We start from the raw sequence: 57,671 nt of genomic DNA, 5'->3' as shown, positions 1-57,671 counted from the left end.
TTTATCAATAGTTTTTCAAAATCAAGGACAAAAACAGAGATTTTGGATGCTAACGATTTATATTACAGAATGGATTGGACCTGTGTTGATGCGAGGTTAAACGGACACGAATTAAACGGGCTGAATCCCGGTGTGGTGTACGAAAGACATTATGCCTTGAACTGGTTGGTCAACTATATGGACCAAGAATGGGACGACATTTCTTGCGACACCTAAAAACTACTGGGCAAGGAAGACCTCCATTTTTACGGACCAAGACCTTGTTGTTCAAGGCCACAACATATCTATCGCAAGTATACCATTTCTTTGGGGCACACATCCGCGTAAGCGACTACTATCCCCTATAAGCCCCTCCCCCTCTTGATAGCCGTGAGTTTTTGTAATCTTAGTTGTTATAAGTTGGGTAGCCTTAATGATGATATCCCTATATCGTATCTAGCTCAACCACAAAATCACTCTTCCTTTTAAACCAATAGATTATTCTAAATACTTTATCTTCAAACTTAGAACCAAACATACCAGCTCAAGCATTACACAAGGCTTTAATTACGTATGACAGCTATCAATATAAGCCTCTTTTAAGTTTTGTTAGGTCCGACCGCAAAAGAAAAGCTAATCCCCAAAGCCTTGTACAGGGCTAGAACAAATACCGGAAGCCACTTTTAGCCTATCCGGCCAAAGCAAGTTCCCCCTGCCCCGATTTGTCAATCGGGATATCAACTACCTCCTCCCCATTATTGTCCCGTTGGCAAAAAGCCCTCCATTCAACATAGATTTTTATTTAGGTGACGTGTTTACTTTTTGAAAATGTCGGCACAAACGGTCCTATAATTTTAAAAAACGAAAAAGGACCTACAAGGAAGTAATGATTCTTTTGGGGCAGGTGCATAAATTAGTTGGGGTTGGTTCTATGAAAGGCCCGGCAACATTGCTGTTGTCGTTTTTTTGTTTTCGATGTTTACCTTTTTAAGGGGGCGGGTACTAATATCCGTAAAATCGATTCAAAAGCAACAGGTCATGAAAGCAAGAACATATGTAATCGCAATAGCCTTCCTACTTATAGGTGCCTCGGTCAACGCCCAATTTTGGAAAAAGAGCCCTTGAACCTTAACATCTCAGCATATGATATGAGGTAAGCGGCACGATAACGGTAAAATTGCCCTCTTAGCACATCATCGCCCTCTAGAAACAAAAAATTAGAATCGTATCGCGTACAAATGGAAATCAATAATCCTTTATCACTAAAACAATCGAAAAAATGAAAAGAATAGAATTACTCAGTATTATCGCATGTTCGGCCCTGCTATTTTCTTTGGGGTGTAGTAAAGATGATGATTCCCCAGACCCACAATCGGGGTGCTTGAACAAATCTTGGGGCGAACAGACCCAGGCCGAGGTCGAGGCGGTCACCGCGGCGGCCGCCACATTTTCGAACGAACCCAGCAAAGCTAGCTGCGAGAATTTCAGAACGGCCTATATCGACTATATCGAAGCCCTCCAAAAGTTGGAGTCCTGTGTACCGATCCCAAATCAGGCGGCATTTGCCAAGGCCCTTGAGGATGGAAAGATTGAACTCGCCAAATTAGACTGTAACCAAGATTTTTAATCATGAGAACACTTTTAGCCGAAACAACAAACAGTTGCGCTATTTGGCAGACGTGTATTATGTGGCAGACCTATAAACAAATAGATAGTAATCCATGATAAAATAAAAACAATAGAGGTTATGGCTTCATTTAAGACAACACCAATCGATAATTACCGTAGGGCCAACCAAGCAATCTAAAACGCAAGGCATCCCATAGGGCGCCACCCGATAGACAAACACGGCTTTATCGAAAGCACGTACAAAAAGAGGATGAAAAGTACAATTATCTTTCTACTCGTTATTTTTTTTCTTGGCCAAGAAGGTATAAAGGGCCAGGAAGCGACGAGCTATAGAAGAAACTATATCTCCTTCGATATTTTGCCCTTTTACGGGGCGGGCCTGGCCTATGAACGGCTTCTAAATACGGGGCGTTTTGTTCGCGGTTCGGTCAGGGGCAGGTTGATCAGTTCCTTGTCCCCCTCGATAGGTGGGAGCATACTATTGGGCAAAACACATAACTTGGAGCTAGGTGCCGACTATTTGATAAGTTATAAGGCAGATGGACTTTCAAACCCCGATAACAAAATGCGGTTTAGCCGCTTGGAACCGTTTTTCGGATATAGGTTCCAGCACAAAAAAGGGTTTACGGCGCGCGTTTTTTGTCCGTTTCGGTATGAAGATTTTTTCGGGATTCCCAACATAGGCCTTTCCATCGGCTATAGCTGGTAACCGTATAATCGAACCCTTTTTGAAAGTCCAACTAATCAGATCCAACGCAAACAATAAAAGGAATAATAGTTAGTCGCAAAAACATTAGACTGTTGATGGACACAACTGCAGTACAAACGAAAAAAATATACCGCAACAAAGAACTGAGAAAAAAACAACATTTCCCTTTATTGATTGTATGACAAAATTATTCATTGCCAAAACCTAAAAACTAGATTTCGCTTTAGGAACCCCTGGTTTTTCTCCCTGCCTCCATTCACCCCTATACAAAAAAAATCAGCGACTTATAAGGGCTTCCACTACAATAAACGCCGAGGAAACGAGTTAATGAATTAGAAAAAAGACCATAGCTAAAATCTTAAGGATTCTTGCCTTCCCTCCTATTTCAATTTACCATCCTATTACATGTGGGGCCCTAAGCATGCCTCCGAACAAATAACAAGGAAGGGACGGCAATACTCCCCTAACCCTTACATGAATTGAAATGGGGACATTAAACTTTTTACGCCTGCGATAGTCAAAGTACCCAAACCCCGAAATTGCAATGCAAACCCATAAGGTCTTAATATTTGTCTTATCCGTGTTTTTCTTCGCCTGTAATACGGCCGATGACACTCTGAAAACCACTTCCGATAAAGGCGAAGAAACAACGAAAGAACCGACCGATAGTGCCACAAAAGACAGTCCCAATATCCTCTTGATCATTGCCGATGACATGGGTTTGGACGCGACTCCAAATTTTGAGATCGGCGATATAAAGCCGGTGATGCCCACGCTTGACAAACTCATGAATGAAGGCCTTACCTTTAACAACCTTTGGTCGAATCCGACATGTACGCCAACTAGGGCCGCCATGATTACGGGCAAATTTGGCTTTAGAACGCATATGACCCAAGTGGGCGATGAATTGTCGACGGCCGAAACTTCACTGCAGACATACATCGATCAAAATTCAGGCAAAAACTATACGAATGCCGTCATCGGAAAATGGCATTTGGCGAATGATATGAACCACCCCGTCGAAATGGGCGTCGACTACTTTGCAGGATTCCTCGGCGGAAGTGCACGATCTTACTCTGAATGGGAGTTCGTAGAAAATGGAGCACAGACTTCCTCAACGGATTACACCACTACAAAATTTACCGACCTTGCCATGGATTGGATCGCCGACCAAAGCCAACCTTGGTTTTTATGGCTTTCGTACAATGCACCCCATACACCTTTTCATTTGCCGCCCGATAATTTACACCATCAAGGCGCCCTAGCTGCGGACGAAGCCAGTATCGCCGCCAATCCTATACCGTACTACATGGCCTCTCTTGAAGCTATGGATACCGAAATGGGAAGGCTTTTAGATGCTATGACGATCGAGGAAAGGGAAAATACCATTATCATCTTTATCGGTGACAACGGCACACCAAACCAGGTCGCCCAAGCTTATGGAAACAGAAGAAATAAAGATACGGTCTACCAAGGTGGCGTAAATGTGCCCATGGTCGTCTGTGGAAAGGATGTCGCCCGTAGCGGGCAAACCGAAGACGCCCTCATTAATATTACCGATATATTCGCCACTGTCGCCGATATTGCGGGTTCGGGCATACAAGAAATCAACGATAGCAAGAGTTTTAAAGCCTTGCTGGACGCTTCCAACGATGCGACAAGGGAATTTGCCTTTACTGAAATTGGCAGGGACGGCAATACCGCCGATGTAGCGATACGCAATAAAAGCCATAAGTATCTGCTTTTTGCCGATGGTACCGAAGCCCTCTACGACCTGCTTTCCGACCCCCTCGAAAGTCAAAACCTCTTAGATACCGATCCACTAAACGATACGGATGCCGCCGAACGCGATAAACTTACGGCGGAGTTGGCACGGATACGACAATAATTTAAAAAACGATAAAATTGAAACGATGAAACATACCCTAAATTTATATCTACTGGCTTTCCTTATTTGGTCATTTACTACCTCATGCTCCGATTCAAACCCTTCGGACGAAGAGCTGGTGGAAGAGACGGACGATGTAAACCATGAAAATGATATCTCGGGGGTCTTGGAGCTGTTTGAGGGCACGGGACTCTCCTACGAGCTCACGGACGATTCCGTGATTTTTACAACGGCCGACCTGCCAGACCATGAGAGTCCGTATTGGGATCCATCCCATGAGTTATATGCCCCATATGATGGTAGCAATCCCGACTTCAATCAGAACCCAAATAAAATCGAAGAAAAGAATATCGTTATTACGGTGCCCCTTCACCCAACTGCTGCCTCCATTAACGAAGCTACGCGCCTAGGGCCTATTGGCATTTCCAGAAACGGAGTGGTTTTCTTTAATCAATATGCGGGGCCGAACAACCAGCCTTTAACCTTTGAAGTAAATTCATTTGACCAAGGTGCAGGCCACCCCACAGGCACGAATATGTACCACTACCATATCGAACCCCTTTCATTGACCGAAGCGTTCGGTACCGACGCCTTTCTAGGATTGCTGGCCGATGGTTTTCCGGTCTACGGCCCCATGGAAAACGGCAAGGTAATCACGAACGATGACCTCGATGAATTTCATGGCCATATCGGTTCCACGGCCCAATTTCCCGATGGGATCTACCATTACCATATTACCGATGCGGATCCTTATTTAAATGGTAACGGTTTCTATGGTAGCCCCGGTAATATAAGTCAATAGTCATATGCGAGTTCAAGCGATCCTATTTTGCCTATACTTTTGTCTCTTCTCCTGTAGTCGAGAGGATTTGGTGGTCGACAAAGCCAGTGCCGAACTTGAGTTGGTCAATGGGGTACTCTATTATCAGGGAAAGCCTTTTAACGGACTGCTTGTTTCAAAGTATGATGCCTCCACCTTCAAAATGAAATCGGAATATGTCGAGGGACGCAAACAGGGCTATGAAAAGCAATGGTACCCGAACGGACAGCTTTCACAAAGCCGTATGTATTCCGAAGGAATAAAAACGGGAAAACATTTGGCTTGGTGGGAAGACGGTACGCCAAAATTCATCTACCGGTTTAACGAGAAGGGCGAATATGACGGTAACCGAAAGGAATGGTACCGTAACGGAAATTTGATCCTCGATTTCAATTATTCCAATGGCAAGGAAGCCGGAAGCCAACGTATGTGGACGGACAACGGAAAAATCAGGGCCAATTACACCGTAAAGAACGGCGATCGTTTTGGGCTGATCGGACTTAAGAAATGTTACAACGTAAATGCCGATTTAAATGAATTACAGTAGAAATCTTTTATTTGCCCTAGTGGTATTGGGTTTTGTTTCTTGTGCCGATACGCATAAAAACAAAGCTAAAACTGCCCTTGTAGAAAACACCGAAGTAAGCCAGTTGCCCTATTTCAACTCGGCCCTTTTCACCCCGGAATGGAACAAAGGAACACATAAGATTCCCGATTTTTCCTTTACCAATCAAAACGGGGAAAACGTTACCAATGCAAGCCTTGAAGAAAAGATCTATGTAGCCGATTTCTTTTTTACGATCTGTCCGGGCATCTGTCCCAAGCTCACCAAAAATATGGGACTTTTACAAGAAGTGTACAAAGATGATCCTGACATAAGGTTCCTATCCCATTCCGTAATGCCCACGAATGACACTGTGGAAAAACTGGCCCAGTATGCCCGAGAGCACGACGTGCACCTACCGCAATGGCATTTGCTTACGGGAGACAAGGACGCCATATATGACATTGCCAGAAACGGTTACTTTGCCGATGACGATTTCACCAAAACCCAAGACATAGAGGGCTTTATCCATACCGAGAATTTTATCTTAGTAGATGGCAAAGGTTACATCAGAGGTGTTTACAATGGCACCCTGGCCCTTGAAATGAAGCGCTTGAAACGACACATTGAAATCTTGAAAAAAGAACCCTGATACGACAGACAAGGGTAAGGGTATCACAAGCCCGCCTAGCTATCCTAGTAGAACACGGACGGTTTCACTGGAGTCCCAAACCAAAGGCCGAACAGAACCTTCCCTCCTCCCTTCGACCAAAAACTTATCGCATTTTATCCGTAATTTGGAATCGCAAAAGCAAAATACAACGGAGTTTCCCTCTAACGGCTTTTCATAAATATAAGGGCCTGGCGGGGAAACAGCCTGCCAATTCGGGCGAAAGCCGATAAGTGGAAAGGAGAACCGAAAAGAAACAGGGTATTTCTTCTTTCATACGAGTCCCTATGGTAAAGTTCCTTACTTCCGTAAACTACTCAAATAAAATGATAGAACGACTAGAAAACAACAACATAGAAGTATCGCAAAAAATTCGTTCAGTTTTTCAAGCCTCATATAAAATAGAGGCTGAATTATTGAACGCCATTGATTTTCCTCCCCTAAAAAGACCCCTTGAAGATTATATAGACAGTGAAACCGAATTTTTCGGGTATAAAAAAGGAAAGGAACTGGCCGGAGTTGTAGAGATCAAAAGCAATGATGAATTTACGCATATTTGCAGCTTGGTCGTAGCTCCCGATTTTTTCAAACAAGGTATTGCCAGCGCATTGATCAAATTCGTTTTCAATACCTTCGATTCGCAACTCTTTGTTGTTGAAACCGGATTAGAGAATGGCCCCGCGACTGCCTTGTACAAGAAATTCAATTTTAAGGAAGTGAAACAATGGAATACCGACCACGGGGTTAGAAAAATAAAATTTGAGCGAAGAATAAAGTAACAGGCTCAAGCCACGACAGCTACTCCTTATTGTACCTTTGAAAAACCGGAATCCATATCCAAAATAAGAAAGGAAAGAAACCGGAACGGAACAATAGAGCACCTATAATTGGAGTTTATATTAAAGGAAAACGTCGCAAGCATAAACAATGGCCAGACCCGACCATATATAGTTGAAGGAGGCAAAAACAGATATTTAACTTTAACCGAAGAATATAAAATGGCAGAATTAGACGATAAAATTCACTCGCAAATCGAGGACCTATGCGCCAAGGGGGATCATTTGGCCGAAGAAGGCAATTTTGCCGCGGCCCTAGAGAATTATTGGAATGCCTTTGATTTGGTTCCCGAACCAAAAACCGATTGGGATAGCGCAACGTGGATCTTAACGGCCATCGGCGATGCCAATTTTCTCGGAAATGATTTTAAGGCAGGTGTAGACAATCTTACCTATGCCATGCATTGTCCTGGAGCGATCGGCAATGCATTTATTCATATGCGACTCGGTCAATGTCAATTTGAAACCGGAAACCTAGACCGTGCGGCCGACGAGTTGACCCGTGCCTATGCCCTTGAAGGAGAAGAAATTTTCTCTGAAGACGCCCCGAAATACCTAGAATTTCTAAAAACCCGTATTACCACTGAACCACCCCAAAAAAAACCTTGGTGGAAATGGTAAAAAAAGAAGGTTAATTTAATATATGAACAAACATTTTACCCTAGTTCTCTTAACGCTACTAATCGGCAATCAACTTATAGCACAAGACGCTACACAGCTCGATACCATCAGACAACTTAAAGAAGTAATTATAACTTACCAAGCCGACAAGTTGACGCCAATTACTTTTCAAAATATCCATTCAAAAGAAATAAAGTCAAAATCAGTGGGCCAAGAGCCTTCATTTTTACTATCTGAAACTCCTTCTATCACTAATTATTCCGATGCAGGAAATTCGCAAGGTTATTCCTATTTCCGACTTAGGGGTATTGACCAAACCAGAATAAATATGACACTTGATGGTGTACCTCTTAATGAACCCGAAGACCAAGGAGGGTATTTTTCAAATTTTCCCGATCTACTAAATTCAGTAAGCAAAATTCAAATCCAAAGGGGACTTGGATTGACAAAAAACGGTGTGGCCAGTTACGGAGGAAGCATTCAACTTTTTTCGCCAAACCTTAGGGATTCAACACGAACCACTTTTGGCCTGGGTTATGGTTCGTTTAATAGCTTCAGGGCGTTTGGAGAATACAACAGCGGAATTAAAAACAGAAAAGCAATATACCTTAGAGCGTCACAAGTTTATTCCGATGGTTACAAGTACCATTCAGCCAACAACTCCCAATCGGTTTTTGTAAGTAGCGGCTTGTTCTTTGATAAATCAACCTGGAAAATAAACTTACTCGCAGGGCAACAAAAGAATGAAATGGCTTGGCTTGGCGTATCAGATTCCTTGATACATATTGACAGAAGAACAAATGCCAATTCAAATCAAGAAAAAGATAGGTTCTTTCAAAGTCTTGCCCAAATTCAAAACTCTTGGCAGATCAGCCCGTCTTCTTTTCTACAATCAAGTATATACTATACTTTCCTAAAAGGAAACTACGATTTTGACCTGAATAATTTTTTAGGCTTTCCGCCTACCGAAGAATTGTACAATTACGCTTTTCAATCAAATCTTATCGGTCTTTTTAGCAATTACAGTTTATCAAAAAAGAATTTTAGTTGGACTACCGGCTTTCACGGAAACCTATACAATAGAAAACACACCGGCAGTGAGAAAGAATTAGGCCAACTCTATCAAAATAAAGGTTTTAAAAATGAAGTAAGTGCTTTTACAAAAGCAAATTACAGCTACAAATGGCTAACATTTTTTGCCGACATTCAATATCGCTATGTCAATTTTGATTACGAAGGCTCCGTTGCTTTCCAGAAGTTGAATTGGGATTTTATCAACCCAAAAGCAGGGTTCAGTACTTCGTTAAATCCACATTCAACCCTATATTACAGCATTGGAAAGACAGGAAGAGAGCCTACAAGAAACGATATGTTTGGTGGTAACGATGATCTGTTGGCCGATAATTTAGGTAATCCCATTTTATCCAACACTAAACCAGAATATGTGGTAAATCACGAATTGGGCTTTAGGTATCAAAAAAAGAGACTAAATCTAGACTTCAATTTTTACCACATGGATTTCCAAAATGAAATTGTCTTAGACGGCAAATTTGGACCTAACGGATTATCCTTGACCAGTAATGTTGAGCAAAGTGTACGAACAGGATTGGAACTGGCTCTTTTCTATAAAGTAAACCACTATTTTTCGTTAACAAATAATTCTTCCTTCAATTATAGTCAGATAAAAGAACAGTCGGAAAAATTCACCCCAATACTAACACCACCGCTGATCGTTAATCAAGAAGTCGTGTTTAATAAAAACAATCTTACCTTAGCCTTATCTGCAAAATATCAACATAGTTCATTTATTGATTTTGCCAATGAAGAAATGGTAAATGGCTACTTTCTTATGAATAGCAGGGCGAGCTATGATATCGATAAATTTCAATTCGCACTATTTTTAAACAACATTACCGATACAAAATATTTCAACCAAGGTTATGTTGATTTTGATGGAAGCAAAAAATATTTTGTGCAGGCCCCGATCAATTTTTATACTTCAATTCAATACAATTTCTAATGAATTTATTCGACATTGAAAACATTGCTTTTGAGGTATTGAACTACCCAATAAGCTATGTTGAGTTGATAGCCACGCTATTTGGTTTGATTTCCGTCTACTTGGCTACAAGAGCCAACATTCTTACTTGGAGCACTGGAATTGTAAACGAACTGTTTTTGTTCATTTTGTTCTTTCAAGTACAGCTCTATGCCGATATGTTTTTACAAGTGTATTTTTTCGCAGTCACCTTATATGGTTGGTACAATTGGAAAAATAAACCCGAAGAAAACGGCATTACCTCAATTGACTCAAAATCAAAACTGTGGTTATCTCTCATTATTGTTCTTTCAACTCTTATCGCAGGCTACTTATTTAGTAAAATTCATTTGTATTTACCGTTCTATTTCAAATTCGAAGCCTCTTATCCGTTTGCCGATTCCTTTGTAATGGTGTTAAGTATTATTGCTACCGTTTTGCTGGCCAAAAAGAAAATAGAAACTTGGTATTTATGGATTGTTGTCGATTTGGTTTGTGTATTCCTATTTTTCAAAAAAGGAATTGTCTTTTTAAGCTTGGAATACTTTGTTTTCTTGTGCCTAGCAACGTTTGGATTGTTTAATTGGAAAAGACAATTAAGTAATGGTTAAAGCATTTATTTTCGGGAAGTTTATGCCTTTTCACAAAGGACATGAAGCAATGATAAATTTTGCTTTGACGAAGTGCGACCATCTATCTGTTTTAGTTTGTTGCAGCGACAGGGAAAAAATCCCTTCCGAAACAAGAAAAAATTGGATTGAAGATACGTTTAAATCAACACAAAACATTGAAGTCAACACCTTCAGTTATAATGAAGCCGATTTACCAAATACATCAAAATCTTCCCGAGAAGTTTCAAGTTTATGGTCAGAAATATTCAAGGAATTATACCCTGACCATGATTTGGTAATTACATCGGAAGAATATGGCGACTATGTTGCTTCATTTATGAAAATCAAGCATATTCCTTTTGACATTCCCAAACAACGCTATCCCGTTTCCGCTACTGCTGTTCGGAATGATCTATTTTCAAACTGGAAATTTTTGCCCCCAAGTGTAAAACCTTACTTTGCCATTAAGGTGGTCATACTTGGAACTGAAAGTACCGGAAAAACCACACTCGCCGAAAAACTTGCGAAGCATTACAACTGCAGCCTGGTAAAAGAAGCCGGTAGAGACCTTATTCCTAATTCCAATTCATTTGAATTTGAAGACTTACATCTAGTGGCATCGGAACACGCAAAGCGAATCAACCAAAAAAAATGTGGTGAAAGTCCCTTGATTATAATTGACACCGATATCCACACAACCATGTCATACGCAAACTTCATTTTCAACAAAGACCTGAAAGTAGATGATCCAATTTATAACTCAAACAAAGCCGACCTATATCTCTACCTCAATAATGATGTGAAATTTCAGCAAGATGGAACACGTTTGAGCGAATTGAACAGGAATTTATTGGACTTGTCAAATAGAAAAATCCTAAAAGAAAAGCATATTGATTTTGTTGAAATAAAGGGTGGGTGGAAACAACGGTTTAAAAGCGCCTTAATGGAAATTGACCTGATTATAAAGAAAAACGAACAAAGGGCATAATACGGGATATGTAACCATAGCGGCCTACGGGGTGCTACAATACCATTCGCGTACCGTCGGCTACAATTGCACATGGTTCGATTTGGTGTAAACCTGAACCAAAACATTGAGTTATGGCAATAGTCGGAAGACAAGATATGAATGAAAACCTGTGACCAATAACAGTAACCCTGCCACCAACTATTGATATGTGGTTAAACGGATCCACATAAGCCTCATTAAAGTACTTTTAAGTTTTTAGGAGGCAATCAACAAAATAGCAACTACCCAATGGCCCGATTTCATAAGTGGAAAAGTCTACAAGGTTTTCCGCAACGAAATGGTATTCTTAACGTTATATGCAAACAGAGAAAATAAAATGGGAAAAATAAATATTTTAAAGTAAAATTGTAGACAAATACTTTCCGGCAAAAGAAGTTCCTATTTCCCTGAAAAAATACTTCTCGCCGGATTTTTAATTAAAAATAGTGAGTAAAAGGAGCTCCTATATTTCTGGCAATTACTCCTCACTTACATTTTTAACTTTAATAGATGAAAACATTAAAGCTATTCAATTCAGTTAAGCTTAAGGAAACTAATGAAAAACCATTTGTTTCAGAACAAGGATATATAATTGAATCAGGTGCTTTGTGGGCGAAAGAAGAAATTATTCGCTTTTATGAAAATGAAAAATTAGATGGTTTTGGATTAAACAAAACTTTCCATAAATCTTGGAACCAAATTTTTAAGAGCACTCGAACGGAATTGTTATTTGAGCAAATCAAACATTATATTTCTACTTATGGCAGTAACTTTCAAGATGAGATTTATATTCCAAACGAAGTTCTTGAATCCCCCGATTTAAAAGTAAAATTCAAAGTCATTAAAGGGTGTCCGCAAGAAGAGCTTATTGAAAAGTGTTTAAGCTTATTACAATCGGGCATTGCCCTAAAAGAAGAAACCATCAATGATATAATTTCCGTTTTAGTTGATGAACTTTCTTATCAATTTACAGGAAATGAAAATATTAAAAATAAAGAAGCAACTATCAAAATTGCTGATACATATAGTATAGTACCAACTGATATATTGGAATTCTTTCGGTACATTTTATACCGTACAACAGGTGAATCACTTCTTATTAAAAGTGACGAAGTTATCGAAGCAATTAAGAAATCCAACTACAATCCTGCCGTACAATTTGAACAATTCGGATTGGAAAGGCTAGCTGAAATATTCAATCGTTTCAAACCTTTATTTCTAGCATTCAAGACAAAATGCCCGAAAACAATTAACAAAATATCCAAACTTTCAAAAATTCATCACAAGCCTTTAGTTGGCAACCCTCTAAATAATGCTACAAGCATTATTCTATTGGATAAGGATAAACATTGGTTAGACAATGCCACACCATTTGCCTTATTTCGAGCATTGTCGGCTTGTCATACAAGATTACAAGGTCAATTTGCTTTTACCTATAGAATTCGAAATGGAAAATCTTTTGTCAAAACGAATAAAGTTTCACGAGTCGTTCGGTCAAACTATGATTTTTTGATGCAGTATTGCGAAAAGAGATTTGACCTCAACGGAAAAAAGTTTTTCCTCCCTCATAATGTTGAATTTTCATTACCTACTTCTGAAAAAATGTTCGTAGGGAACATTCCTACCGGCAGTAAAATCTTTGGTAAATCTTTGGCTGTTGGCATCTATTGGGAAAACGACTGGGGAGCACACGACTTAGATTTATCAGGGCTGAATATTGGTGGAAAAATTGGTTGGAATTCAGATTACAAACAAGGTGAGGGTAGTTTAATGTATTCCGGTGATATTACCAATGCCCCCAATGGCGCAGTTGAATATCTCTATGCCCAAAACGGACTAAGTGAACCTACCTTGGTTAAAAATAATGTCTATACCGGTGAAGAAAACTGTGAGTACAAAATAATTGTCGGCAAGGGAGATAAAATCGATTATAACTATATGATGGATCCCAACAACCTATTTCTTGAAACCAAATGTCAATCAGTTCAACGACAAACTATTCTTGGTATGCTTATACCTGAAAAGGAAAGACAATGCTTTGTAGTGCTTAATATTGGAGCAGGAGCAAGCAGGGTTTCGGGCAATTCAGAAATATCGCTATTGGCCACAAAAGCATTGTTTCAACAATGGAGTAATCCAATTTTATTTAGAGATCTAATCCTTGCGCTTGGTGCTGAAATTGTAGAAAAAATCGAAGACGCCGACTACAATTTTTCTTTGGACAATTTACAAAAGGATAGCTTTATTAAACTATTTCAACATTAGAAAGCCAAACATATACCAATCTATACAAAACCATAACGCCGTGTGGGGCGCTACACGCCATATACTTTACCGTTGTCTAACATTTAAAAATAAAAAATATGGGAATATTTGACTTTTTTAAGAAAAAACGAAATGGCAAAACAAATGTGCCCTCCATTGATGAAGCTCAATTAGACTTTATCGAAAAATCAACTCATAATGCCGAACGACTAATTGCGAGTTTCAATAAAAAGCTAGATGGCGGATTAGATTATAGCGAATCGAGTCTGACTTTATTAGACGAGGAAATTTTACCTATAATTACGAACCCCTAAAATGGAAATAAAAACTTTAGAAGGCGTAGATAAAAAAAGCATCTTACAAGCTTTTAACCATGCTTTTTCCGACTATTTCATTTCGTTTAAACTAACCGAAGAACAACTAAGCGCTAAAATGCTTGCGGATAAAATTGACCTTGACCTATCGGTCGGGGTCTTTGACAATGGAAAACTGATAGCCTTCATTTTACACGGATACGACAGCATTGACCACAAAAAAATAGTGTACAACGGAGGGACCGGGGTTATTCCGGAAAAAAGAGGGTCGGGACTAACAAAACAGATGTATCGATTCATTCTTCCCGTTCTCGTTGAAAAAGGAATAGACACTCTTCTACTTGAAGTGATTACCAAGAATATTCCGGCAATCGCCTCCTATAAAAAATCCGGATTTAAAATTAAAAGAGAACTATCTTGCTACAAGGGATACGTTGAAATTTCAAAAACGACCGAGCACATCGAAATCAAGCCATTACAGCACTATAACTGGCCGTTGATGGAATCCTTTTGGGAGGTTTCCCCTACTTGGCAAAACTCAAAGAACGTTCTCACTGCCCTAAAAGACACCAACATTTCTTTAGGTGCTTTTATAGAAAATCAGTTCGTCGGATATCTTATTTTCAACCCAGTTAGCCAACGGATACATCAAATTGCCGTCAACAAGGATCACAGAAAAAAGGGAATAGCTTCCGCCTTAATTTTAAGACTAAACGAAAAGTACGGAAATACACTCTCAGTAATCAATGTAGATAAAAAGTCAAAGGCCATAAACGCTTTTTTTAACCAAATCGGACTTGAAAACCATCTTGAACAAGTAGAAATGGAACTGGAATTGAACAAAAACCATAGCGATCAAGGGTAAGCACGGCACGAGCCCGGAAGTCCGCCAAGTCCTTACATATCCAACCATTCCTTAAAAGCGTTCGCCTTTCCGCTACTGATTACCTGGTCTCCGTCCGGGGCCGGTTCCAAGAGTAAATACAGGCGACCTTTAAAATAGGGCGTTACCTCCTTTACGGCCTGGATGTTTACCACCAATTGACGGTTGGCCCTAAAAAACATCTGGGGGTCCAATTGCGCTTCCAATTGGTCTAGGGTATAGTTGATCACAAAGCGGTTCCCCTTAAAATTGACCAACAGCACCACGCCTTCTTCCGCAATAAAATAAGCTACGTCGCTCGTGGAAATGCTCTTTATCACCTGCCCGGTTTTTACCATAAACCTGGTCTTGACTTCGCGATACCCCCGTTCCAACACGGAGTTTTCAATCAAATTCCGCAAGTTTTTCATCTCGGAGGAAAGCGCTTCCTTATGCAGGCTTTCATACTTTTCAATGGCTTTTTGAAGCTCCTCCTCCTTGATCGGCTTTAACAAATAATCGATACTGTTGACCTTAAAGGCCTCTATGGCATATTGGTTATAGGCCGTCGTAAATATAACAGGACAGTCGATTTTTACCTCCCGCCACATCTCAAAGCTCTGGCCATCGGAAAGATGGATGTCGCAAAAGATCAAGTTCGGCGCATCATGGGTATCAAACCATTCTATGCCTTCCTCGACCGACTCGATCCGGGTCAACACCTCATAATCGGGCCTGAGCTTTAGAACGAGTTCTTCGAGGGCATCTCCGGCCAAGGGCTCATCTTCAACTATTACTATTTTCATAATTCTCCACTTTTAACAACGGAAGCCTGGCTATAAATTCCTCCTCCGTCCTTACCCATTCCACTTCTTCTTGGGAAAGGAACCTGTAACGCGTTTTTAGGTTTTTCAAGCCTGTTTTTGTCGAAGTAGTCTTTTCAAGCCTCGGGCGAAGCCTGTTGCGTACCACCAACTTTCCTTCCTCGATATAAATTCTTACCTGTAACGGATTTTTAGATGTGGACCCGTTGTGCTTTATGGCATTTTCAATAAGTGTCTGCAAGGCCCCGGGAGGCAGAAAGTAGGATAAGCTATCCTCGGGTATGTCCAAGCTTATTTGCAGGGCCTTTCCAAAACGGGTTTCAAGTAGAAAAATATAGGCTTTGCTTACTTCCAGTTCCTTTTCCAGGGAAATCAAGGGTTCATCGCCATACGCGAGAAAAGAACGGTATAGGTCCGACAGCCTTTGGGTAAACTCGGTCGCCTTCCCTGGGTCTTTGTGGATCAACGACCTCAGAACGTTTAGACTGTTAAACAAAAAATGGGGCTGCACTTGGTTTTTGAGTCCCTCTAACTGGGCTTGATAATTTTCTTTCTGAAGCCTTGCCGAGCGCAGCATTTCGGCCTGCAATTGGTTTTTGTGCCGTTCGCGCTCTACAAAATAGTAGAAGAACAAAGAGATAAAGGTGCCCGATATAAATGCCGTTCTCACACGTACCGGCAAAAGCCCTTCCTCCCCAAAGATTAGGACCAAGGGAAGGTAATTGGTTACCATATAAATGAGCAAGGTGGAGGAAATTACGATCAACATTTCAATAAAAAGCTTCAAAAAACGGTTGATTTCCATGAAAAACCGATGCTTCATCCATACCGAGATCAAACTGTGGGTCCCGAACAAGGTGAGCAGAAAGACAAAGGCAAAGAAAAGTTCTTGCAACTCATATATAGAGAAAAAGAGCTTCACCTTTCCCACGTTCATATAGATTACCGTTTCAAAAACGACAAGCGTGGTGAGGGCCGCTATTCCGATTTTTTCAAGGACCATTGAAAAACGCGAACGCGACGATTCCCCTTGGGTTAGGCTATTATTTTCTTCTTTAAGTTTAATAAAAGATACCTTGTGTTTAAGATAAAAATATAAAATATTTCTGTTCTTTCCCGATTGCATACTTCTTTGGTTTCAATGCTTATACTACCGCCAATTTCCTAAAATTCGCTTACCTATCCTTCCGTTTCATTCCCTTCATATCCCGATTCATTTATCCCATATCCCGATTCATCGGAAACCACTTCTACAAGCCCTGCGATCACGGCATATTTGCTACTGAAAACGATAAAACACAACAACTTAAAATTTTGCCGTTATGAAACTTTTTCAGCTAATTTTCGCATTAATGGCCCTATTTGTAAGCCAATTTTTGTTGGCCCAAGGCCCGAACCTCAACGGAACGTTGTACGACCAAAACGAGGAACCCGTTTCCTTTGCGACGGTCGCCTTAATGAAACTGCCCGACTCGACCATGGTTACCGGAACAATGAGCGATATAGACGGACAGTTTAGTTTGAAGCCCAAGCTTACCGGAACGTATTACCTGCAGTTTAGCGCCATAGGATACACCCATACCCTCACCCCGGAATTTGAGGTTACCGGTCCCGGATTTAGTAAGGATTTTGGCAGCATCACCCTTAACGAAGAAACCACCATACTCGATGAAGTAGTCGTAAAAACCTGGAGGCCCCAGGTGCGTGCCGAAAACGGAAAAGTGGTAATGCGGGTCGCAGGAAGCTCCCTTGCGGCAGGAAACACCGCTTACCAGATGCTGACCAAGGCACCGGGCGTATCCGTCTCCCAAAATGGCGATTTTCAGATCAACGGTAAAGACGGGGTCGCCGTCATGATAGATGACCGCCTCACTTATTTTTCTTCCGAAGAACTTAAAACCCTACTTGAAAATATGCCTGCGGAAAATATCGAAAACATTGAGGTGATCACCAACCCCTCGGCCAAATACGATGCCGAAGGAAGTGCCGGTATACTCAACATCACCCTAAAAAAGAATACCCTTAGCGGTATAAACGGAAGTGTTTATACCGGAATAAAAATGGGCCGGCAAACCCTCTTCAACGGCGGTGCCAACCTAAATTATAAAAAGGGGAAATGGAACTCCTTTTTAAACATAGACGCCTCACAACGGGGCTTGGTAAGGGATGCCTTCTCTTACCGAACCTTTCCGGAGGTTAGCACCTATAGCTATTATAGTCAGGATGGGGTACAGACCAGCAAACGTTTTGTTCCATCGCTCAAGCTCGGAACCGACTATGACTTAAACGAAAAACACAGCTTGGGAATCATGGGGAATTTTACGTACCAAGACCGCAAGCAAGACTGGAACCTTAAAAGCCTTGGAATTATGAACAACGATACCTCTGTGGATATCGATGCCAAAAACCATATGGATGAAAGTTTTGGAAATGCACGGATCAACCTTCATTACACAGGAAAACTCGATACGCTGGGAACCCGCATATCGGCGGATGTCGATTACGTTAGGTTGCAAAAGGAAAGCGAATCTCAATTCAGGAATCAATATTTGTATTCAGAAGATGGTTCTGCCCCCTTCGAAACCCTATCCAACGAAAGCAACTCCGACTTCGATATCTATGCCGCAAGAATCGACTTCAGCCTACCCTTGTCCCCTACCTCAACGCTTGAAACAGGCGTAAAGGCCAGTAAGGTAATTTCAAACAGTGCGCTGCAGGCCTATTTGGGCATAGGGGAAGGCAGTACTTTAGATCCAGACGGAAGCAATGACTTCCGATATGAAGAAGAAATCTTTGCCGGATATGTAAACTATAGCAACCGCATTAACGATACCTGGAATATTCAAGGAGGATTGCGCATAGAAAAAACCAATGGCCAGGGGCAATCCTTTATCCTCGATCAAACGAATAATAACGATTACCTCAATCTGTTCCCCAATGTTTCCGTTGAACAGCAAGTAAACGATAATTACAAACTGAATTATTCCTTTAGCAGGCGAATTACCCGTCCTAATTACCAGTTAATGAATCCATTTCTGTTTTACCTAGACCCTAATACGTCTATCGTAGGTAACCCCGATTTACAGCCTCAAATATCCAACGTCATTAAATTAGGGCAGACCTTTTTTAGAAAGTACAATCTTATACTGAGTTATGATTACACGAAAAACTATATGGCCGAAGAACCATCTACCGATCCCATAACCGGTAAATCTACATACACCACGAGTAACCTGGATTATTACAAAAGTTACAATGCCACGGTAATTGCACCGATCCAATTGGCTTCCTTCTGGCAAACCAATAATCACCTGAGCCTAACCCACCAAAACTATAAAATGGAAATGGACAACGAAATAATCAATAACAACAACCTCCATTTTATGGCCCAAACCAACCACCAGGTCAACCTTCCAGCGGATTTTAAACTGGAGGTGAGTGCTACGGTCAACGGACCAACGATTAACGGAATTTATAATATCGACGGCCAATGGTGGGTAGATGCAGGCATTAAACGCTCTTTTATGGACAATAAACTGAACGTTTCCCTAAGGGCCACCGATATTTTTAAGAGTATGGACATGACAGTCGATGCCACTTACGGCGGAAACTACTTTAACCTCAAACAATATTTCTGGCAACAGGCCCTAAGCCTTAACCTGCGCTATAGCTTTGACAAGGGCAATAAAGCCGAACGGGAAGTTCGAAAAAACAGCTTGGAGGAAATAAACCGGGTGGGCGGCAACTAATTTTGCTCATTTTATAATTGCCAACACCGTTCGAGGCCTTTTCAAGTGTATGGAATAGGCCTGCTCAAGGCGCATCCCATCGATTGTGGTGATGCGCCTTCTTATGGTCAATACCCAAGGGGAAGGATAGAAAGACCCTATAAGCAAATTATATCCCCTTTATCGATCCTCGATAGGGTACCACGGGGAAATAAACCTCGTTTTTTTATAAAAGAATTCTCCCCAGAAACACGAACATTAATGATAATTTGATGAATTTTGCACCGTCCTAAAAAGGGATTTTCCTAGAAAGACCTACCGCCCATATGTTCAATTGCAAGGTTAAAAGGATAGCATCTATTTATATCGAGAAAAATGACCGAACTACTATTCCTAATTAAATTGGCCGTTGCCATTGTCTTTGTTATCGGCCTATCCCTTCTTGCGGAAAATGTGAGTCCGAAGGTCGCCGGAATTTTATCAGGATACCCCACCGGTTCCGCCATAACCTTATTCTTTTTCGGACTGGAAGTAAGTCCCGATTACGCCGCGAAAAGTGCCGTTTATAATATGATCGGACTTACCGCTGCCCTATCGTTTGTCTATATTTACTACATCGCATCAAAGTACTTTGTCAAGCTCAACATCCTCCTTTCCTCCTTATCGGCCATACTCGGTTATTTTATAATAGTTTGGCTATTGCACCTTATTGAAATCAATATATTTCTAGCGATATCCATACCTATTGCTTTTGCATTACTGTACATCTACCTGTTCAGGGAAATCAAGAACATTACCATTGAGACCAAGGCCAAACTCAATTTTAAGATTCTTTTTGTGAGGGCCTTTTTTGCCGCTTTGATCATTTTGCTGATCACCAGTGTTCCCAAATTTGTGGGCCCCAACTGGGCGGGGCTTTTCTCTGCCTTCCCCACGACCCTTTTCCCCTTAATGTTGATTATCCACTATACCTACTCCAAAGAACACGTACATACCGTAATTAAAAACGTTCCCATAGGGATGTTTTCTTTGATCATTTATTCATTAACGGTATCTATCGTCTACCCCTTGTTCGGGATATACCTAGGTACCCTTATTTCATTCGGGACCGCTACCCTCTACCTCTTGGTTTATTCAAAAACCAAAAGTCTAATCAACAATAGAAAACGAGTGGTCGAGTTAAAAAAAAGGACGCATTAAATCCATTAAAAATTGCCCAATAGTTTCATGGCTCTAGGAAACTGACCGAACTTGGGTGTCAGGGTTTTAGTATCTTAGGTGTCGTAAGCTAGGGTAGTATCGATGGCCATATTCCATTGTCGACCTTAATCTACTCAAAGTTGCGAATGCAAAAAGTCGGCGGTATCTTTCAATCCCCTCTTCCTAAGTATATCCAGGACTTCAAACTCATCTAAATCAGGATTTCGCCGATACAAAACCATCTCTTTAAATGCTTTTATCGCTTCTTCAGGATTTAAATCAATAATATCGGTCAAGAAGTCATCTGCGGTCTTAGCGGAAAGGCCGAAAGAAGACAAATACGCTTTCGGAAAATCCTTTATATTGTTGGTGACAATTACGTTTGCATTGGTCTTAATCGCCGCGGCAAGTACATGGCGATCATTTTTATCAGGTAATTCCAATCCAGAAATAAGTCCTGAATAATTAGAAACAAAAGCATCAGGAAATGCCTTGTTAGCCTTTGCCAATCGTTTAGAAATTTCTTCTTCCGAAACTCCTTTTCTTTTCATGACCTCGGCCCATTCATCAAAAATATGTTCGCTCCATTTAGGAGTATATAAATCGTAATGGGCAAACCAAAAAAGCAAATCCCTTATCTCGATCGGATAAATAACATTGGTATCCAATACGCAAATAAAACGAACACTATGTATCATACAACCCGATTTCTTCGTCAGATTGCATAATTTCAATAAGATGCTTCTTCTGGGCCTCCTTCATTTTTCCCTTGTACTCCATTACATCTTCAAACTTAACTCGACGATGCTTTCCTACTTTGGTAAAATCAATTTTCCCATCTTCTAAAAGCTTAACCAAATGAGGTCTGGAACAACCCAAAATTTCAGCTGCCTTTTGCGTTGTAACCTCTGTGGCAATTGGCACCAAAGAGAATGGCTCACCTTTACCCATGGCTTCTAATATCTCTCCTAAAAGTTTCAATGCGCTTAATGGAATTTTAATCCTTTCCCGAGTCTCATCTATCTCGATTTCAGGATTGTCAGACGTCAATCCCTTAATCACCGAAGAAAGAGCATCATACGATTGAATCGCAATCTTTTGCTCATCCTTTGAAGCCTTGTTAACCTTATTGTAAGTTTCCATTTGGTGTATAAGTTTTCTTCCTTTACAATATAAACGAAATAAACGAAACGAGCTTACATTTAAAATGTTAAAATTGATGGTAACAAAAGTAAATCTTGCACTAGCCCCGGGCTCACTTCGAAAAGCATCCGTATTCGCCGCTCCAAGAGCTTATTTCATAGGCATGGTAGGGACTGTAGAACCGTAGTTTTAAATGCCTGGCAAAAGGCCCTAGGGAATATGGAGGCCATTTTTTGATCCTTCTTACCAAGATTCCAAATACTTTTTTAGGTTCTAGGCTATGGCCATAGGTGGATATTATGGTTTTAGTATCTTAGATCTTGTAAGTGAGATAGCATCGATAACAATAGAATATTGTTGGCAACAAGCCCAAAAAAATGAACAAATTATTACAAAGCGACTTATCAGAATTCGAATCCCTTCTCGAAAAAGTAAAATCACAAGGCCTTGATTATATAAATACAATAGACGACAGGCCTACTTCTTCCCACCAAAAGATTCCTGAAACGCTCGGGCTAGACAAGCAAGGGCTTGGAGGGCGAAAAACCTTGCAATTATTCAACGAAAGGTTCGAACCCCTAATAGTGTCTTCTTCCGGACCAAGATTTTGGGGCTATGTCATTGGTGGCTCTACCCCTGCTTCCATTATGGGAGACTGGTTGGCAAGCATCTATGACCAAAATCCACAAGCCATAAAGGGAACTGGAGATATCTCCGCCAATATAGAATTGGAGACCATCCAATTGATTTTAGATCTTTTTGACCTGCCTAAATCCTATGTCGGGGGATTTGTCACCGGGGCCACGATGTCGAACTTCACTTGTTTAGCGGTCGCCAGGCAATGGATCGGAAAAACCGCGGGCAAGGATTTTGCAAAGGAAGGCATTACTGAAAAAATACCTGTCCTGACCGCCACGCCCCACTCTTCCGCCATTAAATCACTGGCCCTTTTAGGTATGGGCAGCAATAACATCGTTAAAATAAAAACCATAGAAGGCCATAAGGAGGCTATTTCAATCGACGATTTAGAAGCCCAAATCAAAAAATTAAACGGTCGCCCCTTTATCCTTATCTCAAGTGCAGGAACCGTAAATACAGTGGACTTTGACGATTTTAAGGCTATTAAGAAATTAAAGGAAACGTATAATTTTTGGTGGCACACCGATGCCGCCTTTGGAGGTTTCGCCGCTTGCTCCAATACCCATAAACACTTTCTCGAAGATTGGGATTATTCCGATAGCATAACCCTTGACTGTCATAAATGGCTAAACGTGCCCTATGAAAGTGCCGTTTTTCTGGTAAAGGAAGAACATCGCCTATTACAAACTGAATCTTTTCAAAATTCCAATGCCCCCTATCTCGGCGACCCATTGGAGAATTTCAATTACCTTAATTTTCTTCCCGAAAACTCAAGACGCCTTAAGGCCTTGCCGGCTTGGTTTTCCTTAAGGGCATATGGTAAGGAAGGCTACACCTCCATTGTAGAAAACAGTATTGGTCTGGCTCAATATTTTGGGAAGAAAATAGAGGAAAGCCATGATTTTAAATTATTGGCCCCAGTTCGATTGAACAATATTGTCTTTAATCTAAAGCGCAAACCCAACCAAAATGTATTGGATGCTTTTTTAAACCAATTAAACGGCTCCGGCAAAGTGTTTATGACCCCGACATTTTACCATGACGAAAAAGCGATCAGGGCATCGTTTGTGAATTGGAGGACGACCGAAAAGGACGTGGACTTGGTATGTGAAGAAATGCAGCGAATCATAAATGCAATTTAAACAAAACAAAAAACGAAATGGGCCTGCACTTAAGAACCGGAAGTTTTAGCTACGAAGTTGGAAGGAGTGATTTTCTAGCTTCATTTTTTGACACCATTGAGATTCGACTTACGAAAGGCCTATTTGGAAAAAAATATCCGACCGTACTGAATGAATTTTACAACGGAAACCTGAAATATGAAAATTTGGAAAGGGCTGAAAAAGAATTAATCGATATTCAAAAGCGGTTGAAAAAACATAAGCCGTCAAAAGTTGTTTGGGACAAATTTGACTTGAACAAAATGCCGCCTTGGGGAGGTAATATTAGTTCGCACATTACCGACTTGTCGAATTACTTTGTGACTTCGGACGGAAAAGATTTATTTAAGGTGATTTTTCAAGCAATAGAAACTGCTAAATCTGAAAAAAGTGGAATCACAATTGAATAACAAAGATCCGAGGCGAAAAACAAAACTACGCTTACTAATCCATGACCTTATTCTTCTAGGAAACTGACCGACCTTGACGTTAAGCTTTTAGTATCTTAGATCTTGTAAGTGGGATAGCATCAATAACTATATCCCATTGTTATAAAATATTTTGACCGACGAAATATGCCAAGCAACCATCGGCAAAACGATTATTCCTGCATCTAAAAAGGCGAATTATTTATTATGACGGAATTAAAAATGACTTGATTGAACTAATAGCTTAGTCTAAATAAAAACGGCCCCTATACAACCCAATGAAGGCATCAGGACAAAGCAGAAAGTTCAGTATCTATTTCCTATGGTGCCAAATTGAAAATTACCGGTTAACGAAATATTCAAATTTAGCTTTGGACAAAAAAAAACACATACTAAACTTTAGCCCCGTGTTTAGGCAAAAAGCCAACACTATTTTGTCGCAGTACCGTTAATCGTCCACGTATTGTAAGTTGCACAATCTCGATTCTACCTTCAAATTTGCTTTTGTTAATAATACAACCCTAGTCGCTAAGACTAGGTGAGCCGCCTTTACAGAACGTTTGCGGTTCCACGACAGGGAGTTAGAAGTCCCATTTCCGATGCCTTAGAAAACGAAAGGCCCAGCCCCTTTAAAACCTTCGCAACAACTTCCATTTTTCCCAAGTCTTTCCAGATTTCGCTCCTAGATTTGTCCCATAATTGATTAAAACCATATAAATATGTAGACAGGATCAATGTGATCACAGTATTGAACAGCTTAAAAAAATTACAATGAAAACGAAAAAATTAATTGAATTCCCCTCTATGAAAAACACAGTAAAATTACCCGTAATCGCAATGGCATCGTTTTTAACCCTTTTTTCCTCTTGTAGTGACGATGACGACAGTAACTCCAATGATATCTATTTAAGTGAGGATGAGATTCCCGAAGCCATCCAGAGCTACATCACCACACATTTTGGCGATAACTCCATATTTCAAGCGGAAAAGGAAACTGAAAACGACGTCGTAAGCTATGAAGTCAAATTAAGCGATAACACCAGTCTAGAGTTTAACAGCGATATGGATATTGTTGATATCGACGGCACATCAAAACTTCCCGATTCGGTACTACCGGAAGCTATACGCGACTATACCGCCACCCACTATCCCGATAATTATATTACGGATTGGGAATTGGAACTCAACCACCAACAAGTAGAATTGGACAACAATGTTGAACTGGAATTTGAAATGAACGGAGATTTTATCAGGATCGACAACGACTGATAATCGCTTTCCCCCAGCAGTAGGTACAACAAAAGAAACCTACCCATAATAAAAATAGCTAGGCCCTAACCTAGCTATTTTTTGTTTGCAAACATTTAGAAACCGGCTTCCTTGTCCCCACAAAGTATTTCCCACTACCATCATACCAAAACAAGACCGGCCGATATAGTTTATCCGGGTTTCTATTCGATTTTGATTCCTTACTTTAGTGGTTGCAACAGGCATCAAGCACGGTATAAGAACTATGATCAAGTCAGAACAAAAAATGTAAGCGAAGCTTCCGAAACCAAATACAGGCTCGTATTTGCAAATGCAAATACATTCCAAATGGATTGTCAGTATCTATCGAAATGCATTACATATTGAAAACAGCCCTTGTTTACAGCGATATGGATAAAAAACCGATAACAAATATTTCGCATTTAGCTTCGTGCACAGACGGAAGCCTTAGCAACACAGGAAAAAAGTATCGTAACAAAAACTAAGTTTGAGTTACGTATTGGATAAACCATAGCAACTAAAGCATGAAAAAAATAACGAAAAGAAAAGCCTTGATTTTAATATCAACTGGATTGTTTATAATTACAATTACGCCAATAGCATCCCGTCTCATGGAATTTCCTGATTTTGTAAAAGGTTCTCCAATTGGAATCGGAATTGGCTTATTACTTACGTCTTTGATTTTCGGAAATTTCAAAACGGAGAAGGAGTAGAAACGACTGAAATTATTGAAGTCGAAAAAAAATTGGGTATCTAAAATCATAATAGCCGCAAAATAACCGTTGTCAACCATAGACATAAAACACCGCTAAAAACCCGATTCTACCATTTGATAAACCCTATACCCAATGAGCTTTTTTAAAAAAATATTCAAAAAGAACAGCGAAACGCCGACAGGCGAAACAAAGCAGCCACCGAATGGAGCCTTGAAAGCCGAAGAAAGTACCTCAGCCGTTCCCGAGCCCATTATTGAAGCCTACAAAGACAAAGTCCCCCCATACTTAATCGACCTATGGAAATCGAACGGATTCGGAAAATATGACAACGGATTGATCCAATTGGTAAACCCAAAAGATTTTGAGCCTTCGCTATGGACATGGCTCGGGCAAGAAGTAGAAAACTACGTTCCCATTGCCATTAGTGCTTTCGGGGAGCTGTTCTATTATCGGAAACTAACGGAAACGGACGAAGATGTTTGTATGATAGATATTCAATACCGAAAAATAGAAACCATAGTATGGAGCCTTCAATCATTTTTTGAAGACTTCCTTACTAATGAGGAAGATCGCGAAGAATGGCTAAGGGAAACTTTATTCAAACAAGCGATTGCCGAACAAGGCCACTTGGCAAAAAACGAAGTATTCACCTTCACCCCTATTTTGGCCTTGGGCGGAGCAATGGAAACGAAATATTTGAAAAAAGGAAATGCCCAGGTCTATCAAGACATTGTTTTTCAAATGACCATGTAAAAGCCTTACAACGACTTTTATACCAAAGGTCGGCCATACGATTGAAACTATAATAAGTTAAGATATACAGAAACAAAACTCCGATATAACACAAAAGAGTGATAACAGTATTCGAACACGGAACCTCCTCGTTATACCAATAAACGTTTTACAACAACTATACGCAATACCGACCGGACCAAAACCGAAAAGTCGGAGCATCTAAGCCCCACTTTGACATTTTATTTGTATAATTTTGAAAGCACGAAACACAGCTTTGACTACCGTTCATGCCCGATTGAAAACTACCGCTTTTCAAGTCCGCACTGCGCATAGTTCAACCATTGTAAAACATTACAAAAAACCTATTCAATCGTGAAAGATGAAATACTAAAATACCTTTCAAAATATACTGAAATCACTAATGAATTAGAGCATGCAATTACAACAAGTACTTTTATTGAAAGTTTTGAAAAAGGAACAATATTACTTAAAGAGGGTGATATTTCAACTAAGTGTTATTTCGTCTTAAAAGGTTGTATACGAAGTTATATCATTGAAAATGGAGAAGAAAAAACGATTGATTTTTATACTGAGGAACAAGTAGTTACACCTTCTAACTATGGAAAATCCATACCATCAAATTACTATTTTGAATGTATGGAAAACACCATAGTTAACGTAGGAAATCCTAAATTGGAAAAAGAAACATTTCAGAAATATCCACAATTAGAATCCTTATCTCTAGTAATTGCTGAAGTTATAATGACTAAAAACCAAGAATCCTTTGCTAATTTTAAAACATCTAAGCCTGAGGAAAGATACTTAAATATGCTAAAAACAAGACCAGATTTAATTCAACGCGTTCCTCAACACCAAATTGCTAGTTATTTAGGTATTAAACCAGAATCATTAAGTAGGATCAGAAAGAGAATAATTAACAAAAAGTGATTTCTTAACTATAGTCAATGAAATGAAAATTGTATCCATCTACTTTTGCGGTACATGGAATACAAACAAATTTCAAGAATAGCAGGAGTTCTAATTTTTATTGGAATAATTACTGGTATTTTAAGTGTCGTTCCCTCTGTCGATAGTGAAAAATATCTTGAGATTGTTTACCCAAACAAATCTAAAATTTTAATTGGAGCTCTTTTTCAATTTCTTCTAATTCCCATTTATATTGGTTTCTCATTAATATTATATCCTATATTAAAACAGGGCAACAACATTCTTTCTATTGGATTTGTTGGATTTCGATTTATGGCTGGAGTATTTCAGTTAATAGGAATAATTCTATTACCGTCATTTATCATTTTGAGCGAAAAATACTCAACAGAAATAAATTTTGACATAAAATATTATGAAACCACTGGTCAAATACTGCAACTTTCTCGAGATTTAGTTAATCATTTAGGTGTAATCTTAGCTACAGGATTAGGAAACCTATTTCTATACAGGATATTCTACAAAGAAAAAAACATCCCCATTTGGTTGTCGGTATGGGGGGTAATAGGAAATATACTAATAATGGCCGCAAGCTTTTTAATTTTATTTCAACGAATTAAAGTTGTCTCAATAGAATACTTAATTCTAACAACACCTCTCTTAGTACAGGAAATAATTTTGGCCATTTGGTTGATAAAAAAAGGGTTGAAAAATCCAAAAACATCAAATAGCAATCAATTTAACCCCTTGTGAATGTTTATTATAAAAATTAATAGAAACCTACATTTTATGAAAAAATACTTTTTAATAACAACTATGCTATTTTCATTTCTCGCGGTCAATGGACAAAATCAAAAGGAAACAATTCCATATTCATTCGAAAGGAAAAATGAACTGAAAATCAATGTCTATTTCACCGCACTTGGACTATTAGAAAGTACTTATGAAAGAAATTTAAACAGAAAATCATCACTAGGGATAACTGGATTGTATGCTTTTAGCCAAAAATACGATGAGGATGTAAACTTTCAAATATCTCCCTTTTATAGAAGATATTTTGGCAAGAAATATGCTTCAGGCTTTTTTACTGAAGGTTTTGCTACCATAGGCTCTACTGATGGCAAGCAATTAACTGATATAAATGGAAATTTAACTCCAAATGAAGGTCCTGATGTTATTGACTTGTCACTTGGTTTAAGTATTGGATACAAATGGGTTACCAAAAGCGGAATTAGTATTGAAGCTTTATTTGGTATGGGAGGGAATTTATTTAATGCTGACAAAACCGACCATAATATAATCAATCGTCGAGCCATAAGCATAGGTTACCGATTTTAGCCTGAATAAAAAACGTTTTACAACTCCACCAACCCTTCCACAATCCATTAGGCCTCCACAAAATAGAGGTATACAAGCCCCATAAAGGGGCTTTTTTTTATAACTTGTGCAACAGGCACAAGGCCTAAAATTCATTGCTTTCGTTCCGATAGCCAACGGGGTTCGAACAAATTACCTAAGCCCAAGCTTTTAAACCATTCCTAAACCGAGCATTATGGCCAAAACCAGAAAATCACCTATTGACATGAATAGGGAAGAATTTCAAAAAGTCGGATACCAACTTATTGACGATATTTCAAATTTTATTCATTCCATAGACCAAAAACCGGTGACCCCCAATGAAAGTCCGAGTACACTGCAAGCTATATTGGGCCATTCATCATTGCCCGAAAATGGAAAACCGGCCAAGGAGCTAATTTCAAGAACGACCGATCTACTGTTCAACCATTCCTTACTCAACGGCCACCCCAAGTTCTTAGGTTATATTACTTCTTCAGCCGCTCCGATTGGTGCCTTGGCCGATTTATTGGCGGCTTCGGTCAACCCTAATGTGGGAGCCCATATCTTGAGTCCCATTGCCACCGAAATCGAAAAACAAACAGTAAAGTGGTTGTGCGAATTTATCGGTGTTTCATCAAACTACGGAGGCTTGTTGGTCAGTGGTGGCAATATGGCGAACTTTACGGCTTTCTTGGCGGCAAGAACGGCCAAATCCCCAAAGAACATTAAAGAAGACGGCATTCAAAACGCTACGAACCAATTGACCGTCTATTGCTCTAAAACCACACATACATGGATCGAAAAAGCGGTCATCTTATTTGGCTTGGGCACGAAATCCATACGTTGGATCGCTACCGACGCCTCCAATAAGATGGATACCCAACTGCTGGAAACAACTATCAAGGAAGACCTCAAAAACAACTACACCCCCTTAATGGTAGTGGGTACGGCGGGCGATGTCAGTACGGGAGTCGTTGACAACCTGAACGAACTATCCGCTATTTGCAAAAAATACGACCTGTGGTTCCATATTGATGGTGCCTATGGGGCACCTGCCGCCATAGTGCCCAAATACAAGCATCTGTTCGAAGGAATCAAGGAAGCCGACTCCATTGCCCTAGACCCTCACAAATGGCTGTACAGTCCCCTCGAAGCGGGATGCACCTTAGTCAAAAACCCGCAACACCTGATAGACACCTATAGTTCGCATCCCGAATATTACAATTTCAGCAACACTGATGGCGAAATGGCCCAAAACTTTTACGAATACGGACTCCAAAACTCCCGGGGTTTTAGGGCCCTAAAAGTGTGGCTAAGCTTACAACAAGTCGGCAGAAGTGGCTATGAGGCCCTCATCACCGAAGACATCGAACTCTCTAAAATGCTATTCGACCTCGCCCAGAAACATAACGAACTCGAGGCCGTCTCCCAGAATTTGAGCATTACCACCCTCAGATATGTCCCCATCGACCATGATACGGACAACGACTATCTGAATACCCTGAACGAAAGCATACTGAACGAATTACAAACGGGCGGTGAGGTCTTTTTATCGAATGCCATAGTCAAGGAGCAATATTGCTTGAGAGCTTGTATCGTGAATTTTAGAACCTCTGAAAAAGACATTGAAGAAATTATCGGCATCATTACAAGCGTGGGAACAAAGCTTCATAAAAAACTATCTGCCGTAACGAAAGACACCGAGACAGAATAAAAGGAGTACACCCCCAAGGGCGCCAAACACTAAAACCGGAAGTACGCTTTATCTTTCGGGAAGTCCCCTAAGGAATCGCCCGTTGGGCCATCTTCACTACCAGGGGCAATATATCCTCCTGTTTTTGGCCATACGCATTTCAAAAAGCACATGGCATAATCCCTTTACCGTACCAGAGACCGTGGCAAAAAATTATCCCGATTTTTCCATAGTCAAAGAATCAAGACTTTGTTTTTATTTCCAATGCTTAGCTTGCGGATCATTCATCCCATATCATCCCATATCATCCCATATCATCCCATATCATCCCTAAAATGAAAATAAAGAGCATACTACAAACGGTACTGATCATCTTGCTATTCGCGGGCTGTTCGAAAGATAAAGACAGTCCGACAGTACCTGAAATAGGAAACCAAACTCCCTTGCCCAAAGTTATCTCTGTTGTATACAGCCATGAGCGTTCCGGAACATACACCATGTCTTACGATAAAGAACAACAACTAACGGCCATCGATATCATATTATACCAAGACAATAATGACATCCATTGGACAGCAGCGGTGGAATACGATGCCAAAGGTTCGGTAACGCGGGTACTTTTAGAGAATGTAGATACCATGGATAATGCCTATACCTACGATACCGTCTTTGATTATGATGAAAATGGCGATATGGCAGATATCATTTTCACCATAGGCGGTGATGTTAAGCCAACGACTTTCCTCTATGACCCCGACAACCATATTTATAAACTTGATGGGGATTTAGGAAACTTTCCAATGAGTTGGGGGTTTGACCAAGACAAGCATCTAACGGAAATGGTTATCAGTGACAATTATTTTAAGTTGACCTCTTCAGGAAACGAAAAAGGCGTTTTCCATAATCTAGATTCACAACCGGCATTGACCATATGGTATGGATTGCTTTTCTATCTATCTCCCCATGAGCTTTATTTTTTCCACCAAAAAGACCTGGACCGTTTTGAGGCGGACACTTTCTATTACGATTATGGGGAGAAAGTACGTGATGGCGACGGAAACCTGATCGCTTTCAAAATGCTTCCTGACGACCCCTTGGGCGTGAGCATTAGCTATACCGTTAGTTACGAAAATTACTGATCAATCGCTTCGCCATAGACAACGAACGTAGAGAAAAAAATATCATCCAAATGAAGACAATACCCATCCGCAGCATTTTAAGGCCTTGTTTTGGTCTTTTTATAGGTATAGGCCTGCTACAATCTTGTAACAACGATGATGGCACCGTACAAAAGGCCCTTGGTGAAGAAACGGGCATAACCTTGGGGTATCCGGATTCCATAGTGCGGACGACCTTTAAAAATGGAGGTAATGTAGGGCCCAACGAAATTGACTGGAAAGGCGAAAAGGGCACACTTTCCATGTTCACGTCAAACGAAACCCTTACTGATAACCATATCAAATTCGAGGAAGAAAGCGGTATCATTTTTTGGAGTCGCCTTTTACCCTTGGGTACTTATGACCTGACCATCACGGCCAAAAACAATAAGGAATCCGTTAGCACCACAATACAGTTGGTCAATCGGTTTGACCAGGGATATTTTAACGGTGGATTTATCGCCGGAAACCCCGAAGAAATACCAAATTCACCCATTCCTTCAGAGTTCGGGATTATCCTCAATGAAGACCAGACCTTTGGCATGATAGATTTTGACGACCCCACATTTTCGGCATCGGGCACTTGGGAAAACCTGGAAGACGCGGCCATAGCCATAGAATACACCTCCAACGGTGAAACGACTTATATGAAGGGCCAGGTAGACGATCAGGAAGAAATAACGCTTATAGGAACCTATGGTGACGAAAAAGACGCTTCAGGGGAAATTCTAGATCCCAAAGGAAAGTTTTTATTTAAATGGGATTGAAAACCTAACCATCAACACTGCCTTCACAAATAAATACTATGAAAACATCATACTTCATTCCCATCGCAGCATTTCTATTCTTCGCTTGTTCGAAAAGCGATGATACGGTCGTATTACCCCCAGAACTTAAGGTATCGCCCATTCTCAATACGAGTTATTTTCAGAAAGGGGAAAGTCCCTTGCCCGAAGTACAATGGAACGGTAAACAAGGGGAATTCGGATTGGAAAACACCCTTCAAGGCCTTTCCCTCGATGTAGAAAGCGGACAATTATCGTGGGACCGCACATTGCCCGTAGGCGTACATATCATAACACTTTCCGCACAAAACAACGCCGGTAAGAATGTAGCCTCCCTAACCATCAACAATCAATTTAAAGGGACTTTTAAGGGGACCTATGCATCGAGTATAGCTTTTAGCGAGACGATATTCAAAATTATGGAAATGGTTTTTAAGGCGGACGGTACTTTTAGCGGCTATACACAAAACGAATTGGACAATGGCGATATACAGGATCCCAATTATTTTAATGGAACCTATGTTCTAATAGATGATACAATGGAGGGTAGCATTCAATATGAGAATAGTGAGGCGACCTACCCTTTTGAAGCCGATTTAAACACAGCGGGTAAACTCAAGGGCTACTACATCATAGTCGATTTTCTAGACAGTAAGACCACATTCGACCTCAATTTTAAAATTCAGCAATAGTTTTTGGGGGAACAAACGTATCCTTTCCGATTATATAGGGATACAAACCTCCTAATGGCCTCCAGAAAAGGAAACCCCAAATCAGTGTCGATTCTTTGAGACCTAAACTATCCGGACACTGAAGTCCCCTCCCCTTTCTACTTTTACCCAACCCTATGTACATGGTACGTTCGTCCCGTAATCTACGGAAATGGGCCGGCATGTTTGGGGTAAAAAATATCGCCTATGAAAAAGTATCTTTTTTTATCCGTCTTATCCCTCATTGGCCTCTTTGCGATTGGTTGCAATAACGATGACAATGATAGCCCAAAGCCTACACCCGAAAACCAAAAGCCCGGCACTTTTACGGTGCAAGTTTCCCAAATAACCAAAAATAGCGCCCTATTGAGCTGGAATGCCGCTGTAGATCCCGATGACGACCTAGTGAGCTATACCCTATTTCTAGAGGGCAATGAACTAAAGACGAAGCTGGAAACGACCGGTTTCCCCTTAGAAAGCCTTACCGCCCAAACCGATTATAAGGGCAAGGTAGTGGCTTCCGACGGCAACGGCAATACATCAGAGGCTACGTTTGTCTTTACAACGGAGGAAGAAGAAGAAGAAGAAATCAATACTGACGGAGTCTCCATCGCCTGGGAAAAATCATTTGGGGGTTCTAAAATTGACATGGCCAATTCCCTGCAACTAACGGTCGATGGCGGCTATATCATAGCGGGCACTTCCGAATCCGATGATGGTGACGTAGGGGGCAACAACGATGCGGAAAATTATTTGGGAGGGGATTTTTGGATCACTAAACTAAGTAACTCAGGGGATTTGCTATGGGAAACCAACCTAGGGGGATCAAGTGATGAGGCAGGAAACGATATACAGCAAACCGCAGATGGGGGATATATCGTCGTTGGAACGACCTACTCCAATGATCAAGACATTAGTGGAGACGCTTCTGCCGCCGATTTTTGGATCGTTAAACTGGATGGTTCCGGAAATTTGATTTGGGAAACGAATTACGGCGGAAGTTCCAATGAGGAAGCCACCTCTGTAGCCCAAACCTTGGATGGCGGATATATTGTCGCCGGTTTTTCAGCTTCCTCCGATGGCGATGTAGGCGGTAATAAGGGAGGATTGGACTATTGGATACTAAAGCTCGATAACGACGGACTATTGGTGTGGGAAAGCCCCCTTGGCGGAGCTGCCTTCGATATTGCAAAATCTGTTGAACAAACCAGCGATGAAGGCTATATTGTGGCAGGATATTCCGAATCCATCGATGGCGATGTAGGCGGTAATTATGGGGAGAAAGACTATTGGATCGTAAAGTTGGATGCCTTGGGCGATTTGCTTTGGGAAAAACATCTAGGAGGTTCACTTGAAGACTATGCTTATGACATTCACCAAACCACCGATCAGGGGTATATCGTAGCAGGATATTCCGAATCGTCGGATTTTGACGTAAGTGCCAATCACGGAAACAAGGATTACTGGATCGTAAAATTAGATACTTCAGGAGAAATAACTTGGGAAGTCAACCTTGGAAGTTCTTCGGTCGATACCGCCTATGCCATCGAGCAAACCTCTGACCAAGGATACATTATTGCCGGTAGCGCCGGAACAACCGACTTTGATGTGAGCGGTCCCACGAATGGAGGGTTTCTCGATTATTGGATCGTAAAGCTAAATTCGTCCGGTGAATTGACGTGGGAAACAAGTATTGGAAGTCCGGAAAACGATTACGCCAATGCCGTTCAACAAACTGACGATGGCTATATCGTAGCCGGTTATACACAAGGTATCGGAGGAGATGTCAGTGGTACAGGCAAAGGCCAATGGGACTATTGGGTGGTAAAATTGGAGTAAGCCTGTTTTTTAGCTTTCCTCCCCCCTCTATCACCGTGCGATTCCGGGGTCGAATACGAAAAATACTTTCCGAAAGCATACCAATTTCACCGAGTCAAAATGAGGTCTAGAAGGCACTATAGCTTTAATTATTATCCTTTATTCGGTCTTGCTCCTCTTCGGAAGGGTTTCTTTCTGCCTTTTCCTTATTAAAATTAGAACCAAAATTATAGGCCAATTGAAAATATACATTTTGACGGGACCAATCACTTATAATATCGGCATCAATGGTATCATAGTTAATACTACCTATAAATTTACGATTCAGAATCTCTTCAATACCTAAATTTATTTTTAACCTATCATCCATAAACTTTTTGCCGAGGGCAAAACTAAGTCCCGTTAGCCAATCGTGTTCTATTTGCCCTTGAAGTCCCCCAGTGGTATAGTATCCCGTCAATTCTGAATTGATATCCCAAGGCAGGCTATACTCCAAGTTGGTATACCACGTAAAACTCCACTTATCCAAATCGAGTTTTGGGGCCAAACTCTCCGACTCATATTTATTATAGTTTACGATAATTCCGGCATAACCGTCCAAGCCCTCAAGAAAGCCTACAGGGGCAAAACCCCTAAAGCTCCAATTCTCTCTTTTGGCAAGGTTGATTACCGACCTAGAGGTTTGGGCCGTGACATCGTTCTGCGATATTATTTCGAACAAGGCATCGTCTGTATTTTTATATCCTACGCTAAAAAACGGTTGATTGTCATAAGTCAAATTAAATTGGAAACTATTGGTGAATTCAGGTTTTAAATTCGGGTTCCCTTGCTCAAAGGTATAGGGGTCGTAATAATAGACGAATGCATTTAGGGAATTATAAGAAGGCCTTAAAATTCGATAGCTATACGACAGGTTAGCCCCCAGTTTGTCATTGATTTTTCTATCGATACTGGCACTAGGAAATAATTTCGAAATCCTTCTACTTCTCACCTCGTTTAGATTTGTAGATGTCCCCTTCGTATAACTGTTTTCCCACCGTAACCCGCCGGAAAACGACCAATTTTCCCATTTTTTCACCATTTTAGAGTATATGGCCAAGATATCTTCATCCACTAAAAAACCATTACTTTGGTCAGCATCCAAAATGAAATTACCATCAGTGTTCCGGAAAAAGGAACTTAAGTCACTATCAGTGGAAACCCTAGAATATTTAGTTCCGAACATCCAATTGGAACCTTCCCCCAAAGTACGTTTATAGTCTCCCTTATAGGTCAATATTCGATATTTCCCATTCTGAAAATACCGTTGGTCGTCGTATGATATTTCACTCGGCCCGAGCTGATATAAATCATTAACATTGTCGTTAGTATAATCAACATAATCAAAATCTAGAATAAACTTGTTTTGTTCATCTTCGAACTTATAGTACGGGTTTATGTTATAGGTTTTCCTATTACGGTCAAAGCTATTTTCGGTGAGCAAGGTTTCCGATGATGATGCCTCAATAATTTGCGTACTGTTAGATGCAATCCTATCGGAATCGGTATGAATAAACCGTGTTCCAAACCCTATGGTGTGATGCTCATTTATATAATAGTCTAATCCCCCATTGAAGCGATACGTTTTTGGATTGTAGGGTGAAATGGTCGATTGGTCATAAATCTCCCCATTTACCCTTCTAGTAATAAAAAGGTCTTCCCTCCACGCCGATTTTCTATAACCGGCACCTACCTGCCAATTGATCTTGTTCTCGTAACTGGTAATTGAACCACTCACCCCATATTCAGGTCGATTATCATATCCCGAATAAAGTTTCAGGTTTCCATTCGTGCCCAGTCTTACATTTTTTTTGAGGATGATATTGATCAATGGACCTGACCCCTCAGCGTCAAACTCGGCACCAGGTTGTTGCACCAATTCAACCTTTGCGATATTGTCTGCGGGGAGGTCGCGCAACAAGGATGAAATATCCATATACTCGGTCGTCTTGCCATTGATCAAAATGGTCACGCCTTGTTGCCCGCCGTAAGTAATGTTGCCATTGGTAACGATAATCCCCGGCACCTTCTTCATAACATCCTGTAGATTGGAACTCACCATTTCGGATTGCTCCAAATCAACTATTAATTTTTCCGCCGTTTGTCGGATTACCGGGCGATTGCTTGTCACGACTACCTCGTTTAAGGATTGGGCCTGTTCCTCTAGATTAAAGTTCATTTCTACATTTTTGTTTTCCGTCGAAAGCGAGAAATTTTCAGACTTTATTGTCTTGAACCCTAGTACGGAAACTTCCAACAAGTAGGTAGAATCAGGAATCCCTTTAATATAATAATATCCCTTATCATCGCTTACCGCCCCTTTTACCAAAGTATTGGTTGATGCCTCGTATAGTACTACATTGGCGAAGGCAAGGGGATGTCCCGATGTATCAATTATGTTCCCTGACACACTATTCTGGGCCGATAAAATACCGATTTTCAGTACAAAAAAGACGGCCACGCTCTTAAAAATATGCATATAAAATATCGTATAAGAATATCTTCGGACGAAGATATTTCAATCACGCATTCTTGTTTTTACACTAAAGTGTGGTTTTAGCTTCATCAATTCCAATTTCGGCTATTTACGTTCTTGTTTTAAATGTCTTTCGAATAGCCTGCACAACTTTCCCAAAAGCCAAAATTTAAGACGGCCTGTTTTTTTATATCAAATAGGTTTACGCCAACCTTTTCCGAAGGCTTTTTCGTTGATCATCACCTTATTTTAAAGGGAAAAAAGTTATATTTATAGCCATAAATTCGTACACGAATACGACTCTATGACCTACACAAAAGATTTTTTTTCCTTTGAAAATTCAGTTGGTGAAATTCCTAAAGGAAGTCAAGAACAAGCATTAGATTATCTAGAAGCCATAAAAGCCTTCTCAAGGGCCACCTACAAAAGCATATATGTAATTGATTATCAAAAAAGAGGGTTTGAATACGTCTCTGACAACCCGTTGTTCCTTTGTGGCCATACGGCCGATGAAATCAAGGAGATGGGATATGCTTTCTACTTCAAATATGTAATAAAGTCCGATTTGGATTTACTCATTAAAATCAACAAGGTAGGCTTCGAGTTTTATGACAGAATTCCCTTAGAAGAACGCAAAGAACATACCATTTCATATGACTTTCATATAAAAAACCAAGAAGGAAAAATCATACTAATAAATCAAAAATTAACCCCAATGTTTTTGACCGAAAACGGCAAAATATGGAAAGCCGTATGTATCGTATCCTTATCGACCGAACGACAAGCGGGGAATATTAAAATCTATAAAAAGGGAAATCATAAAATTTTCAAGTATAACCTAGATGGCGACTTCTGGAAAGCGGATGAAAAAATAAAGCTCTCATCTCGGGAAAAAGAAATATTGCAATTGTCGATTAGAGGCTTAACTATAAAAGAGATAGCCGAATCAATTTACGTATCGCCCGATACGGTAAAATTTCATAGAAGAAAGTTATTCGACAAATTAGAAGTGACCAACATATCAGAAGCTATCATGTATGCCACCAATAATAAACTCATTTAAGGTTTTGAAATCCTGTTAAATATAAGATTACCTGTGACTTCCTATATTCAAGAATTCAATATGGTCGACAAATAAAATTAAGCCTGTTCTTTCTTTGTCATGATTCTGTCTGAATAAAATTAATACTTATAATCTTTTTTCAGACAGAGTTCAGTTTACAGTCTCCTCTTAAACCAACTTTTCTTATTTACCAATTCACTAGTAATTAACTCACTTCAGTTAATACTTTTACAGGAAAATTAAAAAGATTAGTGTTCCCTAAAAATTTCGAAAACCAACTCTTTGGTCAATGGTCGTCCTTTTGCTTTTTCACGAATAGCATCATAACTAAAACGAAAGTCGCAACCCGTTTTATACTCACTACAACCGTAAGCGGTTTTTCCTTTTATGATAGTGCCTTTGTTACATTTCGGACACCTATTTTCTTCGGAGGTATTCTTTACTTGAATTTTAGGCTTCTTAGGTTCTAACTTTAATTTAAAGCTGTCATCAAATCTAACCAAGCCTTCAACTGAATCATTGTTGACTTTAAAGCCTTTTAAATTTACTGTCGAACCTTTTTGAAACAACCTAACATACTGTTTTTCTGAAATGGTTTTCCCTTGAAATTTAAAAGGAATAACAAAATCGCAAGTCTTATTAAACTCAGAACAGCCATAAGCCGATTTCCCTCTTCGAATGCTTCCTTTTTTACATTTAGGACAAACCTCCGATGTTATATCCGTAGCCTTTTTAATTGCTTTTTTCTTGGAAGCCGCTGCTGGCGGTTTGTTATTTACAGCTGAAATATTAGCCTTTCTAGTTTCACTTCGAACGTCGTAAACCAATTGATCGACCATTTTTTTCATCTGCTTGATAAAACTGCCTGCACTAAAGGTACCTTTCTCAATATCTTTTAATTGCTTTTCCCATTTACCGGTAAGTTCGGCAGACTTCAGCATTTCATTTTGAATGGTGTCGATCAATTGAATACCTGTAACCGTGGGAATCACTTGCTTTTTATTTCGCTTTATATATTTTCTACGAAACAATGTTTCGATGATATTGGCACGTGTTGAAGGCCTACCAATTCCGTTTTCTTTCATTAGCTCACGAAGTTCATCGTCATCGACCTTTTTGCCTGCAGTTTCCATTGCACGTAAGAGTGAAGCTTCTGTATACTGCTTTGGCGGCTTTGTTTGCTTTTCTAAAAATGAAGGCTCGTGTGGACCCTTTTCGCCTTTCTTGAACGTTGGCAATATTCCCGATTCTTTTGATGGTGCATTGGGTGTTTCGAAAACAATACGCCATCCTTTTTCTAAAATCTCTTTTCCGGTGGTTTTAAATTTTACCGTTTCAGCTTTACCTATGACAGTAGTATTCGAAACTTTACAATCTGGATAAAAAACAGCTATAAAACGGCGTACAATTATATCATAAACCTGTTGCTGATTGTACTGCAAGTTTATTTGTTGACCAGTAGGAATAATAGCGTGGTGATCCGTAACCTTACTGTCGTCAAAAACCTTTTTGGTTTTCTTTAATTTTTTACCGTCAAGAGGTTTCGTTAGGGTATCGTACTTCGTAAGTTTCTTGAGTATCTCCGGCACTTTAGGGTATACATCATTAGGCAAAAATGTGGTATCTACCCTTGGGTAGGTCACTACTTTTTGCTCATATAATTTCTGAACAATCTTTAAAGTCTCGTCTGCACTAAATCCAAATTTGGTGTTACAATACACTTGTAAACCTGTCAAATCAAAAAGCTTGGGCGCATATTCATTACCTGCCTTTTTTGAGATAGAAACAATTTCAAAGTCATGTTCTTTTACAATATTGGCAAGTTTTTCGCCATCTTCTACTTTTAAAAAACGACCTTCTTCATAACTGAACAAGGTTTCGCGATATAATGTTTGCAGCTCCCAATAAGGTTGTGGCTTAAAATTCTCTATCTCTTTAAACCGGTCTACCAGCATAGCCAAGGTTGGTGTTTGTACACGCCCAACGGACAATACTTGCTTGTAGCCGCCATGTTTTAAAGTGTATAAGCGGGTAGCATTCATACCCAAAAGCCAATCGCCAATCGCACGAGAAAAACCTGCATAATATAAATTATCGTAATCTGTAGAGGGTTTTAAATTATCGAATCCTTCTTTTATAGCTTCTTTGGTAAGTGAAGAAATCCAAAGTCTTTCAACCTTGCCTTTGTAGTTCGCTTGATTTAATACCCAACGTTGTATCAATTCCCCCTCTTGCCCGGCATCCCCACAGTTTATAACAACATCGGCCTTATCGAATAATTGCTTTATAATCTTAAACTGTTTTTGAATACCAGAATCTTTAGTCACTTTGGTTTCAAAATGTTCGGGTAACATTGGTAGGTTATTTAGATCCCAACTTTTCCAATGAGGTTTATAATCGCTTGGCTCTTTAAGTGTGCAAAGATGTCCGAAAGTATAGGTTACTGCATAGCCATTACCTACGTAGTAACCATCATGTTTGGTATTCGCCCCAAGAACGGAAGCTATTTCTCGCGCAACAGATGGTTTTTCAGCAATACATACTTTCATTTTTTGTGTTGAAAATTAAAAATTTTTAAGTTACGATATATCGTATTGTTGTACCTTATCTTTATCTTTCTTTATTTGAACTGTATGAATCATACAGTCTATTTAGTCTATATTTCTTGATTATATTGTCAATTTCCCTTACCGTAAATGTTTCAACACTGATATATGGTTGGATTAACAACTGCATATAATATACTTAAAATGGAAGTTGAAATTCTATCTCCCATCAATCACATCCTTAAAACCAAATTACTCTCGGTTTTCCCGGCAATACAATAAACGAACATGGGGTAAAAACGCTTTACGTTCCGAATCAACAAAGGGTAAAATTATTTAGGGGAGATGATATGTTGTTTTCGATCAGCTATTTTTTTTAATTAAAACTATCGAGCTTATCCGGAAAAGGGACATACGGGCGCTCCAGAAAAACGCCCTGATTAAAAATAGAATAATCTTAAATAATCGATTATCCTTAAAAAAAGAAATATCTTGCATTATATGGGCATTTTTGACTTTAGAGATCCGAGTAAGAGAAAAAAACAGAGCACTCCTATTTCAGTAGAATGCACAGCCACTGAAATTTTTCTGAATAACACCAGTATTAGCTTTCCTACCAATTACACGGTACTTAAAAACATATTGGGAGAGGCTTCTCGCATAGAACCTATTAAAAACACGAACAACAAGGTGTATTTATGGGATGACTTTGGCATATATTGCTCCACAGCTAATCCAGATAAAATGCTGATGCTACTATTAGTAGAAGATAATAGATATGGATTAGGCCATCAACCCCTGAAAAATTTTGAAGGGAATGTTTCAATAGACGGCAAACCTATGGCCGAAAACATTCAAAACGTAGATATCGATAGACCTTATATGATACGATCCATTATAAAGGAGCAAAAGCAAGTGGCAATTGCCATTGGTTGGAACCCGGGTGTTTAGCACCGACATACTTAAGTGACCAATATCATGTTTATTGAAATTCAAATAGCGAACCTTTGTTGTCAAATGCAATAAACTAGCTATTATGACCATACAAAGACTTCAGGTAGGTATTCTATTTTCACTTATTTTCAATTTTATACCTATATCAGCGCAAACACTGGAAGTTGATGCTGATCTAAGGGCCCGATTTGAATATCGCCACGGATACAACAACCTTTTTCCTACCGATGCCGATCCCGCCGCATTCGTAAACCAACGTACCCGTCTGAATATTGGCTATTCCGCAGAAAAACTAAAACTGTTCATTGCGGTACAAGATGTGAGTACTTGGGGAGACACCCGACAAATTTTAGCGATAGACGGAAACGATTCTTTCTCTTTATTTCAAGCTTGGGCACAATTGCAATTCAATGAAAATTGGTCTACCAAGCTAGGCAGGCAAGTAATTTCTTATGACGACCAACGTATTTTTGGCGGTTTGGATTGGGCCATGCAAGGACGTTTTCATGATGCTGCCATCATAAGCTACAAAAAGGATAATTTTATGCTTGACTTAGGTGGGGCCTTTAGCCAAGAAGCGGCAAGTAATGAAGGGACGGCATATAATATTCAAGGTTTTTTTACTTATAAATCCATGCAGTATGCCTACCTCAAGCAATCTTGGGAGAAAAATTCCGTGAGCTTCCTTTTTCTAAATACGGGGTTTCAAGATTTTACCGGTGATGCCAATGATATTGCAGACGGCGTTTCCTATAGACAGACCACGGGTTCATACTTTAAATTCCCAATACAGAAAGTAAATTTTGCCGGTAGTGCCTATTATCAATTTGGGAAAGCAAATGCTACCACGGACTTAGCAGCTTATCAATTGGCTTTAGAGGCCACTTATACATCTGATAAACTTCTTTACGGTTTGGGTGTTGAACTTTTAAGCGGAACCGACCAAGACGGCGACTCCAAGAACAAATCCTTCTTTCCTCTTTATGGCACCAATCACAAGTTTAATGGATTCATGGATTATTTTTATGTAGGCAACCATGCTAACAATGTCGGACTTAACGATGTATACGGAAAAATTGTTTTTACCACGGGCGAAAAATCGAACCTATTGCTAAAAGGACATTATTTTAGCGCCAATGCAGACCTTTCCGGAGATGCCGATGCTTATTTAGGAACGGAATTAGATTTGGTATATACACAAGCCCTAATGACGAATGTAAAGCTAAATGTAGGCTATTCCCACATGTTTGCTTCGGATAGTATGACGCTTACAAAAGGTGGCAGACCAAGTGACAATACAAACAACTGGGGATGGGTTCAACTAACGATCAATCCAAATCTTTTTAAAACAAATTTGGGCAGGGCCTCAAACTAAGAATACAACTCCTTCAACAGATAGCGCCAATTTCCCCATGATCAAAACAATGTCCTTTCCTACTAAGGGTTCGCCACCCAAAAGCCTTAGTATAGAGACTTCCAAATAAACTCCTTTACAGCGGAGAACGGCATAATAGGGGATTTTGGAGCATGCCGGGTACCAGCTACGCGCCTACGGTACGTTGGACGTAAGCGAGATCTTCAAGTAGGAATGTTTGCCCTGTACAATCGCCTAAGCCCTTGCCGTTTTAAGCGTATTAATACGCTACCATGCCGCTAGCTGTTTACTTTCCATTGAGAAGATTCATCCTCAAATATTTCCTTTCCAAAAACAGGCACATCGGCCTTAATGGCCTCTACCACATATTCCAACGCTTTAAAGACTTCTTTCCGCCTTGGTGATGACACAAAAACAAATAGGCATATCTCTCCCGATTTTACCTCTCCCAAACTATGGTAGATATGCATACAGCTAAGGTTGAATTTTTCAAAAGTAGCCTCCCGTATCTCATGGAATTTCTTATTTGCCATATCCTCATATGCCGTATACTCAATAGCTGCAACTTTTTTATCGTCTACAACATCGGCCCGTACTTGGCCAAGAAAAATATTATGCGCGCCAATACTGGTTTTAGATTGATGTTTGGCAATAGATTCCGCTATAAATGCAGAAGAAATAGCGCCTTGTTTAAATACGTTTTTATAAGTAGTGCCCATTTTCTAATCCTATTTTCTATACTATAACTTGTTGGTGTTAGTGCTATTGACAGAATTGACATTTTGCCGTAGCGATAAACCTGATTCGTTTTTCTTAAATTCCGTTTAGGGTTTCAAACTCTTTGTCCAGAAACTCCCAACACTTTTTGTTGATTTGCTCAAAAGCCGCTATTAGTTTTTTCCCATAGGGTGTAACAACCGTCCCACCTCCTTTTTGCCCACCAACCGATGTAGTTACCACGGCTTCTTTTGCCGATTTGTTAACGGCATCTACTAGCGTCCATGCTTTTTTATAAGACATGCCAATAGACTTTGCCGCTTTTGACAATGAGCCTTGTGTCTCAATTTCCTTTAGTAAACGCACTCTACCCTCACCAAACAAAACATTATCCCCTACTTCAATCCAAATCCTACTTTTTATTTTGTAATCGTTCATAACAAACTGTTATTTGGTGGGTAATAGTAGTGTTTTTACGTTCTGGCCTTTTCTTATTTCCATAGAATTCACAGGTAGGCAAACCAGGGCATTGGCATCTCCAAAAGCACGTACCATAGCAGAGCTCTGTCCTCCTAAAATAGTCACTCCAGCACCTTCTATCCGTGCTTTTAGAAATTGTGCCTGAGTTCCCTTTACCGTATAATCAGATAACAAAGGCAAAGAAATAATTGGAAGGTTCATATGATCCGCGCCTTCATATTTCTTTAAAAGAGGATATACATAGATGTAAAAACAACTAAGCGCAGCTGCAGGGTTTCCGGGGAGCCCAAATATGGATGTTCCTTCCTTTTTACCGAAAAACAGGGGTTTTCCTGGTTTTTGCCTCACCTTATAAAAAATCTCATGTACGCCAATGGCATTAAATGCTTTTCCGACAAAATCGTAATCCCCTACGGATACCCCGCCCGTAACGATAACAACATCGTGTTTTCCCAAAGTATCCCTTAATACATTTTTGGTAGTATCATAGTCGTCCCTAATAGTAACCACAGAAGTATTTTTATAACCTAGTTCGTTTAGTACAGCGGTTAGCATAGCTCCATTCGATTCGTATATCTCACCATAGGATAAGGGCATACCCGGGGCCACTAATTCGTTTCCAGTAACGACAATGGCCACTGATGGTTTTTTAGAAACTGTAATCTTAGTAAGCCCTAAACTCGCTAAAAATCCGATATGAACCCCTTTAATCGTAGTCCCTTTGTTTATGGCAACACCGCCCGCTTTTATCTGTTCCGCTTTGGGTCTGATGTTCATATTCACCTTCGGGGATTCTTCTATGATAATCTTATTACCATCAACGGTTACTCTTTCTTGCATGACTACCGTATTTGCAGAAGTTGGAACGGGTGCTCCCGTAAAGATGCGGACAGCTTCGCCTTTACGTAAAGTGGGATCATTGTTATCACCAGCCTGTACTTCCCCTACCACGGTATATGTAAAATCATCGTACAGGTGCAGTGCATAACCATCCATAGCCGATTGCCTGAATGGCGGCATATCTATTCTTGAAGCAACATCTTTGGCCACAACATAATCTAGGGCATCTTTCAAGTCTACCTCAAAAAATTCGGTATTGAGCGTACCATGTCTCAAAACCAATTCCAACGCCGTAGTAGTATCTATCATTATTTCCGTGCCTTCTTATTTTAATAGATGAAATGATTTTAGATACCAACAAACTTATACAAGCACATCAGCAACAATAAAAACCTTATAATCAACGTAATATCCACTATTCGAATCTCTTCATGAATAATCCTGTATATTACAAGAGAATGAATAACAAGTAATCGTTATTTCCATTCAAATATAGCGATTGCTTTATTATTCACTCTATGACATTTATCATCTTTTCAAGGAAAATACTCCCCTATTTTTGTTAAATTGTAAGACAACTTTGAATGAAAATTCGGAGTTTTCACACCTATATAACCAACACAGTATGCCTATCAAAAGTTATTTAGCACACCCTATTGCAGGACGGAAAGACGAGTTATTGACCGCTTTAAAAGGTTTCGATCAATGTGAGGTACTTCCTGCAGAGAATCAAGATATTTTGGCATTGGTAACGGACACCCTAGACGACAAAGAAGACGAAATTCTAAAAGAAAAAATTGAAGCCCTAAGCAGTCTAAAACTACTGGCTTTAGTTTCTGGTTTTAACACCCCTCAATAATTTATATAGCTATGTACGATTCTCTAAGCAACAGAAGGAATTTTATAAAGAAAATGGCCATGTTGTCGGCTATTACAGCGGCCGCATCGATGTTCCCCGGCATTGTATTTGCCAGTGAGCAAGAGAAAGGAATTCCCGATAATGCCAATCTGGATTGGAAAAAGGGTCCTTGTAGATTCTGTGGCGTAGGTTGTGGAATTCTTGTAGGTACTGAAAATGGAAAGGCCGTAGCTGTAAAGGGTGACCCTAATTCGTCCGTGAACAAAGGATTGTTGTGTGTAAAAGGATACCACCAAATCATGTGTATCCAATCTAAGGACAGACTTGAAACTGCTTTGGTAAAGAAAAATGGCAAATACGTAGAAACCCCATTGAATGAAGCTTTGGACCTTGTTGCTTCAAAAATGAAAGAAAGCATTGCCCAGAACGGTAAGGATTCCGTGGCCATGTATACTTCAGGACAGTCTACAATACCGGAAGGCTATATTGCTTCTAAATTCATGAAAGGGGCTATAGGGACCAATAACCTAGATTGTAATGCACGCCTTTGTATGGCAAGTGCAGTGACAGGATTCTTAACCTCTTTTGGAGCGGATGAACCCATGGGCTGTTATGAAGATATTGATCACGCCGATTACTTTGTTACCTGGGGAAACAATATGGCAGAAATGCACCCGGTACTATTCTCAAGAATGCTGGAACAAAAAGCGAAACGTGGTGCTAAGATTATTGATTTTGCTACGCGAACTACACGTTCTAGTACCGCTTCCGATAAATCAATCTTATTTGAACCCCAAACCGACTTGGCGGTAGCAAATGCCATTTGTTATGAAATCATACAAAACGGATGGGTCAATAAATCCTTTGTTGAGAAGCATTGTAGCTTTAGTAAAGGCCTTACCAATATTGGCTATGGTCTAGAAGACAATTTTCAGTTTACGGATAAGCCGGAGAAAATAGATTTTGAAGCCTATAAAGAATTCCTAAAGGACTATAGTCCAGAAAAAGTAGCTAAATATTCTAAGGTATCCGTTAAGGATATTAAATATCTGGCGGCAATTTACGGAGACCCGAATAAAAAAGTAGTTTCCTACTGGTGTATGGGAATGAACCAACACACTAGAGGAACATGGATTAACAATCTTGTTTACAATATTCATTTACTTACCGGTAAAATATCGCAACCGGGCAACGGACCTTTCTCATTAACAGGTCAGCCTTCTGCCTGTGGTACCGCTCGTGAGGTGGGAACTTTTACGCACAAACTACCACACGGTGTAGTAATGAACGAAAAAGATAGGGAAATGGCCGCTAAAATTTGGAAGGTTCCTGTAGAGCGCATTCCATCTAAGCCTACCTATCATGCCACTGAAATGTTCCGGGCAGTAGACCGCGGAGACATCAATTTTATATGGGTACAAGCGACCAATCCTTTAGTTTCATTACCTAAGACCAGCCGTTACCGTCCAGCCATGGAAAAGAAATCTTGTTTTGTTGTGGTTTCGGATGTATTCCCTACACCTACTACGGATGTAGCAGATGTTATTCTTCCAGCTGCTTGGCATATTGAGAAAGGTGGACTCTATGGTAATTCTGAGCGAAGAACACAGTATTGGCAAAAAATGGTTGATGCACCAGGAGAGGCAACAGCAGATACCTGGATGTTTATTGAAGTAGCAAAACGAATGGGATTTGAAGACCTATTCCCTTATAGCAAAGAAAATCACGTAGAAGAAATATACAACGAATACAGACAATTTCACGAAGGTGCAAAACACGGCATGGCACCACTTGAAGTCCTACAGAAAGAGTCCGGAGCTATCTGGCCTTATGTAGATGGCAAGTCCACCCAATGGCGTTATAATGCACAATATGACCCTGCTTGTTCCAATGGAGAAGACTTTCATTTCTATGGAAAACCAGATGGCAAAGCGGTTATATGGCAACGTCCTTTTGAAGAGGCCCCAGAGAAACCTGATCAAGAATACCCATTCTGGCTAAACACCGGTCGTGTTGTAGAACACTGGCATACAGGGTCCATGACGCGTAGAATTCCCGTACTTCATCAAGCAATGCCAAATGGGTATGTGGAGTTTCACCCAGATGATGCAAAGTCTTTAGGAATTAGAAACGGAGAAAACATTAAAATAACCTCTCGTCGGGGTTCTTGTACACTACCGGCATCCATCAACGAAAGAGGTTTACCTACAAAAGGGCAAGTATTCGTTCCCTTCTTTGATGAGAACATGCTCATTAACGATGTTACCCTAGACTCCTTCTGCCCTATTTCCAAAGAACCGGATTATAAAAAATGTGCGGTAAAAGTTGAAAGAGCCTAGACTATGAAAAAAAGACTTGGAATCATATCGTTTTTTGTAGTGATCTTTATTGCGTTTATCGTGGTATGGAACTACAGCTATGAACAAGGCTTGGAGGAAGCCTACACACCTGTTATTGAAACTCCTACCGGAAACTTTATTCCATCGGAAAGTGGCGCTTTCAGACGATTTGATGATGCAGGTGCAGGTTTGGATTATCTCAATATGCCCGTAGATGAAAACCACCAACGAACGCTAGATACGTATTATGATAATAGAGCCTATCCGGGAGCACCACCAAGTATTCCACACCCCGTAGCAAAAGAGCGCAGCTATGGAGGCAATACCTGTATACAATGTCACCAAAACGGTGGTTTTGTAGCAAAATTTGATGCTTATGCCCCTGTTACGCCACATCCAGAAATGGTTAACTGCAGACAGTGCCACGTTACTAAAAACACCACTAGCGACTTTAAGGAAAACGGATTTGCCAAACCAGAACCACCAAAAGTGGGACTTGGTGCAAATAATGCATTGCTGGGAGGCCCACCAATGATACCGCATCAATTACAAATGAGAGAAAACTGTATTTCTTGTCACGGAGGGCCAAGTGCCCCTAAAGAAATTAGAGTTTCACATCCGGACCGCATAAACTGCAGACAATGCCATTTGCCAAAACATAGTGAACAACCCACCGTTGATGCGAATACATTTCTAAGACAATTCGATAAACTAAATGAAAAATAGAACGCTAATATATTTCGTAGTAGTACTTCTAGGGGTATCCTTATTCTCTTGTAAAGGCGGAGAAGAGTACCATACCATATCCGATAAAATAGAAGGGGAAAGTAAACCCTATCATGGCGCGTTGACCTCCGAAGAACTATTAGCGGATACGGAGTTAATTGAAATCACGGAAGGAGAACATACCTTCCTTATTCCAGAACGAAAAGGACAAATAAAATCATTTGCCTGTACAGAGTGCCATAGCAAACCGGTCTCGCAGATGATTGGTAAAGATGCGCCAAAAGCACACTGGGACATTAAAGTGAATCATGCCAATAGTGATGCCATGAACTGTGCTACCTGCCACAACGGAGAGGACATGAATCAATTGAATACCCTAACGGGAAAAAACATAGATTTCAATTTAAGCTACAAATTATGTGCACAATGCCATTCGAGTCAATTCGAAGATTGGAAAGGCGGCGCCCACGGTAAGAAAGTAGCAGGATGGGCTCCTCCACGAGCGTCTAATACCTGTGTGAATTGTCATAATCCGCACAGTCCCAGTTTTGAAACGAGATGGCCCGTACAATTCAATACAAAAACGGCTATAGAACGTAACGAAGGTTTAGGTCATTAAAAATAAAGGTATGAGCGATAATAAAAAATGGTACTCTCTAGACCTAGGTCTAAATAACAGAAAAGAATCTTCGGGTTCTTGTGGTTGCGGTAAATCAGAGGGAAGCTGTAATAGCGGCCAAAAAAAAGAAGAGGAACTAAGCGCCGATGAGTTTTACGAGGCCGCCATCAACGCATCTATAGGAGAGGAAAGACACCGCGATGGCTTTGAGCAGGTTTTTGATGTAAAGATGGACCGAAGGAGTGCCTTTAAAAAACTAACTGCCAGCCTCTTGATAGGTGCTGGCGCAGTAACCACTTCATGTAGTGTAACCGCGGGAAGTGATACCAAGGAAAAGGCCCAGATCGATTGGGAGGAACAGTTTAAGGGAAACTATAAACTAATGACCGATGAGGAAAAACAGGCTACTATAAATAGACTTATGCGCTCGTATGAACTGCGTACGAATAAAAACATAAATATGACCGCAGAAAATGCGGCAGAAGATGTGCTCTTTGGCTATGCTTTCAATATATCCAAATGTCAGGGGTATATGAACTGTGTTAGTGCTTGTGTTGAGGAGAACAACCAAGACCGTAATTCCGAAATGCAGTACATCCGTATTCATGAGATGAAAGATGGGGAAGGCTTTAAGTTTGACAAAGCGGATGATAATTATTACCACGAGGTGCCCGCAGAAGGTCATTTCTATATGGGAACACAATGTTTTCATTGCGATAATCCTCCCTGTGTGGAAGTTTGCCCCGTGCAGGCAACATGGAAAGAGGAAGACGGACTCGTGGTTATAGATTATGACTGGTGCGTTGGCTGCCGCTACTGTATGGCTGCCTGCCCTTACGATGGTAGACGTTTTAACTGGAGTAAACCCGAAGTTCCAGAAAACGAAGTAAACAAAAATCAACATTACCTAGGGAACAGAATGCGCAAGAAAGGCGTCATGGAGAAATGTACTTTCTGTGTACAACGTACGCGTAAAGGGAAAAACCCGGCCTGTGTTGAAGCATGTCCTACCGGAGCTCGGATTTTCGGCAATCTCTTAGACCCTAACAGCACCATACGATGGGTACTGGAAAACAAGAAAGTATTTAGGTTAAAAGAAGATTTAGGCACAGAACCCAAGTTCTGGTACTTCATGGACTAAGAACGTCATAAAGGAAAGCATATAAATCGTAAGGCTTAGAATAGCAGAAATTCTTAGTCGGCAGATTTAAAATAATATACAATGGGAGCATTTAAAGTATTTAGAAGTTTGGTGGTCGATAGCTTAGATACCATAACCAAGGGATCTAAAAAGTATCACCTTTGGATGGGGTTTCTTACCTTGGTGATGCTAATCGGCATGTATTGTTATTCCATTCAATTGGAAGAAGGACTTAGCGCCACCGGAATGTCCGATCGCGTTAGCTGGGGACTGTACATTTCTAACTTTACTTTCTTGGTCGGAGTTGCCGCCGCGGCCGTAATGTTGGTCATGCCCACCTACGTTTTAAAAGATATCGATTTTAAACAGGCCGTTTTGATTGGCGAAGGATTGGCCGTAGCGGCATTAATAATGTGTTTAGCCTTTGTAGTTGCCGATATGGGGGGGCCATCCGTGTTATGGCATATGATCCCCGGAATAGGGGTTTTCAACTTCCCGAACTCCATGCTGACTTGGGACGTTATTGTTTTGAACGGATACCTTTTCATTAATATCAGTATTCCATTTTACATCCTCTTTAAGCATTATCAGAATAAAGAAGCAAAGAAAAGTGTGTATGTGCCGGGTGCAATTCTATCCGTGTTTTGGGCCGTGGGTATTCACTTGGTAACTGCATTTTTATACCAAGGTCTGCAAGCACGTCCTTTTTGGAACAATGCATTGTTAGGGCCTCGTTTCTTGGCATCGGCATTTGCAGCGGGACCTGCACTTATTATTTTGGTTTTGGCCGTCATACGGTCTTTTACGGCATTCAAGATAGAAGACAAAACAATCAAAAAAATAGCAATGATTGTCACCGTAGCCGCTCAGATAAACTTGATCATGCTAGTCTCTGAATTGTTCAAGGAATTTTATGCCCCTACACACCACAGTGAAAGTGCGTATTACCTTTTCTTTGGACTACATGGTAAAGATGCGTTATTACCGTGGATTTGGACCGCTATACCTTTAAACGTTCTTGCCACAGTGATACTCACATTCAATAAATTTAGAAATAACCTGAAAGTATTATACTTCTGCTGCTTTATGCTATTTGTAGCGATATGGATAGAAAAAGGATTTGGTTTGATCGTTCCTGGCTTCATTCCCGGACCTTACGGTAAAATAGTAGAATACCTACCCACCGGCGTAGAAATTGGCGTAACAATCGGCATTTGGGCAATGGGTGCCTTTATATTTACCATTCTTGCCAAAACTGCCATTGGTATTGAGTTGGGAGAATTACGGTATAAGGACAAAAAAGCTTAGGCTTTACAACTCTTCCTGAAATATGTCCATAGGGCTGCAATACCCGCAAGAACTATACGGAACTTTAGCTCATTGATGGGCAGTCCGTGTAATGCAAATCGGCCTGTGTCCACCAGTGTACCTTCCTTCGCTTCCGGCCCTTTGCGAAAATATTGCGTTCGCATTTGCGACCAAAGAAACTCTTGCTCACCCCTGCAAACTTCCCCTAATTAGAACTGCTTAGTTTTCTCTAGTATTAAACTGTCCGGTTTTAAGGGAAGCTTACAAAATTGGTTCCCATAACTCAATCTTGTTGCCCTCTTTATCCAAAATATGAACAAATTTTCCGTAATCGAAAGCTTCAATACTGTCAAGTATAGTCACTCCGTTTTTCTCTAATTTTTTCACAAGTCCTTCAATATTCTGAACTTGGTAGTTAATCATAAATTCTTTTTTGGAAGGTGAAAAATATTCATCGCCTTTTTTAAACGCTTTCCATTGAAGAGAATTTACAATATCAGGATTGTCAACATCTCTACTGTCAAAACTCGATGACCCCCAATTATTAGTTTCTATTCCTAAATTTTCAGCATACCATTTTTGCGTTTCTTTCGGATTGTCAGAATAGAAGAAAATTCCACCAACTCCCGTTACTTTTGGCGTATTGTCAACTTTTGAAGCTGGCTTTTCCGTTTGGTCTTTTTTGTCTGTCATATTGTTGTTTTTTTATTTTTCGAGTTGCAACTTGCGAGTAATATTAGAACCGATAATGTTAGTATTATTTTATTCATATCGCTAATGTTAAGTTATCACGATGTTTTTTTTAGCTGACGCACAACGGTTGAGCTATGAACAGTACGGGGCACGCCACCTGCGACAGCAGTGGGCGAGTTGGCGCGTTGGCCGCTTTCCGCCACGCACGTAGCGTAATCTTTTGGTTCTGTTTTTTTTGTTCAAAAGCGAAATCCCATCCCGATAGCTATCGGGATTGCGGACATCATAAAAATACGCAAACCATGTGATTAAGCCCTCAGCCCGAATTGTTTATAGGTTGTGTTAGCAAACGTTTTTAGAATCGTATTTTGGTATCTTTCAAGGCTTTACGTACCCGAAGTTTTTCTCTTACGTCCAAATAATTGTTTCTTAAGTCTAAATATTTTAGTTTCTTAAGCAAACCTAAATTATCGGGCATTTTCCTTATCCTATTTTTATTTAAATCCAAATATTTCAAATTTGGGATTTGTGTCAATTTGTTCGGTAGAGTATCAATATTATTTTGATATAATTTCAAGCTTGATAGAGCCTTTAGTTTGTCTAAATTCAAGGAGTTCAACACTTCGGAAGTCAGTCCTGAAGCACTGAGGTCAATGAATTTTATATTTGGACTTAATTCAGACATCTTTAAAAGGCTTTTGTCACTTATATACATAACTCTTGAAAAACTAATATCTTGAAGTTTCATTATTTCTATAACCTTTTTCAAAGGATGATTTTCTAAAGTTATAGTTGAGTCGGGTCTGTTAATTCCGTCGTAATATGAGCCTGGATTCATTGAAGTTAAAGTAGTAGCAATCCATATCTGTTCTGGAGCAATTTGTTCAGAATTTTTATTTACTAAATTTTTGGTGATTCGTACTAAGGAATCTAATTCTTCACAAATCAAAGAGACACTTTGTCTATTTTTATCGGTAAGATTTAATTCCATTGGAATGACATTCATTTTGAATTCAGTTTCATAATTTGAAAGGTCCAATAAGGAATATCTAATCGCTTTTTCAATTGGTTCAAAGTCTTTGTATTCCAATTTGGTCTCCGATTCTTTTCCACAATATGTTAAAGAATAAATAGCACCCATTACTGTTTGAGCGTCAATAATGGATTTTTTAAAATCTAAAGTTTTTTTTAAACTTGTTTTTCCAGTTTTACAGGAGATTATTGACAATACTATTAATAATGAATATAAAATTCTTCTCATTCTAATATGTGCTTTTTAAATGTTTGCTAACGGTTTGGCTATGAGCAGTTGGGGATTTTTGCCCTAACTTTTCGGTTAAGCACAAACCTTTATTTTATGTTTATACTTTCGTTTTATTACTTTCGCCCCAATTGCTTATAGCCGTTGTGCTTGTTGCGCAACTATGAATACCATCAATACGTACTTGTTAAGTTATTTTTTATAAGATGTAACTAGCTGACATATTGAGTTTTAATATTTCTAATAATTCAAAAACCATCAATTTATTCCCGATGACGAGTTGTGCAACGGTTACTTTTGTTAGGCACAGGCTTTTTATAGCAGGGGATAAATTGATTTTAGAAGTCCATCTTTGATAATAATTTCCACGTTGATTCCAGATTCCATTTTTGATTTATAAACGTTTAAAGCTCCGAATTTTTTCTTTTTGTTATTCACAGCGAATAGACATTCATGGAACAACTTGTTTAAAGTCCATGTTGGAGGAAAAAATGTACTGGGCTTTTCCTTTTTTGTCCATCTATCCATTTCAGAGTCATAGTATTCTATTTTGGCTTCAAATACACCCTTTTTATTCTTCTTTAAAACTTTTCTAATTTTTACTAATTCTCTATCATAAAAATGAATTCCAGTAATTCTTCCATTCCTAATTTTTCCTTTAGTACAATGTTCAATTAATTCTACAAAATCTGGTGATACACTCACATTTTCATCAGTTAAAACGAAATCTTTCATCACATTTATGTGCTTTTCTTGACAAATTTGTTGCGCTCTTTTTGGATTTGTTGTTAGGAGCTTTCGAAAAATTTTAGATTCTTTTCTTAAACTTGGAAGGTCTTTAAATGGTCCCTCATCTCCATCTTCCACATATTTAATGGTATAGACAGAAGGTACTTTAGATATAGTAGTACCAGTTTTCAAACCTTGTTTGTTTGTAGTAAAAGTGTCCTCGTGTATATAATATTGAAATTCCAACTTAAATTTTTCAGCTGTTCGTTAAGAGACATAGTTTACACAAGTTAACGAAAAAACCACATAGGATCAAGGCGATCTTAACGTTGGGTCGTTAGTTTTAGGTATGCAGGGAAAAAAGGAGTATCAAGAAAAACTGTTCGCCCATTTCCAGTTGAGCGAGCGAATCCCCAAGAACAATTTCTACAGGCGGTTGAAAGAGGTTTTGGAGCTACGCTTCCTTTACGGCCTTACCGAAGGCTATTACGGGAACAGCGGCCAAAAGAGCATAGACCCAGTGGTCTTCTTCAAGCTCTGCCTTGTGGGCTATCTGGAGAACATCGTCAGCGACCGCAAGCTCATGGCCCATTGTTCCCTACGGTTGGACATCCTTTATTTCATAGGGTACGATATAGACGAGGAGCTCCCCTGGCACAGTACGATAAGCCGTACCCGCCAACTGTTCCCGGAAAGTGTATTCGAGGAAGTCTTCACCACGGTTTTACGTATGTGCGTGGAGAAGGGAATGGTGAGCGGCCATACCCAGGCCATAGATTCCGCACCTGTGAAGGCCAACGCGAGCATGGACACCTTGGAACTTAAGGTGCCCGAAAGGGAACTGGACGAACACCTGTGCAAGGTACGTGTCCTGAGTGCCATGGACAAAGGTGAGCCACACCGTAAATCGCGGAACGACAGGTCGGACAAGGGCCAGCGCAGCGTTACGGCCAACCCCAACGAACTGGCTGCGATAAAGGGCCGGAACAAAAAATGGGCGAAGGACCAGGACCAACGCCCGGGCGCCAAGAACAAGGGGGCCAAGTATACGAGCAACAAAACGCACTACAGCCCCACGGACCCCGATGCGAGGATCAGCGTAAAACCGGGCAAGGCTAGAAAACTGAACTACCTTTCCCAATTGAGCGTCGATACGGCCCACCACGTCATTACGGACATCAGGGCCTACCATGCCGACGGGAAGGACAACCAACAGTTGCCCGACATCGTAAAACGCCTGCAAAGAAGGCTGTGGCAACAGGGCCTGGTCTGGGAGAACTGCGTAGCGGACACGGGTTACAGTAGCGGGGAGAACTATGCCTTTCTAGAGGATATCGGTCTAAAGAGCTTCATTCCGCCCCATGGCACGTACAAGGGCGGCCCCACGGGTTTTACGTATAATGAAATCGAAGATCATTATATCTGTCCACAGGGCAAGGTCATCCCGTTCAGAAAGGTATTCAAGGATCACCGTACGGGTACGAAAAAGAAAGCGTACCGCGCATCGAGTCTGATCTGTAAGGGCTGCCCGTTGAAATCCACATGTCTGGGCAAGGTGAACGAAAAACAATTTTCGGTCACCTATTACCGGGCCGAGTACGAGCGGAACATCAAAAGGGTGAACAGCCAACAGGGCAGATATATGAAAGGCAAACGACAGAGTACGGTAGAGCCCGTTTTTGGAACGTTGACACAGTTCATGGGGCTGAGGAAGGTGAATACCATAGGGCTCGAACAGGCGAACAAGGTCATGCACCTCTCGGCGATTGCCTACAACCTGAAAAAGTACCTGAAATTCACGGAAAAACGTTCAAAAAGCGGGGCGGGAAGCTTTGTTTTGCCGCGCATCGCAAAAAACTGCTTCCAAGCATTTCAAAGTTCACTTGTAGGCTACCCAAAAAATATAGGTTGGCCAGTGGTCTAAAAGATAAAACCGCCTTAAAAAGCGGTTATGTGAGTCGTTATTTTAATGATTATGGGGTTGTGCAACGGTTACTATTGTTGGCAACAGTTTTTCTCCGTTCGAGTGTACCGTTTCCATTATTAATTCTTACTATTTTCGTCCGAGTAAAGTCCATCTGCGCAACAGTTGATTCTGAGTGAAGTCCATGTGCATAGTTGTTTAAAGACCGAAATTGCGTTGAGATTTTGTTGGCAACACTTTTATTTCACTTTTTTGTAATAGTAACCTAGGTCATAATTCAGGGATATTCTTGGTTTTCCGACGAATAAAAACCTATCAATACTGGTGTGATAACCTGCTTTTCCATATTCATATTCATAGGAGAATTCGATATCGCCTCCTTTTATTTTATAATCCCCTATTCCCCAAGCTCCATTTTTAAAAGTTCCATTTTTAAATAGAACCAGAGTGTCAATTGAAGACGGCCCTTCAAGAATTGGTTCAGAATTATTGCTTACGT

The 57,671-nt window shown here is 40.2% G+C and carries 54 protein-coding genes (2 of these 54 cut by a window edge); 39 read left to right on the top strand and 15 right to left on the bottom strand.

The features are described from left to right. From ZOBGAL_RS15395 to ZOBGAL_RS15325, 15 genes are all read left to right on the top strand, one after another. A protein-coding gene (locus tag ZOBGAL_RS15395) for a DUF4272 domain-containing protein (protein WP_013994594.1) crosses the window boundary here: on the top strand, nt 1-216 show its 3' end. 453 nt of this gene lie to the left of the window's left edge; 216 of the gene's 669 nt are visible here — the last part of the coding sequence; its start codon lies beyond the left edge, outside the window; it ends in the stop codon at nt 214-216. 1,042 nt (nt 217-1,258) lie between these two features. After that, nucleotides 1,259-1,606 carry a hypothetical protein gene (locus ZOBGAL_RS15390; protein WP_046287529.1) on the top strand — a complete coding sequence of 116 codons (348 nt, stop codon included), beginning with the start codon at nt 1,259-1,261 and terminating at the stop codon, nt 1,604-1,606. A 252-nt stretch (nt 1,607-1,858) separates the two neighbouring features. Further along, nucleotides 1,859-2,317 carry a hypothetical protein gene (locus ZOBGAL_RS15385; RefSeq protein ID WP_013994591.1) on the top strand — a complete coding sequence of 153 codons (459 nt, stop codon included), beginning with the start codon at nt 1,859-1,861 and terminating at the stop codon, nt 2,315-2,317. Nucleotides 2,318-2,861: 544 nt separating this feature from the next. Further along, a complete protein-coding gene (locus ZOBGAL_RS15380; protein ID WP_013994590.1) occupies nt 2,862-4,205 on the top strand; it encodes a sulfatase-like hydrolase/transferase in 1,344 nt (447 codons plus the stop codon). A 25-nt stretch (nt 4,206-4,230) separates the two neighbouring features. Continuing rightward, nucleotides 4,231-5,007: a YHYH protein gene (locus tag ZOBGAL_RS15375; protein WP_046287528.1), complete on the top strand. Its 777-nt coding sequence runs from the start codon at nt 4,231-4,233 to the stop codon at nt 5,005-5,007. Between the two features lie 4 nt (nt 5,008-5,011). Further along, nucleotides 5,012-5,572, top strand: a complete 561-nt coding sequence (locus ZOBGAL_RS15370; RefSeq protein WP_013994588.1) for a toxin-antitoxin system YwqK family antitoxin — start codon at nt 5,012-5,014, stop codon at nt 5,570-5,572. Beyond that, nucleotides 5,559-6,221 carry an SCO family protein gene (locus ZOBGAL_RS15365; RefSeq protein ID WP_013994587.1) on the top strand — a complete coding sequence of 221 codons (663 nt, stop codon included), beginning with the start codon at nt 5,559-5,561 and terminating at the stop codon, nt 6,219-6,221. The genes ZOBGAL_RS15370 and ZOBGAL_RS15365 overlap by 14 nt, the downstream gene beginning before the upstream one ends. A 344-nt stretch (nt 6,222-6,565) precedes the next feature. Beyond that, nucleotides 6,566-7,018 (top strand): GNAT family N-acetyltransferase, encoded by a 453-nt coding sequence (locus tag ZOBGAL_RS15360; protein WP_046287975.1) that lies wholly within the window; start codon nt 6,566-6,568, stop codon nt 7,016-7,018. Between the two features lie 219 nt (nt 7,019-7,237). After that, nucleotides 7,238-7,696 carry a hypothetical protein gene (locus ZOBGAL_RS15355; RefSeq protein ID WP_046287974.1) on the top strand — a complete coding sequence of 153 codons (459 nt, stop codon included), beginning with the start codon at nt 7,238-7,240 and terminating at the stop codon, nt 7,694-7,696. A 22-nt stretch (nt 7,697-7,718) separates the two neighbouring features. After that, nucleotides 7,719-9,716 carry a TonB-dependent receptor gene (locus tag ZOBGAL_RS15350; protein ID WP_013994584.1) on the top strand — a complete coding sequence of 666 codons (1,998 nt, stop codon included), beginning with the start codon at nt 7,719-7,721 and terminating at the stop codon, nt 9,714-9,716. Further along, nucleotides 9,716-10,345, top strand: a complete 630-nt coding sequence (gene pnuC / locus ZOBGAL_RS15345) for a nicotinamide riboside transporter PnuC (protein ID WP_013994583.1) — start codon at nt 9,716-9,718, stop codon at nt 10,343-10,345. The genes ZOBGAL_RS15350 and pnuC overlap by 1 nt, the downstream gene beginning before the upstream one ends. Next, complete coding sequence (locus tag ZOBGAL_RS15340) at nt 10,338-11,333, top strand: AAA family ATPase (RefSeq protein ID WP_013994582.1); 996 nt, start codon at nt 10,338-10,340, stop codon at nt 11,331-11,333. The genes pnuC and ZOBGAL_RS15340 overlap by 8 nt, the downstream gene beginning before the upstream one ends. A 531-nt stretch (nt 11,334-11,864) precedes the next feature. After that, on the top strand, nt 11,865-13,619 hold the full coding sequence (locus ZOBGAL_RS15335; RefSeq protein ID WP_013994581.1) for a hypothetical protein: 1,755 nt from the start codon (nt 11,865-11,867) through the stop codon (nt 13,617-13,619). A gap of 98 nt (nt 13,620-13,717) precedes the next feature. Next, nucleotides 13,718-13,933: a hypothetical protein gene (locus ZOBGAL_RS15330; RefSeq protein WP_013994580.1), complete on the top strand. Its 216-nt coding sequence runs from the start codon at nt 13,718-13,720 to the stop codon at nt 13,931-13,933. A gap of 1 nt (nt 13,934) precedes the next feature. After that, on the top strand, nt 13,935-14,798 hold the full coding sequence (locus ZOBGAL_RS15325; RefSeq protein ID WP_013994579.1) for a GNAT family N-acetyltransferase: 864 nt from the start codon (nt 13,935-13,937) through the stop codon (nt 14,796-14,798). A 32-nt stretch (nt 14,799-14,830) separates the two neighbouring features. Here the strand turns inward: ZOBGAL_RS15325 and ZOBGAL_RS15320 are convergent, their stop codons facing one another. From ZOBGAL_RS15320 to ZOBGAL_RS23950, 3 genes are read right to left on the bottom strand one after another with little or no spacing between them, the layout of a single operon-like run. Beyond that, complete coding sequence (locus tag ZOBGAL_RS15320; RefSeq protein WP_013994578.1) at nt 14,831-15,601, bottom strand: LytR/AlgR family response regulator transcription factor; 771 nt, start codon at nt 15,599-15,601, stop codon at nt 14,831-14,833. Beyond that, on the bottom strand, nt 15,582-16,745 hold the full coding sequence (locus ZOBGAL_RS22785) for a sensor histidine kinase (RefSeq protein ID WP_013994577.1): 1,164 nt from the start codon (nt 16,743-16,745) through the stop codon (nt 15,582-15,584). Before ZOBGAL_RS22785 ends, ZOBGAL_RS15320 begins: the two co-directional genes overlap by 20 nt. 53 nt (nt 16,746-16,798) lie before the next feature. Continuing rightward, nucleotides 16,799-16,921, bottom strand: coding sequence for a hypothetical protein (locus tag ZOBGAL_RS23950; protein WP_262507919.1), 123 nt, complete (start codon nt 16,919-16,921; stop codon nt 16,799-16,801). A 20-nt stretch (nt 16,922-16,941) separates the two neighbouring features. On the opposite strand from ZOBGAL_RS23950, the gene ZOBGAL_RS15310 reads away from it, so the two are divergent. Then, on the top strand, nt 16,942-19,368 hold the full coding sequence (locus tag ZOBGAL_RS15310; RefSeq protein ID WP_013994575.1) for an outer membrane beta-barrel protein: 2,427 nt from the start codon (nt 16,942-16,944) through the stop codon (nt 19,366-19,368). Nucleotides 19,369-19,722: 354 nt separating this feature from the next. Further along, nucleotides 19,723-20,547: a hypothetical protein gene (locus tag ZOBGAL_RS15305; RefSeq protein ID WP_013994573.1), complete on the top strand. Its 825-nt coding sequence runs from the start codon at nt 19,723-19,725 to the stop codon at nt 20,545-20,547. A gap of 134 nt (nt 20,548-20,681) precedes the next feature. Here ZOBGAL_RS15305 and ZOBGAL_RS15300 read toward each other — a convergent pair whose 3' ends face one another. Together ZOBGAL_RS15300 and ZOBGAL_RS15295 are read right to left on the bottom strand one after the other, a co-directional pair. Then, a complete protein-coding gene (locus ZOBGAL_RS15300; RefSeq protein ID WP_013994572.1) occupies nt 20,682-21,245 on the bottom strand; it encodes a PIN domain-containing protein in 564 nt (187 codons plus the stop codon). After that, on the bottom strand, nt 21,235-21,690 hold the full coding sequence (locus ZOBGAL_RS15295) for a helix-turn-helix domain-containing protein (RefSeq protein ID WP_013994571.1): 456 nt from the start codon (nt 21,688-21,690) through the stop codon (nt 21,235-21,237). The genes ZOBGAL_RS15300 and ZOBGAL_RS15295 overlap by 11 nt, the downstream gene beginning before the upstream one ends. A gap of 377 nt (nt 21,691-22,067) precedes the next feature. On the opposite strand from ZOBGAL_RS15295, the gene ZOBGAL_RS15290 reads away from it, so the two are divergent. The 12 genes from ZOBGAL_RS15290 (at nt 22,068) to ZOBGAL_RS15220 (ending at nt 35,104) form a co-directional block, all read left to right on the top strand. Further along, entirely contained in the window at nt 22,068-23,471 is a 1,404-nt protein-coding gene (locus ZOBGAL_RS15290; protein WP_013994569.1) for a pyridoxal phosphate-dependent decarboxylase family protein, read from the top strand. A 17-nt stretch (nt 23,472-23,488) separates the two neighbouring features. Beyond that, nucleotides 23,489-23,899 carry an immunity 70 family protein gene (locus tag ZOBGAL_RS15285; RefSeq protein ID WP_013994568.1) on the top strand — a complete coding sequence of 137 codons (411 nt, stop codon included), beginning with the start codon at nt 23,489-23,491 and terminating at the stop codon, nt 23,897-23,899. Nucleotides 23,900-24,721: 822 nt separating this feature from the next. Next, a complete protein-coding gene (locus tag ZOBGAL_RS15275; protein ID WP_013994566.1) occupies nt 24,722-25,186 on the top strand; it encodes a PepSY-like domain-containing protein in 465 nt (154 codons plus the stop codon). Nucleotides 25,187-26,034: 848 nt separating this feature from the next. Further along, nucleotides 26,035-26,655 carry a T6SS immunity protein Tdi1 domain-containing protein gene (locus ZOBGAL_RS15265; protein ID WP_013994564.1) on the top strand — a complete coding sequence of 207 codons (621 nt, stop codon included), beginning with the start codon at nt 26,035-26,037 and terminating at the stop codon, nt 26,653-26,655. Nucleotides 26,656-27,009: 354 nt separating this feature from the next. Then, entirely contained in the window at nt 27,010-27,585 is a 576-nt protein-coding gene (locus ZOBGAL_RS15260; protein WP_013994562.1) for a Crp/Fnr family transcriptional regulator, read from the top strand. Between the two features lie 54 nt (nt 27,586-27,639). Next, nucleotides 27,640-28,335 (top strand): DUF4386 domain-containing protein, encoded by a 696-nt coding sequence (locus ZOBGAL_RS15255; RefSeq protein WP_013994561.1) that lies wholly within the window; start codon nt 27,640-27,642, stop codon nt 28,333-28,335. A gap of 36 nt (nt 28,336-28,371) precedes the next feature. Continuing rightward, nucleotides 28,372-28,920: a DUF3575 domain-containing protein gene (locus tag ZOBGAL_RS15250; RefSeq protein WP_013994560.1), complete on the top strand. Its 549-nt coding sequence runs from the start codon at nt 28,372-28,374 to the stop codon at nt 28,918-28,920. 214 nt (nt 28,921-29,134) lie between these two features. Then, nucleotides 29,135-30,634, top strand: a complete 1,500-nt coding sequence (locus ZOBGAL_RS15245; RefSeq protein ID WP_013994559.1) for a pyridoxal phosphate-dependent decarboxylase family protein — start codon at nt 29,135-29,137, stop codon at nt 30,632-30,634. A 314-nt stretch (nt 30,635-30,948) separates the two neighbouring features. Next, the gene (locus tag ZOBGAL_RS15240; RefSeq protein ID WP_013994558.1) at nt 30,949-31,752 is read left to right on the top strand and encodes a hypothetical protein; all 804 of its coding nucleotides are present in this window, start codon (nt 30,949-30,951) and stop codon (nt 31,750-31,752) included. Between the two features lie 50 nt (nt 31,753-31,802). Further along, a complete protein-coding gene (locus ZOBGAL_RS15235; protein WP_013994557.1) occupies nt 31,803-32,537 on the top strand; it encodes a hypothetical protein in 735 nt (244 codons plus the stop codon). A gap of 38 nt (nt 32,538-32,575) precedes the next feature. Beyond that, nucleotides 32,576-33,247 carry a hypothetical protein gene (locus tag ZOBGAL_RS15230; protein ID WP_013994556.1) on the top strand — a complete coding sequence of 224 codons (672 nt, stop codon included), beginning with the start codon at nt 32,576-32,578 and terminating at the stop codon, nt 33,245-33,247. Between the two features lie 225 nt (nt 33,248-33,472). Continuing rightward, nucleotides 33,473-35,104: a fibronectin type III domain-containing protein gene (locus tag ZOBGAL_RS15220; RefSeq protein ID WP_013994554.1), complete on the top strand. Its 1,632-nt coding sequence runs from the start codon at nt 33,473-33,475 to the stop codon at nt 35,102-35,104. 124 nt (nt 35,105-35,228) lie between these two features. Here ZOBGAL_RS15220 and ZOBGAL_RS15215 read toward each other — a convergent pair whose 3' ends face one another. Further along, nucleotides 35,229-37,601: an outer membrane beta-barrel protein gene (locus ZOBGAL_RS15215; RefSeq protein ID WP_013994553.1), complete on the bottom strand. Its 2,373-nt coding sequence runs from the start codon at nt 37,599-37,601 to the stop codon at nt 35,229-35,231. 301 nt (nt 37,602-37,902) lie between these two features. Here ZOBGAL_RS15215 and ZOBGAL_RS15210 point away from each other — a divergent pair, with 301 nt between their 5' ends. Beyond that, nucleotides 37,903-38,661 (top strand): response regulator transcription factor, encoded by a 759-nt coding sequence (locus ZOBGAL_RS15210; RefSeq protein WP_013994552.1) that lies wholly within the window; start codon nt 37,903-37,905, stop codon nt 38,659-38,661. 248 nt (nt 38,662-38,909) lie between these two features. Here ZOBGAL_RS15210 and ZOBGAL_RS15205 read toward each other — a convergent pair whose 3' ends face one another. After that, the gene (locus tag ZOBGAL_RS15205; protein ID WP_013994551.1) at nt 38,910-41,210 is read right to left on the bottom strand and encodes a type IA DNA topoisomerase; all 2,301 of its coding nucleotides are present in this window, start codon (nt 41,208-41,210) and stop codon (nt 38,910-38,912) included. A 498-nt stretch (nt 41,211-41,708) separates the two neighbouring features. Between ZOBGAL_RS15205 and ZOBGAL_RS15200 the strand changes: the two genes are divergently transcribed. Together ZOBGAL_RS15200 and ZOBGAL_RS15195 are read left to right on the top strand one after the other, a co-directional pair. Next, nucleotides 41,709-42,158 (top strand): DUF7738 domain-containing protein, encoded by a 450-nt coding sequence (locus ZOBGAL_RS15200; RefSeq protein WP_013994550.1) that lies wholly within the window; start codon nt 41,709-41,711, stop codon nt 42,156-42,158. 85 nt (nt 42,159-42,243) lie between these two features. After that, a complete protein-coding gene (locus ZOBGAL_RS15195) occupies nt 42,244-43,536 on the top strand; it encodes an alginate export family protein (protein WP_013994549.1) in 1,293 nt (430 codons plus the stop codon). 278 nt (nt 43,537-43,814) lie between these two features. On the opposite strand, the gene ZOBGAL_RS15190 is transcribed toward ZOBGAL_RS15195, so the two are convergent. The 3 genes from ZOBGAL_RS15190 to ZOBGAL_RS15180 form a co-directional block, all read right to left on the bottom strand. Next, complete coding sequence (locus tag ZOBGAL_RS15190; RefSeq protein ID WP_013994548.1) at nt 43,815-44,255, bottom strand: molybdenum cofactor biosynthesis protein MoaE; 441 nt, start codon at nt 44,253-44,255, stop codon at nt 43,815-43,817. Nucleotides 44,256-44,349: 94 nt separating this feature from the next. Continuing rightward, a complete protein-coding gene (locus ZOBGAL_RS15185; protein ID WP_013994547.1) occupies nt 44,350-44,691 on the bottom strand; it encodes a winged helix-turn-helix domain-containing protein in 342 nt (113 codons plus the stop codon). 9 nt (nt 44,692-44,700) lie between these two features. Then, nucleotides 44,701-45,882: a molybdopterin molybdotransferase MoeA gene (locus tag ZOBGAL_RS15180; protein ID WP_013994546.1), complete on the bottom strand. Its 1,182-nt coding sequence runs from the start codon at nt 45,880-45,882 to the stop codon at nt 44,701-44,703. 316 nt (nt 45,883-46,198) lie between these two features. On the opposite strand from ZOBGAL_RS15180, the gene ZOBGAL_RS15175 reads away from it, so the two are divergent. From ZOBGAL_RS15175 to dsrP, 6 genes are all read left to right on the top strand, one after another. Next, entirely contained in the window at nt 46,199-46,432 is a 234-nt protein-coding gene (locus ZOBGAL_RS15175) for a hypothetical protein (RefSeq protein WP_013994545.1), read from the top strand. A gap of 11 nt (nt 46,433-46,443) precedes the next feature. Beyond that, a complete protein-coding gene (locus ZOBGAL_RS15170; RefSeq protein WP_013994544.1) occupies nt 46,444-48,771 on the top strand; it encodes a molybdopterin-dependent oxidoreductase in 2,328 nt (775 codons plus the stop codon). A 3-nt stretch (nt 48,772-48,774) separates the two neighbouring features. Continuing rightward, nucleotides 48,775-49,497 carry a cytochrome c gene (locus tag ZOBGAL_RS15165; protein ID WP_013994543.1) on the top strand — a complete coding sequence of 241 codons (723 nt, stop codon included), beginning with the start codon at nt 48,775-48,777 and terminating at the stop codon, nt 49,495-49,497. Beyond that, entirely contained in the window at nt 49,487-50,116 is a 630-nt protein-coding gene (locus ZOBGAL_RS15160) for a cytochrome c (protein ID WP_013994542.1), read from the top strand. Before ZOBGAL_RS15165 ends, ZOBGAL_RS15160 begins: the two co-directional genes overlap by 11 nt. 10 nt (nt 50,117-50,126) lie before the next feature. Further along, entirely contained in the window at nt 50,127-51,257 is a 1,131-nt protein-coding gene (locus ZOBGAL_RS15155; protein WP_013994541.1) for a 4Fe-4S dicluster domain-containing protein, read from the top strand. Nucleotides 51,258-51,338: 81 nt separating this feature from the next. Next, on the top strand, nt 51,339-52,565 hold the full coding sequence (dsrP, locus tag ZOBGAL_RS15150) for a sulfate reduction electron transfer complex DsrMKJOP subunit DsrP (protein ID WP_013994540.1): 1,227 nt from the start codon (nt 51,339-51,341) through the stop codon (nt 52,563-52,565). Between the two features lie 261 nt (nt 52,566-52,826). On the opposite strand, the gene ZOBGAL_RS15145 is transcribed toward dsrP, so the two are convergent. From ZOBGAL_RS15145 to ZOBGAL_RS15135, 4 genes are all read right to left on the bottom strand, one after another. After that, the gene (locus tag ZOBGAL_RS15145; RefSeq protein ID WP_013994539.1) at nt 52,827-53,258 is read right to left on the bottom strand and encodes a VOC family protein; all 432 of its coding nucleotides are present in this window, start codon (nt 53,256-53,258) and stop codon (nt 52,827-52,829) included. Continuing rightward, a complete protein-coding gene (locus ZOBGAL_RS24055) occupies nt 53,255-53,335 on the bottom strand; it encodes a lipoprotein (RefSeq protein WP_394331329.1) in 81 nt (26 codons plus the stop codon). The genes ZOBGAL_RS15145 and ZOBGAL_RS24055 overlap by 4 nt, the downstream gene beginning before the upstream one ends. Before the next feature lie 278 nt (nt 53,336-53,613). After that, nucleotides 53,614-54,519: a leucine-rich repeat domain-containing protein gene (locus ZOBGAL_RS15140; RefSeq protein WP_013994538.1), complete on the bottom strand. Its 906-nt coding sequence runs from the start codon at nt 54,517-54,519 to the stop codon at nt 53,614-53,616. 315 nt (nt 54,520-54,834) lie between these two features. Beyond that, nucleotides 54,835-55,440, bottom strand: a complete 606-nt coding sequence (locus ZOBGAL_RS15135) for an EndoU domain-containing protein (protein WP_148560718.1) — start codon at nt 55,438-55,440, stop codon at nt 54,835-54,837. A gap of 157 nt (nt 55,441-55,597) precedes the next feature. Here ZOBGAL_RS15135 and ZOBGAL_RS15130 point away from each other — a divergent pair, with 157 nt between their 5' ends. After that, on the top strand, nt 55,598-57,172 hold the full coding sequence (locus ZOBGAL_RS15130; protein WP_013994536.1) for an IS1182 family transposase: 1,575 nt from the start codon (nt 55,598-55,600) through the stop codon (nt 57,170-57,172). Nucleotides 57,173-57,411: 239 nt separating this feature from the next. On the opposite strand, the gene ZOBGAL_RS15125 is transcribed toward ZOBGAL_RS15130, so the two are convergent. Beyond that, nucleotides 57,412-57,671, bottom strand: partial view of a hypothetical protein gene (locus ZOBGAL_RS15125; protein WP_013994535.1) — the 3' portion only. The gene runs 88 nt beyond the window's last position; the window shows 260 of its 348 coding nt (coding positions 89-348); its start codon lies off the right edge, out of view; its stop codon occupies nt 57,412-57,414.

This window comes from Zobellia galactanivorans (assembly GCF_000973105.1).
Lineage (GTDB): Bacteria > Bacteroidota > Bacteroidia > Flavobacteriales > Flavobacteriaceae > Zobellia > Zobellia galactanivorans.
Note: the sequence above shows the minus strand (reverse complement) of the source record. Positions and strands in the feature narration are given on the sequence as shown.

What these genes read in the sequence shown, in the direction of transcription:
- ZOBGAL_RS15330 (WP_013994580.1), top strand. Translation starts at nt 13,718, where the DNA reads ATGGGAATATTTGACTTTTTTAAGAAAAAACGAAATGGCAAAACAAAT.
- ZOBGAL_RS15195 (WP_013994549.1), top strand. Translation starts at nt 42,244, where the DNA reads ATGACCATACAAAGACTTCAGGTAGGTATTCTATTTTCACTTATTTTC.
- ZOBGAL_RS24055 (WP_394331329.1), bottom strand. Translation starts at nt 53,335, where the DNA reads ATGAATAAAATAATACTAACATTATCGGTTCTAATATTACTCGCAAGT.
- ZOBGAL_RS15265 (WP_013994564.1), top strand. Translation starts at nt 26,035, where the DNA reads ATGAGCTTTTTTAAAAAAATATTCAAAAAGAACAGCGAAACGCCGACA.
- ZOBGAL_RS15385 (WP_013994591.1), top strand. Translation starts at nt 1,859, where the DNA reads ATGAAAAGTACAATTATCTTTCTACTCGTTATTTTTTTTCTTGGCCAA.
- ZOBGAL_RS15175 (WP_013994545.1), top strand. Translation starts at nt 46,199, where the DNA reads ATGCCTATCAAAAGTTATTTAGCACACCCTATTGCAGGACGGAAAGAC.
- ZOBGAL_RS15145 (WP_013994539.1), bottom strand. Translation starts at nt 53,258, where the DNA reads ATGACAGACAAAAAAGACCAAACGGAAAAGCCAGCTTCAAAAGTTGAC.
- ZOBGAL_RS15170 (WP_013994544.1), top strand. Translation starts at nt 46,444, where the DNA reads ATGTACGATTCTCTAAGCAACAGAAGGAATTTTATAAAGAAAATGGCC.
- pnuC (WP_013994583.1), top strand. Translation starts at nt 9,716, where the DNA reads ATGAATTTATTCGACATTGAAAACATTGCTTTTGAGGTATTGAACTAC.
- ZOBGAL_RS15180 (WP_013994546.1), bottom strand. Translation starts at nt 45,882, where the DNA reads ATGATAGATACTACTACGGCGTTGGAATTGGTTTTGAGACATGGTACG.
- ZOBGAL_RS15360 (WP_046287975.1), top strand. Translation starts at nt 6,566, where the DNA reads ATGATAGAACGACTAGAAAACAACAACATAGAAGTATCGCAAAAAATT.
- ZOBGAL_RS15250 (WP_013994560.1), top strand. Translation starts at nt 28,372, where the DNA reads ATGAAAAAATACTTTTTAATAACAACTATGCTATTTTCATTTCTCGCG.
- ZOBGAL_RS15390 (WP_046287529.1), top strand. Translation starts at nt 1,259, where the DNA reads ATGAAAAGAATAGAATTACTCAGTATTATCGCATGTTCGGCCCTGCTA.
- ZOBGAL_RS15235 (WP_013994557.1), top strand. Translation starts at nt 31,803, where the DNA reads ATGAAGACAATACCCATCCGCAGCATTTTAAGGCCTTGTTTTGGTCTT.
- ZOBGAL_RS15275 (WP_013994566.1), top strand. Translation starts at nt 24,722, where the DNA reads ATGAAAAACACAGTAAAATTACCCGTAATCGCAATGGCATCGTTTTTA.
- ZOBGAL_RS15290 (WP_013994569.1), top strand. Translation starts at nt 22,068, where the DNA reads ATGAACAAATTATTACAAAGCGACTTATCAGAATTCGAATCCCTTCTC.
- ZOBGAL_RS15300 (WP_013994572.1), bottom strand. Translation starts at nt 21,245, where the DNA reads ATGATACATAGTGTTCGTTTTATTTGCGTATTGGATACCAATGTTATT.
- ZOBGAL_RS15140 (WP_013994538.1), bottom strand. Translation starts at nt 54,519, where the DNA reads ATGAGAAGAATTTTATATTCATTATTAATAGTATTGTCAATAATCTCC.
- ZOBGAL_RS15310 (WP_013994575.1), top strand. Translation starts at nt 16,942, where the DNA reads ATGAAACTTTTTCAGCTAATTTTCGCATTAATGGCCCTATTTGTAAGC.
- ZOBGAL_RS15370 (WP_013994588.1), top strand. Translation starts at nt 5,012, where the DNA reads ATGCGAGTTCAAGCGATCCTATTTTGCCTATACTTTTGTCTCTTCTCC.
- ZOBGAL_RS15165 (WP_013994543.1), top strand. Translation starts at nt 48,775, where the DNA reads ATGAAAAAAAGACTTGGAATCATATCGTTTTTTGTAGTGATCTTTATT.
- ZOBGAL_RS15160 (WP_013994542.1), top strand. Translation starts at nt 49,487, where the DNA reads ATGAAAAATAGAACGCTAATATATTTCGTAGTAGTACTTCTAGGGGTA.
- ZOBGAL_RS15305 (WP_013994573.1), top strand. Translation starts at nt 19,723, where the DNA reads ATGACCGAACTACTATTCCTAATTAAATTGGCCGTTGCCATTGTCTTT.
- ZOBGAL_RS15285 (WP_013994568.1), top strand. Translation starts at nt 23,489, where the DNA reads ATGGGCCTGCACTTAAGAACCGGAAGTTTTAGCTACGAAGTTGGAAGG.
- ZOBGAL_RS15200 (WP_013994550.1), top strand. Translation starts at nt 41,709, where the DNA reads ATGGGCATTTTTGACTTTAGAGATCCGAGTAAGAGAAAAAAACAGAGC.
- dsrP (WP_013994540.1), top strand. Translation starts at nt 51,339, where the DNA reads ATGGGAGCATTTAAAGTATTTAGAAGTTTGGTGGTCGATAGCTTAGAT.
- ZOBGAL_RS15365 (WP_013994587.1), top strand. Translation starts at nt 5,559, where the DNA reads ATGAATTACAGTAGAAATCTTTTATTTGCCCTAGTGGTATTGGGTTTT.
- ZOBGAL_RS15350 (WP_013994584.1), top strand. Translation starts at nt 7,719, where the DNA reads ATGAACAAACATTTTACCCTAGTTCTCTTAACGCTACTAATCGGCAAT.
- ZOBGAL_RS15380 (WP_013994590.1), top strand. Translation starts at nt 2,862, where the DNA reads ATGCAAACCCATAAGGTCTTAATATTTGTCTTATCCGTGTTTTTCTTC.
- ZOBGAL_RS15255 (WP_013994561.1), top strand. Translation starts at nt 27,640, where the DNA reads ATGGAATACAAACAAATTTCAAGAATAGCAGGAGTTCTAATTTTTATT.
- ZOBGAL_RS15320 (WP_013994578.1), bottom strand. Translation starts at nt 15,601, where the DNA reads ATGAAAATAGTAATAGTTGAAGATGAGCCCTTGGCCGGAGATGCCCTC.
- ZOBGAL_RS15335 (WP_013994581.1), top strand. Translation starts at nt 11,865, where the DNA reads ATGAAAACATTAAAGCTATTCAATTCAGTTAAGCTTAAGGAAACTAAT.
- ZOBGAL_RS15240 (WP_013994558.1), top strand. Translation starts at nt 30,949, where the DNA reads ATGAAAATAAAGAGCATACTACAAACGGTACTGATCATCTTGCTATTC.
- ZOBGAL_RS15245 (WP_013994559.1), top strand. Translation starts at nt 29,135, where the DNA reads ATGGCCAAAACCAGAAAATCACCTATTGACATGAATAGGGAAGAATTT.
- ZOBGAL_RS15355 (WP_046287974.1), top strand. Translation starts at nt 7,238, where the DNA reads ATGGCAGAATTAGACGATAAAATTCACTCGCAAATCGAGGACCTATGC.
- ZOBGAL_RS15340 (WP_013994582.1), top strand. Translation starts at nt 10,338, where the DNA reads ATGGTTAAAGCATTTATTTTCGGGAAGTTTATGCCTTTTCACAAAGGA.
- ZOBGAL_RS15190 (WP_013994548.1), bottom strand. Translation starts at nt 44,255, where the DNA reads ATGGGCACTACTTATAAAAACGTATTTAAACAAGGCGCTATTTCTTCT.
- ZOBGAL_RS15130 (WP_013994536.1), top strand. Translation starts at nt 55,598, where the DNA reads ATGCAGGGAAAAAAGGAGTATCAAGAAAAACTGTTCGCCCATTTCCAG.
- ZOBGAL_RS15155 (WP_013994541.1), top strand. Translation starts at nt 50,127, where the DNA reads ATGAGCGATAATAAAAAATGGTACTCTCTAGACCTAGGTCTAAATAAC.
- ZOBGAL_RS15325 (WP_013994579.1), top strand. Translation starts at nt 13,935, where the DNA reads ATGGAAATAAAAACTTTAGAAGGCGTAGATAAAAAAAGCATCTTACAA.
- ZOBGAL_RS15205 (WP_013994551.1), bottom strand. Translation starts at nt 41,210, where the DNA reads ATGAAAGTATGTATTGCTGAAAAACCATCTGTTGCGCGAGAAATAGCT.
- ZOBGAL_RS15215 (WP_013994553.1), bottom strand. Translation starts at nt 37,601, where the DNA reads ATGCATATTTTTAAGAGCGTGGCCGTCTTTTTTGTACTGAAAATCGGT.
- ZOBGAL_RS15375 (WP_046287528.1), top strand. Translation starts at nt 4,231, where the DNA reads ATGAAACATACCCTAAATTTATATCTACTGGCTTTCCTTATTTGGTCA.
- ZOBGAL_RS15230 (WP_013994556.1), top strand. Translation starts at nt 32,576, where the DNA reads ATGAAAACATCATACTTCATTCCCATCGCAGCATTTCTATTCTTCGCT.
- ZOBGAL_RS22785 (WP_013994577.1), bottom strand. Translation starts at nt 16,745, where the DNA reads ATGCAATCGGGAAAGAACAGAAATATTTTATATTTTTATCTTAAACAC.
- ZOBGAL_RS15210 (WP_013994552.1), top strand. Translation starts at nt 37,903, where the DNA reads ATGACCTACACAAAAGATTTTTTTTCCTTTGAAAATTCAGTTGGTGAA.
- ZOBGAL_RS15220 (WP_013994554.1), top strand. Translation starts at nt 33,473, where the DNA reads ATGAAAAAGTATCTTTTTTTATCCGTCTTATCCCTCATTGGCCTCTTT.
- ZOBGAL_RS15295 (WP_013994571.1), bottom strand. Translation starts at nt 21,690, where the DNA reads ATGGAAACTTACAATAAGGTTAACAAGGCTTCAAAGGATGAGCAAAAG.
- ZOBGAL_RS15185 (WP_013994547.1), bottom strand. Translation starts at nt 44,691, where the DNA reads ATGAACGATTACAAAATAAAAAGTAGGATTTGGATTGAAGTAGGGGAT.